This is a genomic window from Paenibacillus sp. FSL R7-0216, assembly GCF_037969915.1.
Lineage (GTDB): Bacteria > Bacillota > Bacilli > Paenibacillales > Paenibacillaceae > Fontibacillus > Fontibacillus rhizolycopersici.
Genome location: NZ_CP150222.1, coordinates 930001 through 987437, shown reverse-complemented (window position 1 = coordinate 987437; position 57437 = coordinate 930001). Strand labels below are relative to the sequence as shown.

Annotated in this window: 51 protein-coding genes, 2 rRNA genes and 1 riboswitch (1 of these 54 running past the window's edge); of the genes, 17 read left to right on the top strand and 36 right to left on the bottom strand. The window is 54.6% G+C overall.

Translation table 11 applies throughout. The features are described 5' to 3' along the window. Positions 1-179: 179 nt before the first annotated feature. Positions 180-281, bottom strand: a riboswitch (purine riboswitch). 162 nt (positions 282-443) lie between these two features. The 11 genes from MKZ15_RS04180 to MKZ15_RS04130 form a co-directional block, all read right to left on the bottom strand. After that, a complete protein-coding gene (locus tag MKZ15_RS04180; RefSeq protein WP_155606691.1) occupies positions 444-1355 on the bottom strand; it encodes a response regulator in 912 nt (303 codons plus the stop codon). 13 nt (positions 1356-1368) lie between these two features. Next, complete coding sequence (locus MKZ15_RS04175) at positions 1369-2697, bottom strand: ATP-binding protein (RefSeq protein ID WP_339820051.1); 1329 nt, start codon at positions 2695-2697, stop codon at positions 1369-1371. A gap of 110 nt (positions 2698-2807) precedes the next feature. Further along, positions 2808-3458: an amino acid ABC transporter permease gene (locus MKZ15_RS04170; protein WP_193415749.1), complete on the bottom strand. Its 651-nt coding sequence runs from the start codon at positions 3456-3458 to the stop codon at positions 2808-2810. 305 nt (positions 3459-3763) lie between these two features. Next, entirely contained in the window at positions 3764-4447 is a 684-nt protein-coding gene (locus tag MKZ15_RS04165; protein ID WP_155606694.1) for an amino acid ABC transporter permease, read from the bottom strand. Further along, complete coding sequence (locus MKZ15_RS04160; protein ID WP_213623818.1) at positions 4420-5274, bottom strand: glutamate ABC transporter substrate-binding protein; 855 nt, start codon at positions 5272-5274, stop codon at positions 4420-4422. Before MKZ15_RS04160 ends, MKZ15_RS04165 begins: the two co-directional genes overlap by 28 nt. A 32-nt stretch (positions 5275-5306) precedes the next feature. Continuing rightward, positions 5307-6035 (bottom strand): amino acid ABC transporter ATP-binding protein, encoded by a 729-nt coding sequence (locus tag MKZ15_RS04155; protein ID WP_339820048.1) that lies wholly within the window; start codon positions 6033-6035, stop codon positions 5307-5309. A 393-nt stretch (positions 6036-6428) separates the two neighbouring features. Next, entirely contained in the window at positions 6429-6863 is a 435-nt protein-coding gene (locus MKZ15_RS04150; protein ID WP_193415754.1) for a universal stress protein, read from the bottom strand. Between the two features lie 27 nt (positions 6864-6890). Further along, on the bottom strand, positions 6891-7208 hold the full coding sequence (locus MKZ15_RS04145) for a DUF1294 domain-containing protein (RefSeq protein ID WP_155606698.1): 318 nt from the start codon (positions 7206-7208) through the stop codon (positions 6891-6893). A 92-nt stretch (positions 7209-7300) separates the two neighbouring features. Further along, entirely contained in the window at positions 7301-7438 is a 138-nt protein-coding gene (locus MKZ15_RS04140; protein WP_155606699.1) for a hypothetical protein, read from the bottom strand. A gap of 75 nt (positions 7439-7513) precedes the next feature. Beyond that, positions 7514-9646, bottom strand: a complete 2133-nt coding sequence (locus MKZ15_RS04135) for a DNA topoisomerase III (RefSeq protein ID WP_339820043.1) — start codon at positions 9644-9646, stop codon at positions 7514-7516. A gap of 102 nt (positions 9647-9748) precedes the next feature. Next, positions 9749-10681 (bottom strand): macrolide 2'-phosphotransferase, encoded by a 933-nt coding sequence (locus tag MKZ15_RS04130; protein ID WP_339820041.1) that lies wholly within the window; start codon positions 10679-10681, stop codon positions 9749-9751. 431 nt (positions 10682-11112) lie between these two features. On the opposite strand from MKZ15_RS04130, the gene MKZ15_RS04125 reads away from it, so the two are divergent. Together MKZ15_RS04125 and MKZ15_RS04120 are read left to right on the top strand one after the other, a co-directional pair. Beyond that, a complete protein-coding gene (locus MKZ15_RS04125; RefSeq protein WP_339820038.1) occupies positions 11113-12120 on the top strand; it encodes a ketoacyl-ACP synthase III in 1008 nt (335 codons plus the stop codon). Between the two features lie 339 nt (positions 12121-12459). Continuing rightward, complete coding sequence (locus tag MKZ15_RS04120; protein ID WP_155606703.1) at positions 12460-12672, top strand: hypothetical protein; 213 nt, start codon at positions 12460-12462, stop codon at positions 12670-12672. A gap of 27 nt (positions 12673-12699) precedes the next feature. On the opposite strand, the gene MKZ15_RS04115 is transcribed toward MKZ15_RS04120, so the two are convergent. After that, positions 12700-13641, bottom strand: coding sequence for a DMT family transporter (locus tag MKZ15_RS04115; RefSeq protein WP_339820034.1), 942 nt, complete (start codon positions 13639-13641; stop codon positions 12700-12702). Positions 13642-13904: 263 nt separating this feature from the next. On the opposite strand from MKZ15_RS04115, the gene MKZ15_RS04110 reads away from it, so the two are divergent. The 3 genes from MKZ15_RS04110 to MKZ15_RS04100 all read left to right on the top strand — a co-directional run bounded on the left by MKZ15_RS04110 (position 13905) and on the right by MKZ15_RS04100 (position 15611). Further along, positions 13905-14276: a hypothetical protein gene (locus tag MKZ15_RS04110; protein WP_155606705.1), complete on the top strand. Its 372-nt coding sequence runs from the start codon at positions 13905-13907 to the stop codon at positions 14274-14276. A gap of 59 nt (positions 14277-14335) precedes the next feature. Further along, entirely contained in the window at positions 14336-15184 is an 849-nt protein-coding gene (locus tag MKZ15_RS04105) for a sulfurtransferase (RefSeq protein ID WP_339820031.1), read from the top strand. An 88-nt stretch (positions 15185-15272) separates the two neighbouring features. Next, positions 15273-15611 (top strand): DUF1801 domain-containing protein, encoded by a 339-nt coding sequence (locus MKZ15_RS04100; protein WP_213623812.1) that lies wholly within the window; start codon positions 15273-15275, stop codon positions 15609-15611. Between the two features lie 60 nt (positions 15612-15671). On the opposite strand, the gene MKZ15_RS04095 is transcribed toward MKZ15_RS04100, so the two are convergent. Then, positions 15672-17447, bottom strand: coding sequence for a glycerophosphodiester phosphodiesterase (locus tag MKZ15_RS04095; RefSeq protein WP_339820027.1), 1776 nt, complete (start codon positions 17445-17447; stop codon positions 15672-15674). A 20-nt stretch (positions 17448-17467) separates the two neighbouring features. Further along, the gene (locus tag MKZ15_RS04090; RefSeq protein WP_155606709.1) at positions 17468-17812 is read right to left on the bottom strand and encodes a helix-turn-helix domain-containing protein; all 345 of its coding nucleotides are present in this window, start codon (positions 17810-17812) and stop codon (positions 17468-17470) included. A gap of 151 nt (positions 17813-17963) precedes the next feature. On the opposite strand from MKZ15_RS04090, the gene MKZ15_RS04085 reads away from it, so the two are divergent. The 3 genes from MKZ15_RS04085 to MKZ15_RS04075 all read left to right on the top strand — a co-directional run bounded on the left by MKZ15_RS04085 (position 17964) and on the right by MKZ15_RS04075 (position 20488). Continuing rightward, complete coding sequence (locus tag MKZ15_RS04085; RefSeq protein WP_155606710.1) at positions 17964-18902, top strand: aldo/keto reductase family protein; 939 nt, start codon at positions 17964-17966, stop codon at positions 18900-18902. Positions 18903-18917: 15 nt separating this feature from the next. Next, the gene (locus tag MKZ15_RS04080) at positions 18918-19766 is read left to right on the top strand and encodes an NAD(P)-dependent oxidoreductase (protein ID WP_193415770.1); all 849 of its coding nucleotides are present in this window, start codon (positions 18918-18920) and stop codon (positions 19764-19766) included. A 158-nt stretch (positions 19767-19924) separates the two neighbouring features. Beyond that, a complete protein-coding gene (locus MKZ15_RS04075; protein ID WP_155606712.1) occupies positions 19925-20488 on the top strand; it encodes a hypothetical protein in 564 nt (187 codons plus the stop codon). Between the two features lie 13 nt (positions 20489-20501). On the opposite strand, the gene MKZ15_RS04070 is transcribed toward MKZ15_RS04075, so the two are convergent. Next, the gene (locus MKZ15_RS04070) at positions 20502-21953 is read right to left on the bottom strand and encodes a serine hydrolase (RefSeq protein ID WP_339820022.1); all 1452 of its coding nucleotides are present in this window, start codon (positions 21951-21953) and stop codon (positions 20502-20504) included. Positions 21954-22191: 238 nt separating this feature from the next. Here MKZ15_RS04070 and MKZ15_RS04065 point away from each other — a divergent pair, with 238 nt between their 5' ends. The 3 genes from MKZ15_RS04065 (at position 22192) to MKZ15_RS04055 (ending at position 24700) form a co-directional block, all read left to right on the top strand. After that, on the top strand, positions 22192-22653 hold the full coding sequence (locus tag MKZ15_RS04065; RefSeq protein ID WP_155606714.1) for a MarR family transcriptional regulator: 462 nt from the start codon (positions 22192-22194) through the stop codon (positions 22651-22653). Positions 22654-22716: 63 nt separating this feature from the next. Further along, a complete protein-coding gene (locus MKZ15_RS04060) occupies positions 22717-24009 on the top strand; it encodes an MFS transporter (RefSeq protein ID WP_306433141.1) in 1293 nt (430 codons plus the stop codon). A 121-nt stretch (positions 24010-24130) separates the two neighbouring features. After that, entirely contained in the window at positions 24131-24700 is a 570-nt protein-coding gene (locus MKZ15_RS04055; RefSeq protein ID WP_155606715.1) for a thymidine kinase, read from the top strand. Between the two features lie 51 nt (positions 24701-24751). On the opposite strand, the gene dgt is transcribed toward MKZ15_RS04055, so the two are convergent. The 11 genes from dgt to MKZ15_RS04000 all read right to left on the bottom strand — a co-directional run bounded on the left by dgt (position 24752) and on the right by MKZ15_RS04000 (position 35638). Continuing rightward, positions 24752-26161: a dGTP triphosphohydrolase gene (gene dgt / locus MKZ15_RS04050; RefSeq protein ID WP_155606716.1), complete on the bottom strand. Its 1410-nt coding sequence runs from the start codon at positions 26159-26161 to the stop codon at positions 24752-24754. 359 nt (positions 26162-26520) lie between these two features. Further along, a complete protein-coding gene (locus MKZ15_RS04045) occupies positions 26521-27801 on the bottom strand; it encodes a molybdopterin-dependent oxidoreductase (RefSeq protein ID WP_339820012.1) in 1281 nt (426 codons plus the stop codon). A gap of 15 nt (positions 27802-27816) precedes the next feature. After that, a complete protein-coding gene (locus MKZ15_RS04040) occupies positions 27817-28902 on the bottom strand; it encodes a HAMP domain-containing sensor histidine kinase (RefSeq protein ID WP_155606718.1) in 1086 nt (361 codons plus the stop codon). Next, complete coding sequence (locus tag MKZ15_RS04035) at positions 28899-29639, bottom strand: response regulator transcription factor (RefSeq protein ID WP_193415781.1); 741 nt, start codon at positions 29637-29639, stop codon at positions 28899-28901. Before MKZ15_RS04035 ends, MKZ15_RS04040 begins: the two co-directional genes overlap by 4 nt. 87 nt (positions 29640-29726) lie before the next feature. Beyond that, positions 29727-30044, bottom strand: a complete 318-nt coding sequence (locus MKZ15_RS04030) for a hypothetical protein (RefSeq protein ID WP_339820008.1) — start codon at positions 30042-30044, stop codon at positions 29727-29729. A 181-nt stretch (positions 30045-30225) separates the two neighbouring features. Beyond that, entirely contained in the window at positions 30226-30897 is a 672-nt protein-coding gene (locus MKZ15_RS04025) for a helix-turn-helix domain-containing protein (RefSeq protein ID WP_339820006.1), read from the bottom strand. Between the two features lie 51 nt (positions 30898-30948). Next, entirely contained in the window at positions 30949-32100 is a 1152-nt protein-coding gene (locus tag MKZ15_RS04020; RefSeq protein WP_339820004.1) for an ABC transporter permease, read from the bottom strand. Next, on the bottom strand, positions 32097-32831 hold the full coding sequence (locus MKZ15_RS04015; protein ID WP_155606723.1) for an ABC transporter ATP-binding protein: 735 nt from the start codon (positions 32829-32831) through the stop codon (positions 32097-32099). Before MKZ15_RS04015 ends, MKZ15_RS04020 begins: the two co-directional genes overlap by 4 nt. A gap of 527 nt (positions 32832-33358) precedes the next feature. Further along, the gene (locus tag MKZ15_RS04010) at positions 33359-34114 is read right to left on the bottom strand and encodes an exodeoxyribonuclease III (protein WP_339820002.1); all 756 of its coding nucleotides are present in this window, start codon (positions 34112-34114) and stop codon (positions 33359-33361) included. 89 nt (positions 34115-34203) lie between these two features. Beyond that, entirely contained in the window at positions 34204-34539 is a 336-nt protein-coding gene (locus MKZ15_RS04005) for an antibiotic biosynthesis monooxygenase (protein ID WP_155608846.1), read from the bottom strand. 37 nt (positions 34540-34576) lie between these two features. Then, positions 34577-35638: an ABC transporter ATP-binding protein gene (locus MKZ15_RS04000; RefSeq protein WP_193415790.1), complete on the bottom strand. Its 1062-nt coding sequence runs from the start codon at positions 35636-35638 to the stop codon at positions 34577-34579. Between the two features lie 303 nt (positions 35639-35941). Here MKZ15_RS04000 and MKZ15_RS03995 point away from each other — a divergent pair, with 303 nt between their 5' ends. After that, entirely contained in the window at positions 35942-36271 is a 330-nt protein-coding gene (locus tag MKZ15_RS03995; RefSeq protein ID WP_059047243.1) for a metalloregulator ArsR/SmtB family transcription factor, read from the top strand. Between the two features lie 107 nt (positions 36272-36378). Then, positions 36379-38154 (top strand): sulfate permease, encoded by a 1776-nt coding sequence (gene sulP / locus MKZ15_RS03990; RefSeq protein ID WP_155608844.1) that lies wholly within the window; start codon positions 36379-36381, stop codon positions 38152-38154. Positions 38155-38243: 89 nt separating this feature from the next. Here sulP and MKZ15_RS03985 read toward each other — a convergent pair whose 3' ends face one another. After that, positions 38244-38888 (bottom strand): TetR/AcrR family transcriptional regulator, encoded by a 645-nt coding sequence (locus MKZ15_RS03985; protein ID WP_213623801.1) that lies wholly within the window; start codon positions 38886-38888, stop codon positions 38244-38246. A 208-nt stretch (positions 38889-39096) separates the two neighbouring features. Between MKZ15_RS03985 and MKZ15_RS03980 the strand changes: the two genes are divergently transcribed. After that, positions 39097-40644, top strand: coding sequence for a DHA2 family efflux MFS transporter permease subunit (locus MKZ15_RS03980; protein ID WP_155608842.1), 1548 nt, complete (start codon positions 39097-39099; stop codon positions 40642-40644). On the opposite strand, the gene MKZ15_RS03975 is transcribed toward MKZ15_RS03980, so the two are convergent. Next, on the bottom strand, positions 40641-41894 hold the full coding sequence (locus MKZ15_RS03975) for a metallophosphoesterase family protein (protein WP_155608841.1): 1254 nt from the start codon (positions 41892-41894) through the stop codon (positions 40641-40643). The genes MKZ15_RS03980 and MKZ15_RS03975 overlap by 4 nt on opposite strands. A 198-nt stretch (positions 41895-42092) precedes the next feature. On the opposite strand from MKZ15_RS03975, the gene MKZ15_RS03970 reads away from it, so the two are divergent. From MKZ15_RS03970 to MKZ15_RS03960, 3 genes are read left to right on the top strand one after another with little or no spacing between them, the layout of a single operon-like run. Beyond that, the gene (locus MKZ15_RS03970) at positions 42093-42806 is read left to right on the top strand and encodes a polyphosphate polymerase domain-containing protein (protein WP_339819996.1); all 714 of its coding nucleotides are present in this window, start codon (positions 42093-42095) and stop codon (positions 42804-42806) included. A gap of 3 nt (positions 42807-42809) precedes the next feature. Then, positions 42810-43511: a DUF4956 domain-containing protein gene (locus MKZ15_RS03965; RefSeq protein ID WP_155608839.1), complete on the top strand. Its 702-nt coding sequence runs from the start codon at positions 42810-42812 to the stop codon at positions 43509-43511. Positions 43512-43534: 23 nt separating this feature from the next. Next, positions 43535-45484 (top strand): CotH kinase family protein, encoded by a 1950-nt coding sequence (locus MKZ15_RS03960; RefSeq protein WP_339819994.1) that lies wholly within the window; start codon positions 43535-43537, stop codon positions 45482-45484. 281 nt (positions 45485-45765) lie between these two features. On the opposite strand, the gene MKZ15_RS03955 is transcribed toward MKZ15_RS03960, so the two are convergent. From MKZ15_RS03955 to MKZ15_RS03920, 8 genes are all read right to left on the bottom strand, one after another. After that, positions 45766-47361 (bottom strand): response regulator, encoded by a 1596-nt coding sequence (locus MKZ15_RS03955; protein ID WP_339819991.1) that lies wholly within the window; start codon positions 47359-47361, stop codon positions 45766-45768. After that, positions 47355-48728, bottom strand: coding sequence for an extracellular solute-binding protein (locus MKZ15_RS03950; RefSeq protein ID WP_339819988.1), 1374 nt, complete (start codon positions 48726-48728; stop codon positions 47355-47357). The genes MKZ15_RS03955 and MKZ15_RS03950 overlap by 7 nt, the downstream gene beginning before the upstream one ends. Before the next feature lie 23 nt (positions 48729-48751). Further along, positions 48752-50491, bottom strand: coding sequence for a sensor histidine kinase (locus tag MKZ15_RS03945; protein WP_213623794.1), 1740 nt, complete (start codon positions 50489-50491; stop codon positions 48752-48754). 137 nt (positions 50492-50628) lie between these two features. Then, positions 50629-51939 (bottom strand): ABC transporter substrate-binding protein, encoded by a 1311-nt coding sequence (locus MKZ15_RS03940; protein ID WP_155608836.1) that lies wholly within the window; start codon positions 51937-51939, stop codon positions 50629-50631. 176 nt (positions 51940-52115) lie between these two features. Next, complete coding sequence (locus MKZ15_RS03935) at positions 52116-53297, bottom strand: GNAT family N-acetyltransferase (RefSeq protein WP_213623792.1); 1182 nt, start codon at positions 53295-53297, stop codon at positions 52116-52118. A 101-nt stretch (positions 53298-53398) separates the two neighbouring features. Next, complete coding sequence (locus MKZ15_RS03930; RefSeq protein WP_339819982.1) at positions 53399-55030, bottom strand: formate--tetrahydrofolate ligase; 1632 nt, start codon at positions 55028-55030, stop codon at positions 53399-53401. 175 nt (positions 55031-55205) lie between these two features. Continuing rightward, positions 55206-55322, bottom strand: a 5S ribosomal RNA gene (gene rrf, locus MKZ15_RS03925). Between the two features lie 132 nt (positions 55323-55454). Continuing rightward, positions 55455-57437: ribosomal RNA gene (locus MKZ15_RS03920) — 23S ribosomal RNA — on the bottom strand; it runs 944 nt beyond the window's last position.

The following is a 57437-nucleotide window of genomic DNA, read 5'->3' as shown; positions in this document are numbered from 1 at the left end:
TACGGAAAAGGGCCCCGAACTTCCTGGAAAATAACGAAGATTTCCCGAAATTCGCGGACCCTGAGGAATACGAAACCTGCATACGGGCAGCTAAGGGCCGCGCCGACGGCAACGCAAAGCCCGGCGCTTGCAAGCCCAGGCTCATAATAAAGAAGGCCTTCCGTGCGGAGTAGCCCTACCTTCATCACGTATTCGCTCGTAGTCCGAAAATTTACGGTTCTCGGGTAGAAACTTCCGGGCCCTATCCCCGGCATTATACGAGATTATGATGTTCGGCGGCGAGCCGCCTTTTCTCTCCTAGTTTACCAATGGCGGACACGACATGTCAACTCAAATCCGAACATTAAATGATTGTAAAATCCGAATGTTCGTTTTTGAACAAGAACCAAAAAACCTAGCCCCTAAAAACCGGCTAGGTTAGATGAAAGATTCACCTTTTTCATTTATCCGCCCAACTGCTCCTGCAATTCGATATACAGCACCTGCAGGAACTTCTTGATGTTCACTTTGCCCTTTCCATTGCCGGTTTCCCGACCTTCCTCGATCTCCTTCATCTTTAGCCGCACATCCTCAAAGTCAAAATAAAGAGGGGCGTAATATTCAAACCGAGGATTACCGTAATCGGTCAGGCCCAGCGACGCCAGGTTCGTCAGCCCCGCGGTCAACGCGCGTCGCAGCCGTTGCTCGATCGCCTTGACCTCCTTGGCGATGTCCTCCGGCTCCTCCTTGTATAAGGCTGCGGTTCGACGATACAGCTCCTTCAAGGGTGGCAGGTTGCCACCAACCTCGTCACCCTGTCCAAGCAACAGCTCCATCATCGCGATGATATCCCGGCTGCCGCTCTCGCCAATCAGACCGAGATTCATCAGAATCGGTTGAATCGCTTCACGAACCGTTCGCTTGCCTGGACCAGCCAACGGCGTGCTGCGCAAGCCCTCCAGCTTCTTTAGGCTGGTTTTAATTTCATCCAGATAGTGACTCATCGCATACCGTTCATTGACCTTCTGCAGTACCGTCTCCACTTCGATCCGATTGATCGGCTTGCGGATGAAGAACTCAATCCCGCTCCGGTACGCCCGTCCGACCATATCCTGGTTTTCGATTTGGGAGATCATCACGAACCGAGAGCGGCAGCCTTGGGCGCGCAGGGAGTCGATTGCCTCGATTCCGTCCTGATCCGGCATCAACAGATCCATCAGCACGATGTCCGGCGACTCGCTTAAAATTTGCCGCACGCCCTCCGCCCCGCCGCCGGCCGTCCCCGTTACCTCGCCTAGGCCGCTGTCCTCGATAATGTACTGCAGCATTTTCCGGGCACTGGCATCATCGTCCACGATACAAAAAGAGAGCGGCATCGGTACACCCTCCTCAATGTTTGGTAAGTCGCGTTTCCGTCGGACTTGTCGGCTTCCGCAACATCCGCGTCGGTATCCGAATTTGGGCCCTCGCCCCACCAAGTCCCGGCGCGGTATCAAGCGAGATCTCCCCTTCAAACCGGGCCACGATGTCTCTCACATGAGATAGACCGATCCCTGTCGCAGCAACGCCTTCCTCATCGAACTTGGTCGTAAAACCCGGTTCGAACACGAGCTCCCGCTCGTCCTGAGGAAAGCCGCCCCCGCTGTCGTTCACCGTCAATAAGGTCCATCCCGCTTGCTCGCGGACCTCGAGATGAACCTGCCCCTGGCCCTGGATCGCTTCTACCGCATTCGCCGTCAGGTTGCCCAGCAGCGTAAGTAAGGGAATGTAGTTGGCGGTGGCGTAGTCCAAGGTGATCTTCTGCGTAAAGACAATTCTTTTCCCCAACATTTCGGCGTACTTCTGGCTGCTATGGACGGTATATTGGACTAAACCCGACAAAGGCATATCCCCCGGAACTTCGCGGTCCGTGAGCTTGATCAGCCCGCCTAAAATCCGCTGCGAATCCTTCTTTACCTCATGGATTTGCTGCGTAATCCCCAAAACGTAGTGTTTGTGCTTCTCTTGCCCTTCGTCAGACAACCGACGGTACAGCTCATAGCTTTGCAGGGTCAGGTTCTCCAGCGTACCGATTGATTTCTTCAGGTAAAAGACTTCCCCGTACAATCCGGAACTAAAGCTAAGCATCTGCTCAATTCGGCGGTTCTGCTCCTTTTGCACGATCCGCATCCGGCTGACGGAAATGCTGCTGTAAATGCCGGTCACGAAATACGTGCGCAGCATCGCAATCGCCATCAAAAATGTCCATTCGTTGAGCTTAAACGTGGCGGTGCCGGTCACCAGCAGCCGAGTCAGCAGCTCCGCCTCGTTGGACAGCAGATCGATTACTGCCGTCACCGCTCCCAGAGCCAAGGGATAGAAGCGGTCCAACCGCCGTTTGATCACGCTCATCCCTAACGCAAACACGATGTAATACACCGCCGCCGAGCAATGCCTCGTCACGCTGTCGGCCAAGGTTAAGCCGTGGCCAAACGCCTGATCTAACCCGGTGCGAAACAGCAGCACCACCAAGCCTGAGATGACGCCGGTGATGAGATACGGCAATCGCCTCAGCAGCAGCAAGAATAGCAAGAACGCACTGCTCCCCAATCCGATCCGAAAAATATCACCATCAAACGGGTTGATCTTCAGCTCCCCGGCCAATGCCGTTCCGATGGCCACGACTCCGATCTGTACGTAGGCGGATCTAAAATAGGACTTCAGAGGAAAGTTTCCCATCTCCGCTCACCCGGCTCCCGTGGGTTATTTTGCCCCTTATCGTACCATATCCAGGGAAAGATGCCTATATCATACATCCCATTATATGTAAGAGCCGTGTCAGCTGATGCCTACACGTGCCGGGCTTCCAAGCGCCTGGAGATCACCGAAAGCACAAAGTTGACGGAGAAATAGATCAACGCCACGAGCAACAGGATAGGTATCGTGTAGGTGTAGCCGTGACCGATGACGATGCCGGCATGATGCATCAGCTCCGGCAAGGAGATCACGACCGCCAGCGAAGTGTCCTTGAGCAGCGAGATGAACTGGCTGACCAGCGGCGGCACCATCCGCCGCAATCCTTGTGGCAGCACGATATGCCATAGCGTCTGCAAGGAGCCGAGGCCCGACGATCGAGCCGCTTCAATTTGCCCCTTGTCGATGGAGGCGAGTCCGCCGCGCACGATTTCAGCGATCATCGCCGCCTCGAAGATGGTTAACCCTGTAACCGTCGCGGCCACCAGGCCCAGCTTGATGCCAATCTCCGGCAAGGCGAAGCGCATGAAGAAAATGATCAAGAGCAGCGGCAAATTGCGGATCAGCTCGACGCCCACCAGCAGGATCGGCGACAACACGGGCAGCTGGGTATAGCGAATGACGCCAACGAAGCAGCCGATCAGGAAGCTAAGCACGATCGACGCCCCGGCGACAATCAAAGTCACAACTAACCCATCCGCCAGAAAGCTCAAATTCTCCGCACTGTACGCTCCCGCAAAGTCCATCGGATCCCTCCTTCCTAGCAATGCTTTTGCTTTTGCTTTTGCGCAGCCGTGCATGCGGGTTATACCGCACGCACGCTGCTACTACTCCCCCAGCACAGCGGAGGGGAGAGATAGAGCCGGTGGATCGCAGAGCCCCGGAGGGAAGGTTTGGAGCTGAAGAAACGGAGTGGTCGCCTTTATCCTCGGATTTCTACAGATTAAGGTTCTACAAATTCAAGAAATCCGAGGATAACAGCGATCGTAAGCCCAAACCGTACCGCAGCGGGCTTAATTTAGATCCACCCGTTTTCCGTTTTACCCCACCCTCAATACCTTCTCTCGAGTCTCCGCTCCCACACCCTAACCCCGTAACTCAAAGGCAAGGTCAGCGCCAAATAAAACAACGCCACAAAAATATAAGTATCAAACGTCCGATACGTCTCCGTATTCACGATGTCGGCGAAATACATCAGGTCCAGCCCGGCGACAATCGTCAATACGGACGAGTTCTTGATCAAATTGATGAACTGGTTTCCGAGCGGCGGAATGACCAGCTTGATCGCCTGCGGCAGGATGATATGCATCATCGTTTGCGCGTAGCTTAACCCGGAAGAACGGGCGGCTTCCGTTTGCCCCTTCGGGATCGCCAAGATTCCGGCGCGTATCGCCTCGGCGATGAACGATGATGTGTACACGGCCAACCCTATCGTCCCGGCCGTAAAACCATCAAGCGGCAAGCCCAGTGCCGACGGCCCGTAATAAAAAATATATACGACAAGCAGCAGCGGAATATTGCGGATAAATTCAACGTACCCCGTTCCGAACCAGCGCAGGGCGCGGACTGGGGCGATGCGGAATACGGCGATCAACGCCCCCAGCAGAAAGCTGCCGACCAACGCCAGCAAGCTGGATAGAATCGTCCCTCGGAACCCTTCCAGATAAACATCGAAGTAATCGGTCAATATCGTAAAGTCCATAACGATTATTCGCTCGGCTTCTTGCCGATCCATTTCTCGTAGATCTTATCGTACTCCCCACTATCGTGGAGCTCCTTCAGCGTATCGTTAATCGCCTGCACGATATCCGAGTTGCCTTTTTGCACCGCGATGCCGTAAGGTTCGTCGGTAAACGGCTTGCCAACCACCTCGTAATTCGGATCCTGAGCGGACATGCCGTATAGGATCGCATCGTCCGTCGTCAGCGCATCGCCTTGCCCCGCCTTCAGGGCGTTAAACGCATCCTGATAGTTATCGAACTCCAGCACCTTGATGCCATTTACTTTATCGCGGATATTTTTCACCGAAGTCGAGCCTTTACTGCCCAATACCGTCGAATCGGAGGTCAGGTTCTCAATGCCCGTGATCGGGCTGCCTTTCTTCACCAGCAGCGATTGCCCCGCCTGGAAATAAACGTCGGAGAAGTCAACTTCCTTCTTGCGCTCCTCCGTAATCGTCATCGTAGCCACGATCATATCGATTTCGCCGTTATTCAGCATCGGAATTCGCGTTTTGGAGGTAACCTCCTTTAACTCCAAGGCGTTTTCATCCCCGAAAATATGCTTCGCGATCGCCTTGGAGATATCGATGTCGAAACCTTCGACGTTGCCGCTGGCGGGGTCCTTTAGACCGAACAGCTTCGTGTCGTATTTCACGCCAACCAGCAGCTTGCCGCGTTCCTTGATTTTGCCGAGAGCCCCGGATCCGCTCTCCCCGGCCGTCGGGGTAGCATTGCCGCCATCGCCGGCTGTATTCCCCCCCGCCCCATTATTCGCACAGCCCGCCAGCACCGCCAATGCGCAAACCGCCGCAATACTGATCAACCTCCAACGTTTCTTCATCTTCTCTTCCTCCCTTTTAGGATCATCATGGTCTAATGGCTTAGCAGACGGCTGAGAAAGGTACGCGTTCGCTCCTCCCGCGGATTGGCGAAGAATTCCTCCGGCCCGGCCTCCTCAACGATCTGCCCTTGGTCCATAAAAATAACCCGGTCCGCCACCTCCCGAGCAAACCCCATTTCGTGCGTAACCACCACCATCGTCATGCCTTCTCTAGCGAGCGTCCGCATGACGTCCAGCACTTCGCCGACCATCTCCGGATCCAGCGCCGAGGTAGGTTCGTCAAACAGCATAATCTTCGGCTTCATCGCAAGCCCACGGGCGATCGCCACCCGCTGCTGCTGGCCGCCCGACAGCTGGGACGGATACGCCGATGCTTTATCGGCGATGCCCACCTTCTCCAGATAAAACAGCGCCGTTTGCTCCGCCTCCGCCTTAGAAATGCCCAGCACCTTCATCGGTGCCAACGTGATATTGTCGATCACCTTCTTGTGCGGATACAAATTAAAATGCTGAAAGACCATTCCGATATCCCGCCGCAACTTGTTGATATCCGTCTTACGGTCATGGACCGGAAGGCCGCCTGCCGTCAGTTCGCCGTTCGTGATCGTTTCCAGCCGGTTGATGCAGCGCAGCATCGTGCTTTTTCCCGAACCGGACGGACCGACGACCACCACGACTTCCCCTTCTTTGACCTGCAGCTCAATCCTCTTCAGCACGTGAAATTGGCCAAAGTGCTTATCGACCTGGTGAAAGCGAATCAACGGCACCCCTCCTTTCAGCGTTCGGATGTTCCTTTCGACCGTACTTGCATCATGCCAATGTGAGTAATCGTAACATTTGAACATAACCTTACTTTGGCGACTATAAAAAACTACATCATCCTACGCGCGATCTCGAAAATAGCCCAAAATTTAATTCTTTCCTCGCCGATTCGGTCGGACAAGCGTCAGTTTTCCTCACAAGAATCTTCCTTGAAGCTATTTCGAAAAACCGCTATTGAAACTCTAACGCTTGTATAAGACGCTATTCACGCCTAAATAAGCATTCTGGCAAGCGTTAGCCCTAAATCCGGATCACACCAGACAACCCATGCGCACGCAAAAGAAGCCTGACCGAATCGCTTCGGTCAGGCTTCTACCAAACAAGCTCTATTCTTATTTCACGACGAGCACCGGAATATGGGCATGCTGGACGACGTTGTGACTGACGCTGCCGAGCACGAATTCGCGGATGCCACCCAATCCTCGGCTGCCAATAACGATGAGATCCGCTCCGTATTTCTGAGCGTACTCCAAAATCGTCTCCGCCGGCGCCCCTTGATCCATTTCGACTTTGGGCTCCAGCCCTGCGGCCACCAGCCGGCTTTTTGCTTCCTCTGCCGTTCTTTCCGCCAGCTCATAAAAATCCTTGTTCATCGAAGTGGGTACCGGAGCGAAGCCCTCGGCTACATAAAAACGCGGGAAGTCGTACACGTGCAGGACCTCCAGCTTGGCTTCCGGCGTCGATTTGCACAACTCGATCGCTTTGTCCAGCGCTTTGTTCGCCGCTTTCGAACCGTCATACGCAGCAAGAATTTTGTTAAAAAGCATGGAAAGCACCTCACTTGTCCCAAGAGTTTATATTAAAAAATACCCATAAAGCACGGCGTTGAAAAGAAGCAGCAGTGGAATGCCCACCCGGAAGCTGAAATGCTTTGTTTTGTGGCGCTTCGTGTTCATGGCTACCAATACGCCCAACGCGCCGCCGAGCGCAGCCAGCAAAAACAACGTCTTCTCGGGAGTCCGTTCGCGCCTCTGCCTGGCTCGCCTTTTGTCGTCGGACATGACTAGATAAGCAACTGCGTTGATAAATAGAAACCATACCAGCAAACCCGTTTTCGTCTTCGCCGCCCCCTTTCGATCTTTACGTTCGAATGTCGACGTTCCTAACTCCATTATACCTCAACCGCGGAGCAACAGCATCTTTTCACCAAATTCGCTTCTATGTAAAAAGCTCCCCGCTTGGGGAGCCGCACTTGTAAATATCATCAGGTTTCGTTCTTCGGAATCTCGTTCAAACTGGGCGGGTAATCGGCCTGCTTCTTCGGCTTGGCCGCCACGGTTGGTTCCATCAGCCTCGACTTGTTCTGCTGGTTCTCGGTCTTCCGCGCTTTGTGATGCGGCACCCTTATCACCTCCGGTACTTAGCGTCCCGTAAAGGCCGCCGATTTATGCGGACCTAGAACCGCTTGCTAAGCCGGTTAATCATCGCCCTTCTTCTCCAGAGCTGCCTTCAGCAACTCGCCGAGGTTCACCCCGCCAGACTCCTGCGGTTGAGAGTATTGCTTGACGAGCCGCTGTTGCTCGCGTTTGTTCATGTGCTTATCCTTGTCTTTCTCAAGCACCTCGGTAATGCCGCAGGAGATGCACTGCACGTACATCCCCGCCTTGCCTTCCTTGAGTTCCATCTTCTTGTGGCATTGCGGACAGCGACGGTTGGACAGGCGCTTCTCGCCAGAACGGCGATACCCGCAATCTTCGTTTGGACAGAGCAGCATCAGCCCGCGTCCGGTTTTTTTCTCGAGCATCCGCGTTCCGCATTCCGGGCAATGGCTACTTGAGACATTATGCGGTTTATAGGTCGCATCACTGCGTTTAACACCTTGCACGAGGCTGACCGCCATTTCACGGATGCCGCTTAGGAACGGCCCTGGCTGGCCTTGGCCGCGCGCGATCCGCTCCAGCTCCGCCTCCCAGCGGGCCGTCAGTTCCGGCGTGCGCAAATCGGCCGGCGCCAGCTCGATCAGTTGCTTGCCTTTGCCGGTCGGATGCAGGGAGTTCCCCTGCCGCTCGATCGTATCCGAGCTGACCAGCTTTTCAATGATGTCCGCCCGCGTTGCCGGCGTGCCCAGCCCATGCTTCTCCATTTGGGTCAGCAGGGCGGCTTCCGTGTAACGCTTCGGCGGTTGGGTCCGCCCCGGCGTCACACGGCAGCGCTGCACTTTCACCGCCTCGCCTTGGCTCAGCTCAGGCAATGCCGAACCGCTCTCGGCATCGTCCTCGCCGCCTTCTTCGTCCTCCATCGCCTGCCCGTCATAAACGGCGCGCCATCCGGCGTCCTTGATTGTCGTGCCTTTGGCGTGCAGCGTCTCGCCGGCGATTTCCACCGTCACGCTGACCTGATCGAACCTTGCTGGCGGATAAAACAAACTGATAAACCGCCGCACAATCAAATCGTACAGCTTGCGTTCGTCCGTGCTCAACGCGTTCAGCAGCACCGTTTGCTCCGTCGGGATAATCGCATGGTGGTCGGTCACCTTACTATCATCAACAACCCGTTTACTCAGTTGCAGCGAGGCCCGAAGCAATGGCCGGGCCAGAGGCGCATAAGGGCCGATCGCTACGCTGGTCAGCCGTTCCTTGAGGGTCTCCGTCATGTCCGACGTCAGGTAACGCGAATCCGTCCGCGGATAAGTCACCAGCTTATGTTGCTCGTAGAGTCGCTGCAGTACGTTCGAAGTCTGCTTGGCCGAAAACCCTAGCAGCCGGTTCGCGTCCCGCTGCAGCTCGGTCAAATCGTAAGCGAGCGGATGGGGTACCGTTTTTTCGTGCTTGACCAGCTTGACGATGTGGCCGGAAGCCCCTTCGAGCTTCTGCTTCAGAGCGTTCAACCGCTCCGCATCAAAAATGCGTGCATCTCCGTTCCCGCCGCGCCATACCGCTTCGAACTTGCCGAAGTCGGCGCGCAGCATGTTGAATTCCTCCGAACGGAAACGGAGGATTTCGTTCTCGCGTTGCATGATCATGCCCAGCGTCGGCGTCTGTACCCTTCCGGCCGAGAGCGGCGCGCCAAATTTGGTCGTGAGCGCCCGAGTGACATTGAGGCCCACCATCCAATCGGCCTCCGCCCGGCAACGCGCCGAGTGGTACAGGCGTTCATATTGGCTGCCCGGCTTCAATGCCGCGAATCCTTCCTTGATCGCTTTATCCGTTTGCGACGAAATCCACAGCCGCTGAAACGGTTTGTTCCATTTGACCATATCCATAATCCAGCGGGCGAGCAGTTCACCCTCGCGGGCGGCATCGGTTGCCACGATCAGCTCGCCGATATCCTGACGCCGCATGAGCTGCTGCACCGCCTTGAACTGATGGCTGCTTTCGCGCAGCACCTTCAGCTTCATTTTATCCGGCAGGATCGGTAAATCCTCCAACGCCCACGTCGCGAACTTCGCGTCATAATCCTCCGGTTCGGCCAAACCGACCAGATGGCCCAGCGCCCAGGTCACCACGTACTTTGGCCCTTCAAAATGACTTTTATGCTTATCTCGGCTGCCCATCACTCGCGCGATTTCTCTGGCGACAGACGGCTTCTCCGCTAATACCAACGTCTTCATAAATGGTTTCGAACACTCCTTTCCTCTGAACTATTATAGCACTGACCATTTCCTTTACGCGAAGCTAGGGGGCACTCCGTCTGACGAGATCCTTCCTGCCTCTTAATCAATGTTCCAGCTATTTATCATCCCTCGTGCCATATTCATATCGTCCTCTTTCCTCGTCGTGAGGGCAAATTTGGCGACTAGCGCCGGATACGCGGCCCATTGCTCGGCGATATGCTCCTTCATACGGTACCATGTTCTGCCTCCCATCCGTTCATAGCGGTTCAGTATATCCTGCAGGCCTTTTTCGCCAAAGAGAGCATACAAGATCACAAAATCCTTGCCCGGATCGGCTATTTCCGCTTCGGTCCAATCGATGAGGCCCGTCATGCGCTGATTATCATCCACAAGGATGTGGGGAGGATGCAAATCGCCATGATGCAGTACCGAAAATTCCGGCCAATAGCTGTCCGTGGTCAACCAGCTCATCCATCGGTCAAGCAGCTTGGCAGGGATGTCAAAGTTCTGCCGAACTTCCTCGATATTTGCGGCGAAAGCTTCCCGTGTCTCCGCGGGAGTTTTGCGGCGAACGCCGGATCGCATCGCCTCGTCATGGTCGACGCAATGCAGCGCTGCCAATGTTTCGGCCAAGGAATCATAGAAGGTATCCCCCAGCGCCTCCTGTGGGAATCTCCAGACATATCCGCTTCCGGCCGGATCAACTGTGGCAACCGGGTTTCCCGCAAGGAGCGGGTAAGCGATCAAATCTGGAGTACAGATGCGCCAATCGGGTACGGCAACGGAGATACGGGGGGCTACTGCTTTCAACACATTCCGTTCATTAAGGGCCCGCTCCCAAACGTCTGAACGTCTAGGCTTGCGAAGAACCCACGCTTGACCGTTGTTATCCCGCACAAACGCAACGAAGAAATCCAAGCCGGATTCATTAACCTCAAACGCTTCCGTATTCAAATGCAAACCGTGCTGAGCGGCGCAGGCGTAAAGCTCCCTTTTCACCTCTTGATAATCGTTCGACTTTTCCATATTCATAAAGGCATTCTCCTTATGGGCAAAATAAAAAACACAGACCAAGGTCTGTGCAGCCGCAATCGAAATAGGAATTGCCCGTTGTCCGCTCGCAATCGTAGGCAAAAAAAGCCTCGTTCCGGAAGGAGCGATTCTTCTTGGCGGACCTGCGCAAATAGGCAAACTTATCCCGATGACCCTGCACAAACTAAAGAGCAGAAAGAGCAGTTGCAATCCATGCAATGCGGTCTCGATCGGGACTAAATTAGCACACGCAAGCCTCCATTCGTAATTTTGAACCAAGAATACCATGTATGCCGCTAAAAGTCCATAAACGGAATCTATATCGTTTTTGAAGCCATTGATAATTATTTAAAAAATGATATACTCGGATTAGCACCTGGTACTAAAACCTGATCATAAGTAAATCAAACATATTAAAGGAGCTGATACGGTTGACCCTACAGAAACCCTTTTCCAAGGCCCGCATTACCGCTCTAGGCACCTATGTCCCCGAACAAATTCTGACCAATGCGGATTTGGAGCGGCTCGTGGATACGAACGACGAGTGGATTGTTCAGCGTACGGGCATCAAGGAGCGGCATATCGCCGCAGAGGACGAATTCACCTCGCATCTCTGCATCCGGGCGGCAGAGCGACTCCGCGATACGTATCGGGCCACGCTGGACGATGTCGACTTCATTATCGCAGCGACGACAACGCCGGATTTCTCATTCCCGACCGTATCCTGCCGGGTTCAGGAACACTTCGGCATGGAACAGGCCGGGGCTATCGATCTTAACGCGACCTGTGCCGGCTTCGCTTATGCCTTGCATTTGGCGAACGGCATGATTAGCTCCGGCCTGCATCGCAAAATCCTGGTCGTTGCCGGCGAAACGATGTCCAAAATCACCGACTACACCGACCGCAGTACCTGCATCCTGTTCGGGGATGGGGCCGGGGCAGTGCTTGTCGAAGCGGATCCCGAGCAGCCCGGGTTCGAATCGTTTATCCTCGGGACGAATGGGGCAGGCGGCATCCACGTCTACCGTTCAGGACTGGCGGATCAGATGGATGGTCAGCCCCTCGAAGGGAAGGGCAAAATTGTACAAAACGGACGCGAGGTATTTAAATGGGCCGTCCGCACCGTCACCGCCGGAATTGAACAGCTGCTAGAGCAGGCTGAGCTCACCCGGGAGGATATCGATTGGTTCGTGCCGCATAGCGCCAATCTGCGTATGATCGAGTCCATTTGCGAAAAATCGGACCTTCCGCTCTCCAAAACGCTGCAAAGCGTGCAGGATAAGGGCAATACGTCCTCCGCGTCCATCCCGCTGGCTTTGCAAGCCGGCGTCGACACGGGCCGGCTGAAATTCGGTGACCGTGTTCTGCTGTACGGATTTGGCGGCGGCTTGACCCATGCCGGCTTAATTATGCGCTGGGGCGTGCCGGACACCATATGAAAAAAGGTCGATCAGGGGGCGGAATCCTGATCGACCTTTTTATGATACCCTTGTCAAATTGGCTCTTTACACGATTATCCACCTTGTCTAATTGGCTCTTTACACGATTATCCCTTTGATTAAGGGAGGTCACCTTCACTCGTATTCGCTTCTCCCGAGCATGTCCGTCCCGGATTCCCCATGATCTGATCAAACGGGATAATGGTGCAAGACGCCGAACAAGAGGGTTGATCTCAGGCCCAAGCGCTCTCTTTTCAACCGGCAAGGTTCCGGGTACAATAACAAGAGCCAAATTTACGCAAGTTGTCCCCAACTTAAGCCAATAAGGAGTTTAGTGATATGCCTACCCTCAGAGAACTGTTTACCGATTTCGATTTCCAGGAGGCGCTGGACCGCAAATTTCGCATCCGCGTATTCCGTGACGATCATATGATCGACAACGGCAGTATCATTATCCGTTTCACGGACGACACCATTATCACCCAGGCTGGAGTAAGCGAGCTTTCCTACCATCCACGCCGGGAATGCCAATTTTTCGAGCTGAGAAAATAAAACCAAACCCGCCCTTCTTACTTCCCCTTAACTCGCCTTTTCCTCTTGCCCCGTCGCCAGTACCTTCGCGTTTTCCTGCGTCACGGCTGACGCCACTTTGCCGTAACGAATGAAGATCCACACGCCGCACAAGATGAGTGCGCCCGCTGACAATTGCAGCGGGGTCAGGCTCTCCTTAAGCAGCATCCAAGCCAACAGCGAAGCAAACACCGGCTCGCCGAGAACGGCCATCGATACGGCTGAAGCGCTGAGGTATTTCATCAGCCAGTTGAACAGGTAATGCCCAAACAGCGTCGGGACGATCGCGAGCAGCAGGAAAATCCCCCATTCGCGCGGCTCATATCCGGTAAAACGGATGCCCGCAGCCACGTTATATATGGCCATCGACGTTCCAGCCACCGCGAACACGAGGAAATTATAAACAAACGCACTGATCGTTTGCAGCAGTTGCTTGCCGACCAGAATATGAACCGCGACCGCCACCGTCCCGAAAAGAGAGAGCAAGTCTCCCGTAACGGCAGCGCCGGACAAGGCAAAATCCCCGGAGCCGATGGCGATCGAACCGATTAGAGCCAACGATACGCCGAGAATCATCGCTTTATTGATTTTGGCCCCGAATAGGAAGAACGACCCGAACATCACGATGATCGGCTCCAGCGTCAGAATAACGGTGGAGCTCGCTACCGTCGTCAAGCGAAGCGACCCCATCCAGAGCAGGAAATGAAGCCCCAGCATGAGCCCGGAAAACAAAAGGCGCCCCCATTGCTTGCGTGTCAGGCGCGCAATCTCCCCCCGATAACTCCACAGCAGCGGTAGCATCAATAAGTTCGTCAGATACATCCGGTACATCGCGATTACCGAAACCTCGGCATTGGACCAGCGGATGAAAATAGATGAAAACGAGATGGCAATAATGCCGATAATGTACAAAATTTCATATTTGCCCATGGACTTGGTGTTGGTATGCATAAAGGTCAGGGTCCCAGCTTTCCGTTAATTTTATCGGCACAATCTTGGTGCAAACCACTTCATTATAGCGGAGTTAGAACGGTTCCTCAATCAAAAAAAGCGTCTCTATTTCTCCCATCCCCTATCATTTACCCTGATGGTTTCCGCCTGTTTTCTCGTAATCTAGGCGCGCCAAGGTCATATCATCCAAACCGGATAGTAAATGAAAGAATAGAGTGTTTCGAACGATCGTTCAGACCCATTCGTTTGAGGAGGAACTTTCAATGAAAAAGCTAGTTCACATTTCTCAAACTTCTCCCCGTCTCACGGTATATTCCGAGGAGAATCTGACGGGAAGAAGCCGTGTCTACACCGGGAACCTCGGCATCCGCGACACCGACGCAATTCTGGATGGAATCGAGAGCCTGCGGTTCGTTTCATCCAGCAGCAATGCTACGCTCGTGTTGTTTACGCGGACCCGGTTCAGAGGCAGCTTTCGCATCCTCCGCGGCAGCCGGCGCATTAATGATCTAGATGATCTCATCAACGGCAACGACGTAGAATCGATCATCGCGACAAACCAACGTTTGACGGCAGCGCAAGTTCGTCAAATCCGCACCAGCGGTACGTTGCCAAGCGGATATCGCCTGATTTAAGCTTTAGGCTTATAATGGTTCCATATGATAACGATGAGTGCAGAGGATGTGTCCCCCATATGGAACCGATCGTATCCAAACGCTGGCTGTTAGCCCGCATGTATGAGCCAAATCTCGTGATCGTCGATTGCCGCTTCGAGCTCGGCCGGCCGGAAGCCGGAAGCGCGGCCTACGACGCCGCGCACATTCCGGGTGCCGTTTATCTCGATCTTGAGGAGGATCTGTCGGCCCCGGTAACCGAGCACGGCGGGCGTCACCCGTTGCCCGCCCCGGACACGTTGGCCGCGCGCTTCGCTCGCGCCGGCATCGGCAACGCCACCAGGGTGGTCGCCTACGACGACCAGGGAGGCATGAACGCCTCCCGCCTTTGGTGGCTACTGCGCTGGCTGGGCCATGACGACGTCTACGTCATGGATGAGGGATTCGCCGCCTGGCAAGCCGGCGGCTATCCCGTGACCGCTGAGCGGCGGACCGTCGTCCCCGCCGATTTCACCCCATCGCTCCGGCCGCACATGCTGGCCGGAGTGGAGGACGTCCGCCGGGCGCTGGGCGATCCCGGCGTCCTGCTGGTGGACTCGCGCGCCGCGGATCGCTACGCCGGACTGCAGGAGCCGCTTGACGTCAAGGCCGGCCATATCCCGGGGGCGATCAACCGTTTTTGGAAGCAGGTGCAAGGCGACAACGGCTCCTGGAAGAGCGACGGCGAGCTGCGCGAGCAACTGGCGCCCGTCATCGCCGCAATGGACGAAGGCCGCGAGGCTATCGTCTACTGCGGCTCCGGCGTGAGCGCTTGCCCGAACGTGCTCGCCCTCCATCGGCTCGGCTACCCGCAGGTCAAGCTGTACGCCGGTAGCTGGAGCGATTGGATCTCTTATCCCGAGAATCCGATCGCGACGAACGAAGAATAAGTAAAATTTTAAGTACCTTTACAAGTATATTCCTGCCGTGGTATATTCCCGTTATGGAAAAATTTTACGGCAGGAGATGATTAAGACCATGAACGAAGAGGTTACCGCCTTTATTGATCAATTAGGGGCGGCATGGCAAATCGAGCTCTCCCAACGACTGAGAGAGATGGTGCACCAAACCATTCCGTCGGTGGAAGAGCGGATTCAGTACAAGAAGCCTCATTTCCTGAAGAACGGCCATTACGCAGCGGTGATTTCCCCATCGAAGGACGCGATTGCGTTCATGATCATGAACGCCGAAGGATTAGAGGTTCCAAAAGGCTTCGAGGGACCGCCGGAGCGCAAGTGGATCAAATTCAAGGAAGGGGCCGCACCGGACTACGCCTTGCTTTCCACTTTGCTGGCACAAGCTTCCCAAGCGCTCTAGAAATACGAAAGCGTCATCCCATACAAGGGATGACGCTTTTTAGGTTTCGCCGATGGCGTTTTACAAATCTACCTCCACCAAAGACTGCGCCGTCTCGGGAGCATCGGTGATCATGCCATCGATGGGGTACTTGAGGACTTCCTTCATATCCCGTCGGGTATTAACGGTCCAGACCCATACCTCGCGACCATCGGCGTGGGCTTTATTGATCAGGAAGTCCGTCAGCATGACCTGCTCGATCGTATAGAAATCGACGTCGAGCACCGATAGGTCTCCAAGTGCAAAGAAGAGAATTCTCCCGATCTTGATCTCCGGGGCCAGCTCTCGAATTCGGCCGAGCGCGACCCCATCGAACGACTGCACCCTCACCTCTTCCTCCATTCCGGCTTCCTTGATAAGGCGAACGACCTCTTCCGCCAGTGCTTCGCTGGAAGAGCCATTCGGCTTCAGATCCAGCAGCAACTTGATCTTGCCCTGCGTCTCGGCGAGCACGCTGGACAGCAAAGGGATTTGTACCGGGTATCCATTCTCGTCCCTACCGATAGATAGCTGACTCACCTCCGCGGAGGTCATATCGGCGATCCGCTTCCGTACCCCAGCCATCCTTCTCAAATCGGAATCATGGTTTAACACGGCCACTCCGTCCTTGGTCATCTGCACATCCAACTCGGCGACCTGGATGCCTTTATCCATCGCAGAGAGTAGAGCGGGCAGCGAATTCTCCGGGGCATACGACGTATCTCCGCGATGCACCGCAATCTGAACGTTCCATTTGGCGTACACCAGACTATCATTCGCCCGCGAACCGATGACCACAGCCAGGGTGATATAGACGGCAGCACCCAAGACATAAACCGTCCTCTTCCACTTCAACGCTCTCCACCAAGCGATGATCCGCATTTCTACGCGGCCTATCCTGCTATGGCTGACCTGAAGCTGGTCTCTTGCCCGAATCCAATTTAAACGGCCGAATGCGTAATATAGTCTCGTCAGCACGAAAAGGTTGATCGGCAACAGCAGAAGCTCCAACAAGTAAGCCAGCACGGTTGAGATCGTCAGCGAATAGTGCTGGGACACGAGCGCGAGCACATCGAGATCCAACCAAGAAGGGATGTGTCCAAGAGCGGACACCACCGTATAGGTGACCGCGAGGATCGAACCATTAAACAGAAGGAGCGAACCAAACAACCGCCAACGCCGGCCTTGCGTCAGGGCATGGCTCTGGCGAACCGCCTGCCGCAGATTCATATCCTCCAGCACGATGCAATGCAGGACGAAGATCCACCGGAGCAAGGTATACAACAGCCCTGCAAGCAGCACGATATAAGCGGTGGTCATGGTAAAAGAGGCGTCCAGCACCTGATTGTTCAAGAAGATCGGAACGTTAAACAACGCGTAAAACGAGGCCGTCAGCGGTGAATCAATGAACGGAATCAGAAGCAGCAAGAGCAGCAGCAGTTGGAACACCCCGAACCCGAGCAGCTTAGGCGTCTTGCGCAACACGGTCAGCACCGCATCCGATAGGGCAATCTCCTTTCCGAAAAAGCGCTGCTGAATGAGAACGATCAGCACCAGCAATTCGATCAGCAGCGTAAAGGAAGCGACAAGCCCTATGAGAATCAGTCCAGTTAATCCTTTATAACTTAGCCCGATCCGGTACACTTCCCCGTTGAGCAAGGATCCGGATCCAACCACCCGAAGAATACGGTTGAACAGCAGCGTGGTGACTGGGAGGACAACGATGCTCGTAACAAGCATATAGAGCAATTGAAAAAGCAAGAGCTTGGCGGAGTACTTGCGAAAATCGCGGATGCTTTTGCCGATCAGTCTAAGCATGGCTCCCCGCCCCAGACTCGTTAGGTCCACCGCGCGGCCCAAACCTTCATTTCATGGCAAATGACGTGAAGATCCATGCCCTTCGGCGTGAGCGAGTATTCAACCGTCACGGGAACGGTCGGGAAAACCGTCCGCTCCAACACTCCCTTCTCCTCCAAATGGCGCAATGTACTCGTTAATGCGCGCGGACTAACCTGAGGAATTCGGCGTTGCAGTTCTCCGAAGCGAAGGGTACCGCCAAATAGCTCACGTATGACAAGAAACGCCCATTTCCCTCCGAGCACATCCAGGGTTTTTTCGATATTGCATTCGATATGCACCGGCGTTTTCGGAATATAATTGCTTGCTTTGCGGACTGTAGTCATCCGGCAAACCTCCTCTTGGATATAGCTATATTATGTATAGCAAGTATCATGGATATAATTAAGTGAAAGAGTTTTCACTTCTTTAAATTGTATATGAACTTTAATAGAATGAAAATGGTTACAACACAAATGATCAGGAGGATGATAAATCATGGAATATAGAAGACTAGGTGGAAGCGGCCTTAAGGTAAGCGAAATCAGCTTGGGTAGTTGGCTAACCTACGGCGGGTACGTCGAACGTGAAAATGCCGAGAAATCCATCAAAACGGCCTACGATCTGGGGATTAACTTCTTCGATACGGCCAATGTATATGAAAAAGGGGCAGCAGAGGAACTGGTGGGCAAAGCGCTGAAAGCTTATCCACGGGAATCCTACGTGCTGGCGACGAAAGCGTTCTGGCCAATGGGAGAAGGTCCCAACGACCGCGGCTTGTCGCGAAAGCATGTCATGGAGCAGGTACACGCGAGCTTGAAGCGGCTGGGCCATGACTATATTGATATCTTTTACTGCCACCGCCACGACCCGGAGACACCGCTTTACGAAACGCTGCGCACCATCGATGACCTGATCCGCCAAGGCAAAATCCTGTATGCCGGCGTCAGCGAATGGCAAGCTTCGCAGATTGCGGAAGCGGTTGGTTTAGCGGATCGTTATCTGTTGGATCGCATCGTGGTCAATCAACCGGTTTATAACATGTTTAACCGTTATATCGAGAAGGAAGTGATCCCGGTCAGCGAACGCTCCGGCATCGGGCAAGTCGTCTTCTCCCCGCTGGCTCAAGGCTTGTTAACCGGCAAATACACGTCGGCCAACAACATTCCGCAGGACAGCCGCGCGGCCAAGCTGGATTGGGTTCGCAAGGGGATTACGGAAGAAAACATCGCAAAGGTGAAGCAGTTGGAAGGCATTGCCGCCGAGCTTGGCATCAGCGTGGGGAACCTCGCCCTGGCTTGGATCCTGCGTCAAAGCAACGTCGCAAGCGCGCTTGTTGGGGCTAGCCGTCCGGAGCAAGTAACCGAAAACGCCAAAGCTTCCGGTATCAAGCTTAGCGAAGATGTGCTGACACGAATCGAAGAAATTTTGAACTAAGGAGACGAGGCAACTATGGCTAAAGTCGTCGTTACCGGCGGGAGCGGCATGCTGGGGCGCTACGTCGTACGTGAATTCGTCGAGCGCGGTTACGAGGTGCTGAATGTGGACGTTCGGCCTTCGGAAGATCCGGTTTGTCCGACGTTGATCGTCGATCTGGAGCAACTTGGCGAATGTTACAGTGCACTTACCGGCGCGGACGCGGTCGTACATCTGGCTGCGATTCCGGCCGCGCATATCCGCACGCCGGAGATCACCTTCCGCAATAATGTCATGTCCACGTATAACATTTTGCAAGCTGCAGAGGGGCTTGGCATCCGAAAAGCAGTGATCGCATCAAGCGAATCCTCTTACGGCATCGTCTTTGCGATTCATCCGCCCGCCCCTAAGTATGTACCGGTGGACGAAGCGCACCCGCAGCTCCCCGAGGACAGCTATGGCTTGTCCAAGGTGGTGAACGAGCTAACGGCGGACATGTTCCACCGCCGATCGGATATGCAGATCGTATCCCTACGGCTGGGCAATGTGATTCCGCCGGAACGTTATGCGTCGTTTCCGTCCTTCATCCACGACCCGGCCGAACGGGAACGCATCTTGTGGAGTTATATCGACACGCGCGATGCGGCGACCGCCTGCCGGCTAGCCGTCGAAGCGGAGGGCCTTGGCGCGGTAGCGCTGAACATCGCCGCGGACGACTCCAGCATGGCGATTCGCAGCCGGGATCTGATGGCTGCCCGTTATCCAGGCGTGGGCGACTTCCGAGCACCGCTCGAGGCTCACGAAACGCTGCTCAGCAACGAGAAGGCGAAACAGCTGCTCGGATGGCAGCCCGTCCATTTCTGGCGGGATGAAGTCAAGGGTTAGCCCGCTCCTGCGACTATATACGCCAAAGACCCGGCACCGCGATCAACGGAGCCGGGTCTTTTTTCATGGAGTCTCCTATACCCCAAAGCCGCACTTTTCTGATATCTTAGAAGAAGTCATGAATTTCAATCCAACTTCAATCAGGAGATTACCCATTTATGCGCAAACACATCGTAGCCATCGACATGGATGATACCATCTGCCACCTCGTGCCAAAGGCGATCCACTATCACAATTTGCAGTTCCCTGACCGCCAGTTGACCATGGACCAAATGATCAGCTTCGACATGACGGGGATTTGGCATCCCGAATGCAATGAAGACCTCTTCTTTGGGCGCCCCGGCTTATATGAAGAGCTGGAGATCTTTGATGAGCATACCGTAGAGGAGATGCGCAAGATCGCAAAGGACCACGATGTAATCATCGTTACGGCCGCCAGACCGTCATCGGTTCCGGAGAAATGGAACTGGCTGCAGCGCTGGATGCCGTTTATTCCGTTCGAGAATTTCTTCGTTGCCAAGCGGAAAACGCTGCTGGACTTCGACCTGCTGATCGATGACGGTCCACATAATCTGCTCCCTGCCAAAGAAGCCGGAAGATTAACCATCGGCATCCCCCGTCCGTGGAATGCGCCAATCCAGGAGCAATTCCTCATGAGGGACTCATGGGAAGGCATGAGTGAATTGGTGAACCGCCTGTTAGCCGAGCGTAGCGCAAGATAAAGAGACCCGGCCTTTACTCTAGATGCCCCCGAATCGGTGCCGAGGTCGGTTCCCCGAAGGAAACGTTGAACTGGCTGCGGATTTCAATGCCTTCCTCCAGGAATTCGATTTCGATACTTAAGCGAAACGGCGTCTCAATCCGCTGGATGCTAAGCAGCAGCGTGTCCGACGACTTCCAGGTGAAGGAAGCCGCAATCTGCTCCTCCTCTTCGAACAACGTCGTCCGCCCAAGTCGCCAAGACTGCCGACCGAGTTCAACCCGGTGCTCTCCGCGTTTGTCTTGGATATCCAGCACGGCCGTATCTCCATGAATTTCGATTCGCGTGCTTTGCAGGTCCAGGGCGTTAGGTTCCAGCAGGCAACGATTGCTGTTGCCGAGCTCAGCCTCCCGCACAGAGCCGGGCTCGATTCGAGGCGGCTCTATATAAAGCCCTTCCAGTACATGCTGCAGATCTTTCTCCGCCGCCGCATCCTCGTCGACCAGGCTCCCCTCGCCCTTGTCAAAAGCTTTAAGCAGATGCTCCCATACTCCGTTCAATACACCTTGCAGATCGTTGGTGCCGGACGTCATAGCGAGAACCGCCTCTTGCTCCGGCAGAACGATACAAAATTGCCCAAACGCCCCGTCCCCCCGATAAACCCCGTGCCGGCAGCGCCAGAATTGGTAGCCGTAGCCCTGCGCCCAATCGCTGTCTCCGCCATCTCCGTTAGAGATTTGCTTGGAGGTCGCGGCGTCAATCCAGCTTTCCTCCAATAGCCTCCGCTCGCCCCACAGGCCTTTCTGCAAGTAAAGGTGACCGAATTTGGCGATATCCTCGGTGGTTACCTTGAGCCCGAATCCGCCGGTATTGATGCCGCGTGGACAGCTCTCCCATGTCGGATTGGCGATGCCAAGCGGCTCGAACAGGCGGGGCTGCAAATATTGAAGCAGCGTTTCTCCGGTGACATTCTGCAGGATGGCGGACAGCATGTAGGTGGCTCCCGTGTTATACAGGAAGAACGTTCCCGGCTGATGCTCAACGGGTTGTTCCAAGAATGCCCTCACCCAGTTTCCGTCTTTCGCTCTGGCGAGCGGATCCATCGTATCGAAGGCGTGGCCCGTGCCCATCATCAGTAGATGCTTGATCTGCATCGCAGCTAGATTCGGCGATATTTCCTTCGGCACGTCCTCCGGGAAGAAAGAGACGACCGGATCTTCCACATTCAGCTTGCCTTCCTGTACGGCCATACCGATTGCCGTGGAGGTAAAGCTTTTGCTAAGGGAAAATAACATATGCGGCAGATCCGGCCCGTAAGGTGCCCACCAGCCCTCCGCCGCAACATGCCCATGCCGTACCAACATCAAGCTATGCAGTTCGATAGAATGCGCTTTCAAGTATGTTAAAAAGTCATTCACGTTCCGAGCTGAGATTCCCAGCTCCCTCAGGCTTTTTCTAGGCAGCGATTTCTCCGTAAAGACGGACATATCCACCTCTCCCTTCATTGGGCATTTTCCCCATCCCCATTATACACCTATAGGCTGGAGCCCGGTAAGCTTTGGTCAGCTTCATCTAGGGCCCCTGCTGCAACGAATAACCCCAAGGTGGAATTTTTTTCATTCGTCCGCCTATTAAGGGATTGACAATAGATCTTCAATTTTATATATTCGTTGTACATACAAAATATAAATTCTGATAAGTGATCCTCAAAAGGAGGCTTTACCAATGGCAAACGAATCAAAAAACACGGCCGCCGCTGCCGAAGCCGACGACGCTTTCCTGCATAGCTGCATGTACTTTACCACCAACCGTCTGAGCCGAGCGATCACCCGGATCGCCGACGAAGCGTTTGCGACGACGGGTTTGGCTCCCGCCTACGGCTATCTGATCCGTCTGGTCATCGTCAAACCCGGTATTACGCAAAAGGAGCTGTCCGAGAAGCTGTACATCACGCCGTCTACGTTGACGCGTTTTATTGACAAGCTACAGGCGAAGGGGCTTGTAGAACGCCAAGTCCAAGGGAAAACCGTGCTGGTTTACCCTACCGATAAAGGCCGTTCCCTTGAGCCCTCCCTTCGCGCAGCTTCGAAAAAACTGAAAGCCTCCTATGTGGCCGTTCTTGGAGAAGAATTGGCCGACTTGCTTACGTCGCAGCAAGAACTGGCTAGCGAGCAATTGGAACGGTAATTCCGTTCCTTACTCAAGACGTTTGTGTGTACAAACAAATTATAAATAGAGGAGAAACCTACGATGAATGAAATGAACGCTTCGCCTGAAATCAGGCCAAAATCACGTTTCTATTACGGCTGGATTATCGTCCTGCTTACGTTTATCACCTTGCTCGTCTCGGCAGGCATTCGCTCCTTGCCGAGCGTGCTGCTTCTCCCGTTTCAGGATGAATTCGGCTGGAGCCGGGGCAGCATCTCGAGCGTCATCTCCATCGGCATCCTTCTGTACGGCCTGGTCGGTCCCTTCTCGGCTTCCCTGCTGCTGCGCTTTGGCTTCCGCAAAGTGATCATCTGCTCATTGTCTGTGCTTGGGTTAAGCCTGGCTGTCACTCCGTTCATCCATGCCTTATGGCAATTTGAACTGCTCTGGGGCGTCGTGTCGGGCTTGTCCACCGGGATGATGGCTAACGTCTTGGGCGTCACGGTCAGCAACCAATGGTTCGTCAAGCGAAAAGGTCTAATTATCGGACTGCTCACCGCAAGTGCGGCGACCGGCCAATTGCTGTTTCTGCCCTTGTTCGCCAAACTGACATCGGACCTCGGCTGGCGCTACGCCGTGTATGTTGCCGTCGCCAGCATTGTCGTCGTCCTGGTTGCCGTCACGATCTGGATGCGTAATCACCCGTACGAGGTTGGCGCCGCCCCCTATGGTTCGACCGAGGTCATCAAACCGGAGCCCTTCCGGGGCAACATCTTGATCGCGCCGTTGCAAAATTTGCGACTGGCGATGAAACACCCGACGTTTTGGCTGCTTGCTGGCACCTTCTTTTTCTGCGGCTTTTCGACCAACGGCCTCATCGGCACGCATTTGATCGCCGCCTGCGGCGATCACGGCATGCTGGAAGTTGCCGCCGCCGGACTTCTCGCGATGATGGGCGTCTTCGATTTGTTTGGCACTACGATTTCCGGCTGGTTGTCGGACCGTTTCGACAGCCGTAAGCTGCTGTTCTGGTACTACGGCCTGCGCGGGCTCTCCTTACTGTTCCTGCCGTTCGCGCTGAACTCGGCTTCCCCCGCTATGCTCGTCGTGTTTTCCGTCTTCTACGGCCTCGACTGGATCGCTACCGTTCCGCCGACCGCCAAACTGGCGGGCGAAACATTCGGGAAAGAGAGATCCGGCATGATCTTCGGATGGGTGGTCGTCGCCCACCAGATCGGTGCCTCCACGGCCGCGTACGGCGCGGGGGTCCTGCGCGATTGGCTGGGAAGCTACTCCCAAGCGTTCGTGATCGCCGGATTCGTATGCTTCGTGGCTGCGGTCATGGCGATGCAAATCCGCAGAGCTCAAAGCCGGGCGGCGGAAGCAGCCCTGTAAGATTTGCCAAACGATGATTTCCTCCAAAATTCGCGCTTGCCTATCCAACAACCGAACCGAAATATGCTAGAATAAAGAGCATCATGGTTGCGATAGAACTAACAGAAGGAGACGTCATCGTTTGGCACAATTATTTTACAAATACGGAGCAATGAACAGCGGCAAGTCTATCGAAATTTTGAAAGTAGCTCATAATTATGAAGAACAGAACAAGCCGGTATTGCTCTTTACCTCGGCGATCGATAATCGCGATGAAGTAGGCTTTGTGTCTTCACGGATCGGATTGCGCCGGCAGGCCATTCCTATTTTCCCGGATACGAACCTGTTTGATATCGTCAAAAATCATACACCGCGCCTGTACTGCGTATTGGTGGACGAATGTCAATTTCTCGGCGAGGAAAGCATCAAGCAGTTGGTCCGGATCGTTGACGAACTTAACATTCCGGTTATGGCCTTCGGGCTGAAGAACGACTTCCAGAACCAGCTGTTCGAAGGCAGTCGCCTGCTGCTCATTTATGCGGATAAAATCGAGGAAATGAAAACCATCTGCTGGTTCTGCGCGCGCAAGGCAACGATGAACTTGCGTGTGGAGAACGGAAAACCCGTTTACACCGGCGAGCAGATCCAAATCGGCGGCAACGAGTCGTATTTCCCGGTGTGCCGCAAATGCCACACCAACCCGCCGCTGTAACTTCTTTCAAAAGTGAAACGGACCGGTCAATACCGGTCCGTTTTTTGTCGCTTAATCCATATCGTAAATCGTGCCGACCTTCAGCCCGTACAGCTCGTTGTAGATTTTTTCCGCGTAGGCGTCGGTCATGCCGGCAATATAATCGATGATCATATGCTCCCAAGTCCAGATCGGCTTGGCCTTGGCCTGGTCTCGGTCGAACCGCCGCAGCCAGTCGCCGGGAATGATCGATTTGCTCGTCTCCGGATCGACGAAAGCGTCCCACAGCCGCTTGATCACCCAAGCGCTGCGCTTTTGCAGCCGCTGTACCCGCAAATCGCGGATCATCGTGACCCAGGCAAAGCTTTTTAGCACGCTCACCGTCCGCAGCATGTCCTTGTCCTCTTGCCCCTCCTTGACGAACGTGACCTTCTGCCAATCCCCGTCTTCGACCACGCCTAGACTGCCGACGAACAAGCTGACCCAATAGGCCTTCACCTCCCGGCGCGTGCGGGAATAGTCCTGATCGCAAATCGGCATTTTGGCCTTCCATATACGTAGGAAATCGTCCAAAACCTCGGCCACCTTGACCTGAACCTTGTCCGGCATCCACCCCGCCCAAAACGAATCTTCCAAAGTCATGATCTTCTCGACGATCAGCCGCTGGATATTCGAATCCTTGAGAAAATGCTCGTGCACCTCGATTTTCCCCGCCTTGATGCCGTCTTCAAGATCATGGGCCGAATAGGCGATATCGTCGCAAAGGTCCATCAACTGCGCTTCAAACGTCTTCTTGCCCTCCGGGATGCCCCATCGGTCGCGGATGGAGGAGATGTACTCCCATTCATGCAGATAAAGTCCCTTCTTGTTGATCGTACCGGGATACGGATATTTATTCGTTCCGAGCAGCACCGCATCGGATAAATTCAGACCGTCGATGTTTTCCCGCTTCTCCAGGAACATCATCAGCCGGAAATTGTGAGCGTTGCCTTCGAAATGCTCGTATTTTCGCCGGAGCGCCTCCCGGGTCTGCTGCTCTTCCCCCGGAGTTGGTTGTTTGCCTTTCAAGGCCGTCCGTACCTTCTCCTCGATCAGCTTCTCCAGAATTTGGTCCAGCACCTCTTCGCCCTTGTGCCCAAACGGAGGGTGCCCGAAATCATGGCAAATCGCGGCGCATTCCACCACCTCCGGATCGATGACCAAGCCCGGGTGCCGGGCTCGATCGACCGCTAGCTCCGGATACGCGCGCAGCAGGCTTCGCGCTGCTTCCCGGGCGATTTGCGCGACCTCCAGCGAATGGGTCAGTCGGGTCCGATAGTAATCGCCTGTACCGGCCCCAAACACTTGCGACTTCCCTTGCAGCCGGCGGAAGGTTGGGGAATGGATTAACCGCGAATAATCGCGTTCGAAGGTGGCACGGTTATTTTCATGTCCGATATTGTCCGGGTATTGGCGGTGCTCCCTTAGTTCCTGGATGTTCATGGCTCTTGCACTCCTTATCGCTTGCTCTCTTTTCTGTTATTGTAGCCGTCCGTAGCCGGAACATAAAGCGCCGGGTCTAAAATTTGTTGAATCACACAAAAACAACCCCGCATCGCGGGGCTATCAGTTCGGCCATTTCCTCCGTATCATTGATAATGATGGTCAATAACAGAGTGGGTAGTATCTTCTCACATCTCCTTAGCACGATTATCCCTTTCGTTCAGAATTGGGGGAATCGAGAGTGAGGCTGGTTGCCTGATGCAACGGGATAATCCTCAAAGAAAGGGAACGGATAGATGAAATCAATTAAAGCCGGCCCCCTGAAAGGAGTATCCGGCTTCTTTTTACTATACGATCTATCAGCTCAGTCCCACCCACGCATCATTGGAATAGCCGCGCTGCTCCCAATATCCGACATGCTCCCCTTCGATCAGCTCGATTCGTGTCAACCACTTCACCGACTTGTAGGCGTACATTTTAGGAACGATCAGCCTTACGGGCCCCCCCAAGTCGCTCGGAATCGGCTTACCGTCGTGCATCACCGCTACCATGACATCTTCTAGGTCCGCCTGTTCCAAAGTGAGGGTATCGGTGTATACGCCGTCCCCCGAATAGAACTTCACCGTTTGGGCGCCCGGTTTCACGCCGGCTTTCTTGAGCAGCACTCGCAACGGAATCCCCTCCCAAGTATTCTTGTACACCGACCAGCCTGTGACACAGTGAAAATCGCTGACCTGCACCGTACGCTCCAGCTTGAGAAAATCCTCCCAACCCCACTTGAACTTGTTGTTCACCAAACCGTCGATCGTAAACGACCAGTTCTCGTTGGAGAAGGACGGGATATCCGTCACCGTATAGACGCGAAAATGTCCCTGCGCCCCGCCGCCAACAACCTGCGCGGAGGCCGGCAGCGGCACCGGATTCGGAACTAGCCGATTGGCATTCTCCTCTAGCAGCCGGTCGACGGTACTCGTGCCGCCGATGCTGCCGAGAGAGCTGCCCAGCCATTTGAGAAAGGTTGGTCCGACCGTTACCGCCAGCCCGACGCCGATCGCCCCGCGGATAAAAGCCCGGCGGGTGTAGACCGGTTGGGGAGACGTTGGCCCTTGAGGTTGTTTGGCTCCTGTCTCCGCCTCTTTGCCTGCGGCGGCAGGACGCACTTCAGGCTGAATCGACCGTCTAGCTGGTTCTTTCAGCCATTTTGTCCGGGTTAAGGAATGGTAGATGATATACGGCAACCCGATCCAGGTCAATAAGTCATGCACGGTCAGTGCCGCATTGGACACCCTTGGCCCCACCGCCTTGAACTGCCACAGCAGCACGCCCGAGCCAAACCAGCCCAACAGCAATGCGAGGACCATAATCACGTTAAATCGCTGCCAGGGCTTCTGACGCAACTGCTTCCAGTGCTTCCCCGCTAACAGCAGGTAATACAAGACCGGGAGGATCGAGGCGATGCCTACCGCGATATGCAGCCATTTCAGCCAAACCCGACCCTCGCCCAGCAAACCGCGCCAAAACCCGCCGACCAGCAGCAGCCCTGTCAGGGCCAGAATCACGACGATCCAGCCGTTCCAGGCATGCAGGGCGACGAGTTTTTTGCCAAAACCCTTACGCAGGCCTTCCAGGATACCCTTCATTGCTCCACCGCCTCCTCAATTCGTTGAATCCGCCTCGGCATGCCTGCCATCGCCGGCCTCCAGCACCGTGAACCAAAACGCACTGCCCCCCGACTCCGCTTCATCCACGCCGATCTCTCCGCCATATTGTTCCACCAGCCGCTTGGCGATAGACAGCCCCAGGCCGGCGCCTCCGCTATCCCGGCTGCGGGAACGATCGGAGCGGTAAAACCGTTCGAAGATTCGAACCCTCTCTTCAGGAGGGACGCCCGCACCTTGATCCGTAATTGTAAACCGCACCCTCTTACCCTCTTGGCTGCCGGAGATCTCCATCGCCGAGCACGTAATCGTCCCGCCTTGGGGAGAATGCCTTACGGCATTTTCCAGCAGGTTTTGCAGCACTCGTTCTAGGTGCCGGGGCGCCATTCGGAGCTTTAGGGGCCGATCGGGCAACTGCACCGCCAACTGCAGCGACTTCGCTTCGCTAGGCTTGGCGAAACGCGGCAGCAGCTCGACGAGGACGTCCTCCGCGATCGAGAGCTGAAGCTCCTCCGCTTCCAGTCTTGCCGACTCCAGCGTCGACAACTCCAATAAATCCTGGATCAGCTCCCCAAGCCGTACCGTCTCCGTACGAATGGTGGTCAAGTATCGGCGGAAGGCGGCCTCATCCTGTATGACATCGTCCTCCAGCGCTTCCACGTAGGACTGAACCGAAGCGAGCGGCGTTCTCAAGTCATGAGCCATGTTGGCGACCAATTCGCGTTGTGCAGCCTCCGCCGCCGAAACTCGATTGAAGCTGGCCTCGAGGCTGTCCCCCATGTGGTTGAACTGATCGGCCAACTGGCGGAACTCCTTCAACCCGGTATACTCGACCCGTGCCTTCAAATCGCCTTCAGCAATACGTCTTGCCCCTTCGCCGATCCGCTTAACCGAGGCTTCCAGCGGCCGTACCAACACGAAGTGCAGCAGCGCCGATACCAAACCCGCGCCGATCGAAGCGATCGTCAGCCAGACAAATTGCTCCCTATTCAGCAGCATATATCGATAAAACGCCAGCAGCAGCAGAATGATCATCGCGATGCTGACCAGGTTGGCCAGCAGGAGGTAGGACCGCAGCTTCATCGCTCCTGCCCCCTTGCTTCGAGCTTGTAGCCAATGCCCCACACCGTTTTGATCCAGTCCGGGGCAGAAGGGTTGGCTTCGATTTTTTCCCGCAGCCGCCGGATATGAACGGTCACCGTCGTTGTATCGCCGTCATACGCGACATCCCACACCTGGTTTAGCAGCTGGCTGCGCGAGAACACCTTGCCCGGATACTTCGCGAGCAGATGCAGCAGATCGAATTCCTTCATCGTCAAATCCGCTTCGGCTCCCTTGATCAATACCCGTCGCTCCTGCGGATAAATCTCCAGACCGTCAAACGCGATTACTGGCTCTACTCCCCCTTCGCCGGTGATATTCCGGGGTTCCGCCGCTGCAGTTGCTCCTGCCTGAATGCCGGATCGCCGCAAAATATTCTTGATGCGCAAGACCAGCTCACGGGGACTAAACGGTTTGGTCAGATAATCGTCCGCTCCCATGGTGAGACCCAACAGCCGGTCGGCTTCCTCGCCGCGGGCCGTCAGCATGATGATCGGCGTATCCTCCTGCTGCCGAATCCGGTCGCACACCTCAAGACCGCCAAGCTTCGGCATCATGAGATCCAGCACCAACAAGTCGGGATGATGATGCTCCCAATGTCGCAGCGCTTCGTCCCCGTCAGCGGCAACCCAAACCGTCCAGCCCTCCCGCTCTAGATAACGGCGGCAGACATCCGTAATATTTTGTTCATCGTCGGCAACTACAATTTTGGCGCTCACCCATATTGCCCCCTGGCTTGTGGAAAGTTCTTCCTGTATCATTAATCACATTATATCGCGTTGCTAGCTGGGATACGACCTCTTCCGTTATTTGCCCGTCTCGCTGTCGGTCATCTCCTGGCCGCTCATCTCCTGATCGGTCATATTCCCATCCTTCATCTCGCCGTCCTTCATCTCATCACCCATCATGTCCTCGCTCATTCCATCGTCCTTCGTCTCTTCTCCCATCGTGCCCTCGCTCATTCCGTCGTCCTTCATTTCGCTATTCCCGGCGGTACCGCTCATTTCCGTCGAGGCATTGGCCCCATCGTTCATGTTCTCCTTGTTCATGTCGTTGTTCTTGACCCCGCAAGCCGCTAATGTCAGCATAGTTCCAAGCAGCAAGATGACACCGATTTTCTTCATCGTTCCTCTTCCTTTCGTCATTTGGACTCGTTCGCCTCTTATCTTAACGAACAATGCTAACCATCCAAGAACGAACCGCTTGCGAAATTCTTAGAAAAGCCTTACGAAATTGTTACAACACGGCCTTACAAGGAAAAACCCGCCTCAGGCTATGCCTGAAACGGGTTATCATTCACAACATTTATTGGGAACGGCCGGCGATGCCGTACATCAGCAGATCCAAAGTGCGTTCAATTTCTTCCTCTTCGTCAAAAGGGAAATCCGGCACGATCAGCACATGCACCAGAATCATCCCGATCATCACGCTGGCTCCGGTTCTGGCGATCCGCCATGGCGGCGCTTCAACCAACTGATCTTTTTCCTGAAAATGTAAAACAACTCTCTGGATTCGCTGAAAGACAATCTCGGACGCCAGGTTTTTCACCTGCTCCAGCAGCTCTGGCTGAAACGGGACCTCCTGAATCAGTATTTTGATAATCCGCATATTCTCGCGGACGAACTTGAAACGGTCCTTGGCCAACGCGCGAAAAAAGTCCTCCGCCCGCTCGTACGGCAGATCGAGCATTTTGGCAAAATCCCGAAGCAGAAACGGCGCAACTAGCTTGATCACGATCGGCCCGGCGATGGACAACAGCAAATCCTTTTTGGTCTTGTAATGGCGGAAAATCGTTCCTTCCGCGACCCCGGCCTTTTGCGCGATTTCGCTGGTGGAGGTGGCCGCATACCCTTTCTCCGCAAAAATCTCCGTCGCCGCCTCCAAAATTTTGATCTGCTTCTCCGTCTTCTTCTCTGTGTCCTCTTCTTCCGTCAACCGGATCAAGTCCTCCAGCCACTGCTCTTTCTCATTCGACATAGAGGCCTCTCCCCTTTCCCTTCGTATCGTAAGCTTCTAGTGTCCAGCGTACTATATTTTGCGGTGCTTACGCAACGCGAGGACATTGGCCAGCATAAATACGAGGGATAGCCCGGCCAGCACATAGACATCCAGCGCGATCCCGCTCCAGCCCTCGCCGCGGATCATGATGCCGCGCAGCGCGTCCGCACCGTACTTCAGCGGTGTAATGTGTGTAATCCAGCGCAACCAAGGCGAAATGCTCTCCAGGTCGAACAATCCAGAAAAGAACACCTGCGGCACGATGACGACCGGAATGAATTGAATCATTTGGAATTCCGAGTTTGCGAAAGCCGAGAGCAGCGTGCCGAAGCTAAGGGCCGAGAGCGACAACAGCAGCATGATCAGCAAAACGTACCCGAAAGAACCTACCATGAGACTGCCGAGCACATAGACGGTAAATCCGGCGATGAGCACTGCCTGCAGGCTTGTAAAGATACCGAAGCCGGCCATGTAGCCGGTGACGATTTCCCATCGGCGCAACGGAGTGGCGAGCAGTCGTTCCAACGTGCCGCTCGTTCGCTCGCGCAGAAAGGAAACCCCGGCGATCAAGAACACGAAGAAGAAGGCAAACAAACCAATGAGCACGGGGCTTAAGCTGTCGAAAGAGGACATGTTTGCCCCTCCGTATAAATATTCGAACACCGGCGTCTGCGTCGTTGGCCGTTGCTGCGCCGCGCCCTCCGTTTTAGCTGCAGCACCGGTGGCCGGATTCGTGGCTGCTGCGCTGCCAGGATCAACAACGGTACTGCTGCTCTGGTCCGGGGTCATCATACTTGAAGCGCCTGGAACCCCTTGGCCTTGCAGCGTTTTTTGGATCAGCATGATAACTGCCCGGTTCTTGGAGGGATCGCTGCCTTCCAGTAAGATATTCGGCACACCTTGATCGAAGCGGATCATCGCATCGATCTCTTGATCAGCTAGAGCCGCTTCGGCTGCTGCCTCCGTCATGAAGGCGGTCACTTCAGCATCCGCACTGCTCAATTTATCGGCCAGGGCGGCTGGGACTTGCACCGTACCGATTTTAGGCTGATAGGCGTCGCCGTTAAACACGAGATACATCATGGCTAAAACCAACAGCGGGGCGACGATCAACAAAGCCATTGTCCGTTTATCGTGAATGAATTGGCGAATAATGCGAACAATCAGAGCCCGGATTCTCATGCGCGAACACCTCCGTAATACAGGAAAGCTTCTTCGATCGTAACGCTACCGGTTTCCTGCTTAAGTGCTTCCGGCGTACCTACGGCAATCAGGCTGCCGTCACGCACCATGCCAAGACGATGGCACTTGTCGGCTTCGTCCATGACATGAGTCGTCACCAGAATCGTTGTGCCCTGACGGCTAAGGCTTTCAAATTCGTCCCAGATCGACTTGCGCAGGACAGGGTCGATACCGACAGTTGGTTCGTCAAGGATCAGCACTTCAGGTTCGTGCATCAGTGCGATCGCCAGCGACAGCCGGCGCTTCATCCCACCGGAATATGCGCCGACCGGGCGTTTGAGGTGATCCGTCAGATTCACCAGCGCCATGACTTCATCGATCCGTCGCTTCATTTTTGCACCACGCAGACCAAACAACGCTCCGAAAAACTCCAAGTTTTCCTTGGCCGTCAACTCGGCATACATCGCATCGGATTGGGCCATGTAGCCAATGCGGTTCATCATGGTCAGCTTCGGCATCGGCGTGCCCAGCACCTCAACCTCGCCGCGAGTCGCTTCGTCGATTCCGGCGATCATTTTCACGAATGTCGTTTTGCCTGAGCCCGACGGCCCCAACAGCCCGAAGATTTCGCTGCGTCGGACTTCGAGGCTGATGCCATGCAGCACCTCCTTACCGTTGAAGGCTCGAGTTACCTCTCGGGTCCGGACACAAACTTCCATTTTATCGTTCATTAGAGTCACTCCTCCATGGGGAGATAGTTAAAAGTGAGTACTTACTCACATATTGCTGATGAGATAAAGATACTCCTGGGGCGGGCGGTGTGTCAAGTGAGTAATCACTCATTTTTTGGGTGTTGGGTCGATCTAACACTTTGCATGCTGCAGTTTCCCCCAGTCGACGGATGAAATGTTGCAAAACCTGCAACATTTCGGCGTTGCAGCGAGCCCTGGGAGTGGAATGTTGCAAAAAGTGCAACATTTTAACCCGTCCCCTGCAAAATCCCGAGAAAATGCAGCAGAAAATGCAACATTTCCCCGGATTCACCACCAATGAAGTCAAAAATTCTACCTTACGCCTATCCCTAAGCCACCCCCTCCCCCTAGCTCTCCCGTCCTCCCCGCCAAATGCTTCTCCATAAATGCCTGATGCGCCTGATTAAAGTCCATATCTCAAACCACCTCTCCCTGAAAAATAAAAAACGCCCTTAAACCGCAGCTTATACGGTCATAAGGACGTTCTTCGTCTAGCTTGAATTAGTTCACCATTCCACCGTCAACGACACCGGACAGTGGTCGCTGCCTAGGATGTGGCAGTCGATCCCTGCGTCCTTCAACTGCGGCTCCAGCCGGGAGGAGGCGAGAAAATAGTCGATCCGCCAACCGACGTTGCGCTCGCGAATCTTCGGCATGTACGACCACCAACTGTACACCCCTTCGCGGTCCGGATAGAAATACCGGAACGTATCGGTGAACCCGGACGCCAGCAGGTCCGTCATTTTGCCGCGCTCCTCCAGCGTGTAGCCGGAGTTGCCTTCGTTCGACTTTGCGTTCTTGATGTCGATGGGCATGTGAGCGACGTTCAGGTCGCCGCAAACAACCACCGGCTTGATCGCATCCAGCCCCGTCAGGTAAGCGCGGAACCGGTCTTCCCACTCCATCCGGTAGTCCAGACGGGAAAGATCGCGTTTCGCATTAGGCGTATATACCGTCACGAGATAGAACTCCTCGAATTCCAGCGTGATGATCCGCCCCTCCGGCTCGGAGTCCTCCTCCATACCATAACGTACGGACATCGGCTTGATCCGCGTGAAGACCGCGGTGCCGGAGTAACCTTTTTTCTCCGCATAATTCCAATACTGCTCGTAATTGCCGCCAAGGTCGAGCTCAATCTGCCCTTCCTGGAGCTTCGTCTCCTGAAGGCAAAAAATGTCCGCATCCGTCTCTTTGAAATAGTCCAAAAACCCTTTGCCCACACAGGCCCGTAGTCCGTTCACATTCCATGAAACCAGCTTCATTTCAGGTCTCCTTGCCTTGAATTAATCGCGAATCGCCACCGGAAGTCTAGCAATCTAGAAATCTCGCGATTCAACTAAAGTGTATCACGTCACACGCCGTTCAAAAAAGCTTTTCCCTTCTTCACAACCTGCGCATCGTACATCTGAACCGTCGTGCTCAGAATGAACGCGGGCGGCTGCTGCCCCCGGCTGTTCTTGTGGCCCTGGATATGCGCGTCGCTCTTCTCCCAGTTCTTCCATGCCTCCTGCGACTCCCAACGAATCACAACGACAACTTCCTCCTGCTCATGGCTTTTCCGGTTAACCATCACGCTGATGTCCACCAGACCCTCCATCTGATCGAGCGGGCTCTCTCCGCTGAACCGTGCAATCACTTTGTCGCTGTTCCCTTTCTCAATGACCATCGTCCTTGTCATCACAAACATTCCGGTTCCTCCCTACGAAAATAGTACTTCGACTCCTTTACGCCTCCGCCAATACCGGAACCTCATAAACCCCCGGCAACTGGCGGCGCTTCCCGCTCACCACGTCCGGCGGCAGAACGGCCGGTGCCTGCGGATGCAGCAGCCACGACTTCACCGCATGCGTATCCGATACCCGGTACAACGGGGGCTCTTGCTCCAAGTCGATCTTCATCGCATACGAACTTCGCAGCGCGAAGGCATCGCCCTTCGGCGGACGGATCAAATCCGGCGGCGTGCCGGGGATCGCCGACAGCTTCCCGCCGCCGTGGCCATCCAGGCTTGGCATCGAGGCCAGCAGCCCCCAGGTGTACGGGTGCCGGGGATCGTAGAAGATTTCCTCCACCGTCCCCGATTCGACGATTTGCCCGGCATACATCACCGCTACGCGGTCAGCCATTTTAGCCACGACGCCAAGATCATGCGTGATGAAAATAATCGCGGTGCCGATCTTCCGCTGCAGCTCCTTCATCAGCTCCAGAATCTGCGCTTGGATGGTTACGTCCAGCGCCGTCGTCGGCTCGTCCGCAATCAGCAGCTTCGGATTCGCGGCCAACGCGATGGCGATGACCACCCGTTGCCGCATCCCGCCGCTAAACTCATGCGGATACTGGTGGAACCGCCGCTCAGGCGATGGGATTCCGACCAAGCCCAGCAGTTCCACGGCTCGCTGATCCGCAGCGTCCTTGGACATCTGCTCGTGGGTATGGAGCACCTCGGTGATCTGCTTGCCCACCTTCATCGTCGGATTTAGCGAAGTCATCGGGTCTTGAAAAATCATCCCGATCTCCTTGCCGCGTATCCGCTGCATTTGCTTCTCGGTCTTGCCGATCAGTTCTTGTCCATCAAACCAAATCTCCCCGCGCTTATAGATGCCTTGCGGCCGGGGAACCAGTTGCATGACAGCTTGAGAGGTAACGCTTTTGCCCGAACCGGATTCCCCAACAATCGCTAGCGTTTCGCCCTTGTCGACGTGGAAGCTAACGCCGCGGATGGCCTGCACCTCTCCCTCGCGGGTGTTAAACGAGATGGCCAAATCTTTCACTTCTAATAGATGTTCCATCGTATCTCGAATCCTCTTTTCTATCCCATCCCGTCATCGGGATCGCTTCTATGAAATAAGACAGCCTCATCCTACTCTCTGAAAATGAGCCGTTATTTTACTGATAATGATTATCATTATTAAGTATAGCATGTTTCGCCACCTAAGCTCAATTGGAAAAAGTCTGTACGCCTTAGCCACGATCATAGCTGCCAAATGCTGCCGTGACATTTTTCCCTATACACTTTCGCAAGTGCTATGCTATAGTGTTAAATATGCAAAGATTCAGAGATATGAATTTTCAGATTTTAAGGAGTTTAGTCGATGGACGCGAACCTACAACAGTTTAAAGCGGAATTTTTCAAAGCTCTCGCCCATCCGATGCGAATTCGTATTCTGGAGGTGCTGAGCGAAGGCGAGCGGAATGTCAACGAGTTGCAAGCGATTCTCGGATCGGAGGGGTCGGCCGTATCCCAGCAATTAGCCGTTCTTCGCGCCAAAAATCTCGTCAATACGGTCAAAGAAGGCACAACGGTCGTTTATTCGCTGCGAGATCCGCTGCTGAAGGATTTGCTCGCAGTAGCCCGGCAAATATTCGATAACCACTTGGTTGAATCGATATCCTTACTGCAAGGGATCCGCAAACAAAAATGAGGAACCCCAAGTTTCCCCGCCGGGCTGCGGGGGATCTTTTTTGTTTACTGGGATGGATCATGCTGCATGAGCAACTGCAGATTTCTAAGAAAAGAAGGGTTTAACGGATGAAGTGGACAGGAAGGTTCAGTAATTATAACGCGGCCTCTTTACGCAAAGATTTGATTTCGGGGTGTATCGTTGGCATCGTCGCCATTCCTCTGGGGATGGCCTTTGCGATCGCGTCCGGCGTCAAGCCGGAATATGGGTTGTATACGACGATTATTGCCGGGATTCTGATTTCGCTGTTGGGAGGATCTCGGTTCCAAATCGGCGGCCCTACGGGGGCCTTTATTCCGATTCTCCTCGCCATCGTGCTGCAATACGGATACGAAAATCTGCTGATCGCCGGCTTCCTAGCCGGGATCTTCCTGGTGCTGATGGGGCTGCTCCGGCTCGGAACGTTGATCAAGTTCATCCCGCGGCCGGTCACCATCGGGTTTACCGCCGGTATCGCGGTGACGATCTTCAGCGGACAGATCGGCAATTTTCTTGGCTTGACGGGCATCAAACGGCATGAGTATTTTCATGAAAACATGAAGGAGATTGCCCTGCAGTTTCATACCTTAAACTTCTACAGTCTCCTGACGGCAGCCATCTGCCTGGCAGCCCTGTTGTTGACGCCGAAGTTCCTGCCGAAAATTCCAGGTTCGCTGGTTGGCATCCTCGTCTCCACACTGGCTGCCGCCTGGCTGTTCCCAGGCAAGGTTACAACGATCGGCTCCGCTTACGGGGCAATTCCCGGCGGCCTGCCCAGCCTCCACCCGCTAACGTTGTCCTGGGGCAGCGTCGTGCCGATGCTGCAGCCGGCGCTCATCATCGCCTTGCTCGGCAGCATCGAATCGCTGCTCTCGGCCGTGGTGGCGGACGGGATGACCGGCACCCGCCACAACAGCAACCGCGAGCTGATCGGGCAAGGCCTCGCCAACATCGCTGCACCGCTGTTCGGCGGCATTCCAGCGACCGGCGCGATTGCCCGGACGGCGACGAACATCAAGAACGGGGCGGTCTCCCCCTTTTCCGGGATCATCCACGGCATCGTCGTGCTCTTGATCGTGGCATTGTTCGCGCCTTACGCGTCCAACATTCCGCTCGCCAGCATGGCGCCGATCCTGATGGTCGTCGCCTGGAACATGAGTGAACGCAAAGCGTTCGCTCATATGCTGAAGACACGGACCGGCGATACGCTAGTGCTGCTTGTCACCTTCCTACTCACGGTGTTCACTACGCTCACGACCGCTGTCGAAGTGGGCCTGGTGCTAGCCGTCGTGCTGTTCGTTAAACGGATGGGCGAGCTGCTCACCGTCGATAAAGTGCTGCCGGACCTGGCCTCCGGCAAGGAGAAAGTCCGGCCGCATATGGTAACCGAAGATCACGATTGTCCGCAAGTCTCGATCTTCACCGTCGACGGCCCGCTATTTTTCGGAGCCTCACAGGCGTTTGACCAGTTCGTCTCGCAAATCGAAGACGGCATGCTGCGGGTCGTATTGATCCGGATGGGCAAAGTACCGTTTATGGATACGACCGGCGAAGCCAATTTCACGGCCCTGGTGAAACGGCTGCACAAAGCCGGCATCACGGTTCTGGTCTCCGGCCTTCGCGTACAGCCGCATAAGCTGATGGACAAAACCGGCTGCTACGAGACGATCGGCGAAGCGAACTTCTTCGAGAACACCGGTGAAGCCCTGACCCATGCGCTGGGCATCATCAACGCCGATAAATGCCGGGGCTGCCGTCACTTCGCTTTCCGCGAATGCGCTGGACTTTGCGGCGCAGAACCGGAGCGCAAGCCCTTGCCGGAACTAACCGGCACGCGGGTACGGGATGGGCAGGTTCCGGTGTAAGCCCTGCTCAGCTAAGCCCTTCATACAAACCTACAAAAGCCCTTCGGAGCACGGAAGATGCATCATCCGTAGTTCCGAAGGGCTTTGTGCTATTTTATGGCCAGTGCTTCGACGAGAGTGAGGATGCCTTGCCGAATTTCCGTTTTGGTGCTGCCATGCACCTTTTGCTGATACAAATACAAATCGGGGCTTAATACGGCGGTTAAGGCGCTGCCCATAAACGGCGGCTCCACCTCGCGAATCTCCCCGGCCTGGACGGCTTGTCGGAATAGACCCGTCAAGATGCGATTCAGTTTCTCAAAAATCGGATGCTCGAATTGGGTCAGCTGCTTCTTGCCCGTAAACTCGGATTTGATTCGCAGCAGCAACTCGGCGTGCTCATCGGTGAAATCAACGACCCGGGAAATCGCGATCCGCAGATACTCTAGATAAGAGTCTTTCCTTCCTGCGTGCCCCTCCACTTCAATACGCTCCCCCCGCTTCGTCTGCAGGCTCGGTCCATTTGTCAATGCTTCCAGACCGCTCAGCAATTTCTCCGTGTTGTCCCTCAGCAGATCCGACCCAATTTCGCCGATGTCCGCATATCTCCGATAAAGGGAGCCTTGTCCGATCTCCGCCGTGCGGGCGATCATGTACATGCTGACACCGTCCAAGCCATGCTCGTGAAACAACTGCCGAGCCGCCTTCAGGATGCGTTCCCGATAAAGGTCGGTCTCCCGCCTGTCCTGATTCATCGCTTTCCTTCCCCCCTGCCTGCGCCATTCCAAAAACGCATTTGACTTATCGGACAATTGTCCGTAAACTAGGTATCGTGATTTGAACGGACAATTGTCCGCATCTTATATTCCCATTATACAGAGATACCGGCCGACGGACAATCCGATACGCTTTTCCGTAACGTAGCGAGTGCCCCCTGACCGGCCACTTAGGAGGAGAAAAATCATGGAGCAGACGCTTCCATCCCACGCGAATTTCAAATTAACGGGTATCCTCGTGCCGCTGCTCGCCATCATCGCCGGGGTCTTCATGGTCGTGCTGGACAATACGGCGATGAACGTCGCCTTGTCGACGCTTGCCACCGACTTCGGCACCGATCTCAAGACCTTACAATGGGTCGTCACCGGCTACATGCTGGCACAAGCTTCCGTCATCCCGCTATCAGGCTGGTTATCCGACCGTTTCGGAGCGAAAACGGTATTTCTCAGCGCCGTCGTATTGTTTACCGTCGGCTCCCTGCTCTGTGCGACACCGAGCCGAGCGGAATGGCTGATCGCCTTCCGGGTCATCCAAGGCTTGGGCGGCGGTTGCGTACTGCCGGTCGCGATGGCTTACGTGTATAAATTAAGCCCAGCCAGCAAAGTGGGCGTCGTCATGGGCATCATGGGGATTCCCGTGCTGTTCGCCCCGGCCATCGGCCCTGTCCTATCGGGGTGGCTGGTAGAGTATCATTCGTGGCGATTGATTTTCCTGATTAACATTCCGGTTGGGATCCTTTGCCTGGCCATCGGGATTTTGAAGTTGCCGAGGGTCGAGCGGAATCCGGTCGCCGGCATCGACAAATGGGGCATGATCCTCGGGCCGCTGGCGTTTGCTTCTCTGTCCTATGGTGTCAGCCAAGGGGCGGAAAGCTGGAGCGCAGATAAAACGATCCTTGGTCTCGCCATCGGCGGCGTTGCCCTGATCGCCTTTGTGATCGCCGAACTGAGAACCCGCACCCCGCTGCTCGAGCTGCGCATATTCCGCTCGGTTGATTTCAGCGCCGGGATTTTCGTCCAATGGGTAGGTCAGTTTGGTTTGTACGGGGCATTGTTCCTCCTGCCCCAGTTCTTGCAGCAAGCCCGCGGATTCGGTGCGTTCGACACCGGCCTAACCTTACTGCCGCAAGCGATTGCCTCGGGGCTAATCATGCCGATCGCCGGGATTCTGTTCGACCGGATCGGCGTACGTTGGCTGGTTGTGCTGGGATTGAGCCTGGTCTCCGGCGCGCTGTTCCAATATTCGCATGTCGACCTGACGACCGAAAGCCATCAGCTGATCTTGCCGCTGATCATGTGCGGTGCGGGGATGGGCATGATGACGATGCCGATGAATAACCATTTGCTCAACAAGGCGCCGAAACCGCTAATCAACCGCGTTACGTCGCTAACGAACTCCATGCAGCAGGTCATCAATTCGCTGGCGATTTCTACGCTGGTGACCCTCTTGACCTCCAGAGCCACGTTCCGCGGAAATGAAATGAAAGCCGCCGCGGCGCAGGCCGCCCAATCCGCTGGCGACTTGACTCAAGCGGCGGCCGGATCGGCCGAGGCCATGCGCCAAGCAGCAGCGACTGCGCTGGCCAAAGGGTTCGACGATACGTTCTTCATCATGATGTTCGTCGCGATGGGCGGCGCCGTGCTGGGACTCCTGCTGCGACGGAATCGTCCGGCCAAGGAAGAACCGCAGGAAGCGGTCCGGCCGATTTCCAACGCAGAAAGCATCAGCCATTAGCGGGTCAGCGTAAACTCATCCAGCTTCCTGCCGTCCACGGCATAAGCCGCGTAAGTTAACGTCCGTTCGCTAACCGCGATTCCAGCAAACATCTGTTGATTTGGCTGGGTATGCACGGCATGATAAATCTTATCTTTTTTCAAAACATTAAATTTGGGACCGGAGGTGTTGGTGACGACATAGACGGTCCCTTTACCGTCTGGGGCGATTTCCCCGTCCCGCAGGGGGTAAGACCGGGAATACTCATGGTTGTGGCCTTGCAGCACCAGGTCTACGCTATATTCATCAAATCCCTCGATCCAGTCGCTGATTTTGTCATACTGATTGCCGCCGTAAGCCGGGCGATGCATCGCTACGATCGTCCAAGGCTTGGTATTCTCGCGCAAGTCCTCCTTGAGCCAAACCGTCTGCGACTTGAGGTTGGATTCCGTATTCAGCACGATGAAATGGGCGAATCCATAGTCGAAGGCATACGTAGTTCCGGGCGTTGCTCCATCCGCCCCGTTGTCCGGCAACCGAAAATGGGACGCAAACACCTCCGCGTTCCCGGAAATCTCATCATGATTACCAACTACCGGCTGGAGCGGCACCCGGGTCAGCCATTTCGATGCCGTTCCGAGAAGCCACTTCCAGCCCTTCTCCTCGTCCGGGTTCTCCGTCAGGTCCCCGTTATGCACGATAAACCGGGCGTCCGGAAACGTTTCAAACGCTTTGTCCAGTGTCTGTGCCCACAGCTTAAAATCCGCCTTCTTCTCTCCTTGGGAATCCGATACGTTGATGAATGTAAACGCCAAGGACTCCGCTGGTTCCGTCACGAACTCCGCCGGTTCACTCCAGCCACTCTCCTGCCCATTGCCCACGCGGTAGACGTATGCCGTTCCCGGGCGAAGGCCGCTGGCAAGTGCCTTGTGCACGGTATACCGTCCGCCACTGCCGCTTTCACGGGCCAACTTGATCTCGGCCGATTCCGCCTCGATGGTGAGTACCTTAGAATCGTTCCAGGAGGAGATGGGCCCCGCCCCCTCCGTTAACTGAAGAATCCCTGCTTCCCCAGCCTTCCCTTCCGTCTGCCAGGTGAACGCCCGCGTCGTCCGCGCATCCCCGCCGATCGTCATGACGATCGAGTGGGGTTTCGATGCGGCAGCGGGTTCGTTGGCCTGCTGCATTTTTTGCCAGCCGAAGATCACACCCCCGAGCAGCAAAGCGATGATCAAAATTCCAAGCCAAATCATCTCTCTCCGACCTTTCATGCGATAAACTCCTTCCAGTTCCCCTTAACATAAAGTCTGAGGTGCCCTCTGTCAAATAAGCCACTTACACAATTTTACATTTGTTAACCCTACGTTAAAACTTTCAGTTTATTTTCAGTTTGCGTTAAGTGGACAATCAGCGAGCCTTGATAGGATAGGTAGCGTAATTCATCCGGCCCCCGAGAAAAGAGGTGCAACTTGAACCAAAACCTGAAGTACCGCCATGAACTAAAATTTCTGATCAATCGCCACCAGTATTACGTCCTACGCCAGCGGCTCCGGGGATTGGCCCGTTATGACGAGCATGCGGGCACGAGCGGAGAATACCATATTCGCAGCCTTTACTTCGACGACATCAACAATTCCGCGCTGCACGATAAATTGGGAGGACTCCGCGACCGCCGCAAGTACCGGATCCGAATTTATAACCAGCGGGACGACCTCATCCATTTTGAGAAAAAAATCAAAACCGGCGATAGGATCGCCAAAGTAAAAGAGCGATTAACCCGGGAGACGGTGGACGCCATTCTGGCCGGACAGATCGAAGGGCTGAACGTGCCGGAGAAGCCGTTGCTGCTTGAACTGTACCGTGAAATGAAGCAACAGCTGCTCGCCCCGCGAGTGATCGTCGACTATGTGCGCGAACCGTTTATCTGTCCGAACGGCAACGTGCGGATCACCTTCGACAAAGAGCTGCGAACCGGTCTCCACGCCGTCGACTTGTTCGATCCGGATTTACGGCCCGTCTCGGCCATCGACGATCAGCTCATCATTCTCGAGGTCAAGTACGATGAGTACATTCCCGAAATTCTCCGGGCCGCCTTGCAAATGGAAGGGCTGAAGCAACAATCGGCGTCCAAATACGTCATTTGCCGTAAATTTCTGAAAACTAACGCATGGGAGGATTATTGATTTATGAATGCAACGGAAACTGCAAACCCAACCAATTTTAGTGATATCGTCAAAAATTCGTTTCTAGACAATTTCGCCTCAGATATCAGCATAAGCAAAATGATGATCACGCTGGGAGTTTCTTTTCTCATCGGATTGTTCATCTACGTTTTATATAAACGGGTGTTCAGCGGGGTACTGTACTCGAAAAGCTTTAACGTCTCGCTCATCGGCATGACGATGGTCACCGCCATGGTTATCATCGCCGTCAATTCCAACCTGGTGTTGTCACTTGGTATGGTCGGCGCCTTGTCGATCGTCCGCTTCCGTACACCGATCAAAGACCCCACCGACCTGATCTTCCTGTTCTGGGCAGCTGCGGCCGGGATTGTTGCCGGCGCGGGATTTTATGCGCTCGCTGCCATTGGCTCTGCGGTGATTGGCCTGATTCTTTTCCTGTTTATCAAGAGCAGCTCGCTCGAAACGCCTTACTTGCTTGTCGTCAACTGTGAAAGTGACGAAAGCGAACAGCTGGTTCATTCGCACATCGGGCAGATGGTCAAACGTTACAACGTGAAGCAAAAAACCGTGACCTCCGGTAATATCGAGATGACGCTGGAAGTCCGCTTGCGTGACCAGGAAGGGAAATTCGTCAACCAAATAACCGGGCTGGGCGGCGTCAAAAACGCCGTATTGATCAGCTATAACGGCGACTACGTATCCTAACGATTATCCGGGGGTGAAGGAGAATGATACGCAAAGGGACCCGGCTGTTGCTTTGGACATGCGTTGGGCTGTTGTTTGTGGGCTTGATCACCTGCGAGGCGATTCCATCTGGGGGACCCCGTTCGGACGGTCAGACGGACACCGCCGAGGAGCGAATGGTCTCTGCGGAAGAGAAGAAGTTGGATGAAGAGGTATTTCCCCAGGACCGGGTGGTTGACGTGAAGATCACGATCGACGAGGCGGATTTCCAGGACATGCTGGATAATGCCAGCGCCGAGGAATACAAGACGGCGTCGGTCGATTACAACGGGCAGCATTTCGACAACGTCGGAATTCGCACCAAGGGTAACTTAAGTCTGCGCAGCGTGGTACAGATGACCGATTCCGATCGGTATAGCTTTAAGCTGTCTTTTGACGAATATGTGAATCAAACCTTGGACGGCATTCAGAAGATCAACCTGAACAACAACTACAGCGACGCTTCCTACATGCGCGAGTTTCTGACCTATGAGCTGGCGGAGCAGATGGGGCTGCCTACGCCCAAATATTCGTACGTGAATGTGTACGTCAATGACGAGCTTCGGGGGTTCTACCTAGCGGTGGAGCAGATCGGCGACGCCTATCTGGATCGCCATTTCGGCAACGCCTACGGGGCCTTGTACAAAGGAGAAATGACCGGCAGCGGCAGCGACCTGACTTGGTTGGGCGAAGATCCAGCTGCTTATACCGGATTGACGTTGAAGTCGGAAACGACGAATGGCGATATTTTGATCGATATGCTGGATGAGCTGAACAACGGCAACGATGTTGAAAAATATATCGATGTGCCGGACGCGCTGGGCTACATTGCGCTAAACGTGCTGACGAACAATATGGACAGCTACCTGGGCAGCAACAAGCAAAACTACTATTTGTATGAAGACGACGGAGTCTTCTCCATCCTGCCGTGGGATTACAACATGGCCTTTGGCGGGATGGGCGGCGGCATGGGGATGGGCCGCGGCGGGTTTGGCCGGGGCGGAGCGAACGGCGCTGATGCGGCGGCGTCCGCGGGCCGTGCAGACGCGGCTCCTGCGGGCGGCGGCGATGAGGCTGGAGCTGCAGCTGGAGGCGCAGTTGGCGGTAACGCGGTTCCGGATGCTGCTGCCCCAGGGGGTGCGGCTCCAGGCGATGCGGCTCCAGCCGCATCCATCGGTCAGGCCAGCCTGCTAATCGACGAGCCGACGCAAGGCGCGCTGGCCGAACGGCCGCTGGTTGCGAAGCTGCTGGCGGTCGAGGACTACAAGGCGCAGTATCATGAAATGCTCCAACAGGCGATCGACGGCTATCTGGCCGATGGCAGTTTCTCCGCTCGCGTGGCGGAGCTGTCAGAGCTCATCTCGTCTTATGTGGAGGCCGATCCAACGGCCTTTTACACCTATGACGAGTACGAGCAGGCCTTGCCGCAGCTGCTCTCCACCAACGCCAGCCAGGTGGAGAGCATCCGACAGCAGCTCGACGGCACGATCGCCTCGTCGGGCGATGGCTCGGGCAGCGGTGGCAGCATGGGTGGCGGCATGGGCGAGTGGCGGAACGCCCGCGCGGCGGCGGATGGCGGCGGCCAAGGCGATGCCGCCGAGCAGAGCGTGCCGGCTGCCGGGGCCGAGCGCGGCGCGCAGGCCGGCGCTGGCGCGGACGCCGCGGGCGTCGAAGCCGGCGGGCCCCCGGCCCTTCCGGAGGGCTTCCAGCCCCCGGAAGGGTTCCCGGGCGACGCCGGTGCGCCAGGCGATGCCACCGGAGGCGCAGGTCAAGCCCGCCCGATGGGCGGTGACCGTACCCAAGGCGGCGGCATCCCCGGTGGCGGCCCTGAGTTCGGGGCCGCCGCCACGGCCGCAGGCAGCGGCGCCGACGTGGCCCTGTTCACCGGCATCTCCTTGCTGGTGCTGCTGGGCGCCGCCGGGTTCGTTGCCTTCTTCCGCCGCAAGCGACTCTAGCTATGAAATGTATTCGATTTTTCGCATATAAAATAGTGGAAACGGCGAAAAGTCCGAATTCTATTCGGTTTTTCATACAGAATCCTTGTCTACGTCCTCCTATAGCGCAAATGTGTATGAAATTTCGAATACATTCCGTTGAAATCGCGGATGCCGCTGAATTCTATTCGATTTTTCGCATACATTTATTTCCTAGCAACGGAGATGGTGAGTCGCGTGATCCCCATAACCACAAAAAAACCTGCATCCTATGCAGGTTTTTTTGTCCCCCAGCCGAGCACCTACGCCCCTACCTCCCGGAACTCCGTTGGCGTCATGCCAGTCACTTTTTTGAACACTTGGGTAAAGTAGCGAGGATCCTGGTAGCCGACCATCGGGGCCACCTGGAACACTTTGACGTGGCTGTTCTTCAGGATGTATTTGGCTTTTTCGATGCGGCATTCCGTCAAATACTCAAGGAACGTGTAGCCGGTTACCTGCTTAAACAGCAAGCAAAAGTGGCTGATACTCAGGTCGGCCCGCTCCGCGACTTCCTCCATGCTTAGATCCTTATGGTAGTTGCTAAGAATGTACTCCTGTGTCTTGGCGATCACCGTCTGCACGTTGTCCTTGAACTGGCTGTCTCGGCTTTCGCTTATCCACCGTCCAAAATTCGTTTTGAGCAGTCCGATCATTTCATGCAGCGTTTCCAAGGACTGCAGCTCCTGGAGCAAGCCCTCCAACGACCACTCCGACAGCAGGTTCATCTGCTCGTATTGCCGGAACATCACTACCGTCAGTTCCACGATGATTCGCTCGGCGGCTTCCTTCGAGAAGCCCTGCTCCTCAATATACTGCTTTGTTTCATCCAATGCCGACAACAAACGTTCCCGGTTTAACGTCCGGATGCTGTCCAGGAGCACCGCTTCCAGATGCTTCGGATATTTCGCCTCCCGGTCAACCCCAGACTCCCGGCTTGGCTGATCGACGAATACGCCTGCCCTGTCGCTGTAAAACCGCTGATATAACGCCCTGGCAGCACTTTGGTACGCCTCGCTCAACCGCTCCATTCCAGCAACCGTTTGACTAAACCCAATCGAGCAGGACAACTTGGTGTAAAGCTGAATTTGCCGGATCACATCGCTGCCCAGCTCCTCCTTTTGGCTCGTAAGCATGCTCGGAAACAGCAGAACCCACTCCCCGCCATGAAAAGGAAACATCGTCAGCGCCCCCCGCGCCATCGACCATTCTCCCAAAATATTGCGAATCGCAAACAACCACAGCCGCCGCTCCTCCGGGGACCACTGCTCATTCAGCTTCATGAAGTGATCCAGTTGGATCACGGCCATGAAATAGTCCTGCATCAGCTCGCTGTTCTCCAGCCAACGCATATGCTGCAGATGGCTTTGACTCTGGTTGCCTTCGATAAATTCGGCAAACATGCGCTCCCTTGCTAGAACCGACAACACCTGCACCGAATGCAGCAGCTTGTCGTTCTCCATCTGTTTCTCTAGCGTTTTCTTGGCCCGACGGATCATCTCGATCAGCTCGTCGTGATCGATCGGCTTCAGCAGGTAGTCAAATGCGCCTTCCCGCAACGCCTCACGTGCGTATTCAAACTCCCCGTAACCGCTGATAAAAATAAACAGCCGATTCGAATTCTCCGCCAGCACTTCCTTCATCAACGTGATCCCGTCCATCCCCGGCATGCGGATGTCGCTGATGATCATATGCGGCGACAGCTCGTGCACGAGCTGAAGCGCCGCTTCGCCGCCCCGCGCCTCTCCGACGATCTCCAAGTCCAGCTCTTCCCAAGGCACGGCTACTCTCAAGCTTCGCAGAATAACCGGTTCATCATCCACTAGAATAACCCGGTATTTCTCCCCTTTTGCTACCATGTTGCACCTCCCGTCGTTCCGTCAGGCAGTGAGCTCCTCCGCAGCTGCCAGTACTCTTTCGAGGTTTGCTGGATTTGTTCCAGCGCCTCATCGGGCGTCGCCTGCTTGCCGATCATTTCCTCCAACACCTTCAAGAAAGTCTTGTTGACCTCAGGCGGAAGTACGTTGTCATACGGCACAAAGCTTTGGCTGCTTCGCTCCATCATTTCCACGACCTGAGCAAAGACCGGTCCCGTTTTTTCCGAATCGTACGTAATCTTCATCGAAGGTATACGCAAGGCCTCGTAAACGATACGCCGCTGTACCTCCTCAGTATAAAAAGCCTTCAGCAGCTCCTGTGCCGCTTCCCATTTCGTTTCCTCCAAATTAGAGGACAAGCCGATCCCGATCGTGTAACCTCCGGCAATCGATTGATTGCCTCCCTTCGTCAGCGAAGGAAACGGGAGGACGCCGACCTGATTCTGAAACCCGGACGGTGCCTTCTCGTTGTGGAACAGGTTGATATCCCAGCTCCCGTTCAGGTACATCGCGGCTTCGCCGCTGGTGAACCGCTCGATAGCCTCCTCAGTCGACAGGTCGTTGGCCGGCTCATAGAAGGCGCCCTCGTCAATCCAGGTTTTCAATTGCTTAAACGCTTTCCAATAATAAGGATTTTGGAAGCTTAACGACTCGTCGCCTTGCACCAGTTCTTCGATCAGCCCCGGACCTGCATAGCGGTCCATTAAATAATGCGCGAAGATGGCCGCCGGCCAACGTTCCTCATTTCCGAGCGCAAACGGCGTGATCTGGTGGGCGGTCAAAACGCGAATGGCTTCGTTTAAATCCTCCAGCGTTTGCGGCGGTTCTATCCCTAGTTCACGGAATATCTCCTTGTTATAAAATAAAGGTTCGGCATTCCCCTCAATCGGCAAGCCGTAAATATGGTTGTCGAAGGTCCATAAGTGCAAGTCCTGGAATTCCTGCTCCAGCCCGTTTTTCTCCACGAAATCGGTCAAATCCATCAACCGGTTGGAACGGACATACGGCTCGATTTCAGCGCCCCCAAACAACACGAACATGTCGGGAGGTGTCCCGGTCACCATCTCGCTCTTCAGCTTTTGCTCACGATGGACAGTCTGGTCCATTCCCTCAAAATTCACCTTCACGTTGGGATGCGTCTCTTGAAATTTGGCGACGACGTCCTCAACGATATCTAGCATCTGCCGGTCATGCTCCTTGATCCAGAAGTGACGAAAGGTTATTGTGACCTTCTCCGCTTGTTTTTCCTCGATCGGCTCGTGCCCGTCGGCAGCGATGATCAGTACGGAAATCGCCAGCACAACAGCATAAACGGCGATCCAACCCCAGTTTAAGAACCATTTTTTCATGTTGTCCGCCTCCTTTGTCCGCCTTATCGTTTGGCCGCTCCCGGTTCGTGGAGAATTTTCGGAATACGGATGCGAATGATGGAGCCGTGTCCGGGAGAAGAGCAAATCAAGATGCCGTAGCGGGCGCCAAATCGGATGCGCAGCCGTTCGTGCACATTTTTGAGCCCGACGCCGGTCCCCCGGTAATTCTTCGGGCTCCCGTCTTTGCTCCACAGGTTCATCAGCGTATCCGAGCTGAAGCCCGGCCCGTTATCCGTCACGTCGATCATAATGTCCCGATCGTCCTCCTTGGCCGTGATTGAGATCAACCCTTTCTCCTCCATGGGTTCAATCGCGTGGTACAGCGCGTTTTCTACGATCGGTTGTACAATGAGTTTCTGGGTCAAGAAGTATTTAAGCGATTCGGGGATTTCAATATGATAGTCGAATTGATCCTCAAAGCGAAATTTCTGAATGTCCAGATAGTGCCGCACATGCTCCATTTCCATCGAAAGCGTGATCAATTGCTGATTTTCACTAATGCTGATTCGCAGCAGCTTGCCAAGCGAGACCACCATTTTACTGATATCCTTATTTCCCTGCAAGACGGCCAGCGAATTGATTGACTCCAGCGAATTGTAAATAAAATGAGGATTGATTTGGGCGACCAGCGCCTGAAGCTCAAATTCTTTCTTACGCGCCTGCTCGGTCTGCACCTGCTCGATCAATTCGGAAATTTGCGTACTCATCCGGTTGAAGCCATCGACCAGCAAATCCGTCTCGTCTTCGCTGCGGACCGCGGACGTGATCGGTACGAATATCCCTTGCTGCACTCGTTTCATCCCGTTCACCGCACCGATAATGCTGCGCACCAGGCGGCGGACGAAAAAGCGGTCGAACAGGAAAGCCGAGATCAACGATACCAGAACCAACACGATCGCGATGTTGCGGATGGAGTTCGATTCCGAAGCGATCAGCTTGCTTGGCGTAATGGCCACCAGGTACCAATCCTTGTTATGCGAAGGCAAGTAGGTGATCAGCGACTTTTCGCCTTGATATTTGGCCGTATAGTAGCCCTTTCCTTCCGGCTCGTCATGGGTCAGGAAAGGAAATTCCGTGCGTTCTCCGATATGTGTGCCGGACTTGTCGAACACGATATTCCCCAGCTTGTTGACGAGTAAAATATCCCCTTGCTTTAAGGTCGCGGCATCCCAAAAAACCTGGTCCAGAATATCGGGTTTCACATAAATAATTAAAGCACCGATATCCTCTAGCGAATAGTAATCCTTAATCAGGCGGGCTTGGATCAGAACCGGCTTCCCCGTCGCCGCGGAGCCGTTCTCGCCTGGACCTACCCATACCGAGCGGCCTTCGGCGGCTTCCATGGCTCCATACCAGCTTTGCTGCTTCAATTCCCTGAAAGACATCGCCTCATTATATTGGTACTGCAGCTTGTCCTTGGAATACAACCCGAAGGAGGTGATCATCGGGTGGTTAATCAGATTGTTGATGTCTTGTTTCTGCTCATAGGTCACCGTGAAATTCGGCTGTTTCACCAGCTTCTGAATCACCGGCTGCGCGATCGCCGAGTTGGATACGGTCGTCACTTCGTTCAGCGCGAACTTCAGCTTACGGTCGGTTTCGAGCAAGGAGACCCAATAGAAATTGTTGGATTTGTTCTCCATGGCGCGTGAGAAGCTGTAGTACGATATCGAACCCATCAGGATGACGGGAATAAAGACGAGAAGAATAATAGCCAGCAAGATTTTTCGTCGAAGCTTCATTTCGTTCCTCCTATGCATCTCCTACTCTATTATTCTTCATGGCACGACAGATTCCTTTGCTTCTTAACAAAGAGAAAATCGCAAGAGGGCTAGCCCTCTTGCGAATCAGGTTTATCGTATCCATTCAAGATCTATGATTAAGCCGCGTCTGCGACCCGTTTCATGGCGTCATCCCATTCACTTTGCGGGTCGACCTTGTTCTCAAATCCATTTCGGAGCGCATTCTTAATCAACGTATCAACTTGTTCAAAACGTGGCCCGTAATAAACCGGCTTTACGCGTTGTGCCGATCGTGCGTAGGCTTCCGAAATGACCTGGCCACCAAAAAATTCGTCTTGATCCGCTTGGAATGCCGGTTCGTTATACACCGCCGGGATCGATGGCAACTGACCGCTTGCTTGAAACGACTTCAACTGATTGTCCTTGTTTGTCAGCCAGGTGATGAAATCGTAAGCTTCCTTCGGATGTTTTCCTTGCTTCGGCAGCGTCAAAAAGGTGCCTCCCCAACTGCCGGAGCCCTCCGGAATTTGGGCAATCCGCCACTTCCCTGCAGTCTCCTTCGCGCTACGGATCGTTTCTTCCATCCAGGTCGGGCCGAGGATGACGCCAAGGTCACCCTCGCGGATCGCATTTTCCCATTCCGGAGACCCCAATGTCCAGTTGCCGATCCACCCTTCCCGAATGCCTTTTACCGTATAGTCATACGCCTTTTTCACCTGCGGATTAGTATCTCCGATAAAGGACCCGTCGACTTTATTGAAATAAATCCGGTCTGTCGATTGATCCCTAAGTCCGTTGTACACCAAATCTGCCGAATCCGCAAACGGGAGTCCGGTTTCTTCCGTGAACCGCTTCGCCACTGCGGCAAATTTGTCCCATTTGTTAATCGCTGCGCTAAATTCCTCTGGATCGGCCGGAAGACCCGCCCGCTCCATGAAATCTGCGCGGTAATATACAACGGTCGGACTGATACCGGCCGGCAAGCCCAATTGAAAAGAGCCATCCACCAAAGTCGCCTGTTTCCAGGCCCAATACAGATAATCCACTTCGATGCCTTTTGCTCCGAAATCATATAGGTTATAAAATTGGTCCTGTGCGTTCACGAACCGTTCCATAAACTCCCGATCCAGCATGAAGATATCCGGTGCGCCCGATCCAGAAGACAAGGCTGACTCCATGCGGTCATGATGCGCGAATGTATCGGTTTGGATACTGATGTTGATCTTAATATTTGGATGCTCCGCCATATACTCTTGAGCCAGGGTCACGTAATGGGTATTCCCCAACGCCCAGAAAGTCAGCTCAATGGGATAACCTTGACTGCCTTCGGACATGCCCGGAACTTGATTCTCCTCGTTATTCGCCGCATTGATTACGCCATAAGCGCCTAGCAAAGAAATCATCATGGCGGCAAGCGGTAGAACAGCCAACCATTGTCTTCTCTTCATTGCGGTTAAATCCTTTCCTGCATCCGAATTTATACTATTAGTCTAGCTAAAACGGACTCGGTTTTTGAGGAGGCAAAATTGCGATTTCAGGTTGGAATTTTTCTGATCGAAAACAAAAAAAGCCAATCCCCCACTCGAAGAAGTGGGGAATCGACCGAAAATTCCAATCATGTGATTTAAAAGAAGTCCAGTAATGCCGTTTGGCTCAAGGGAATCAACCGTTCAAGCGTTTCCGCATCAGTTCCCGGGCCGCTTAATTTACCGCAGGCGAACATCTCCCGCGGCCGCTTATAGCCGAGCAGTAGGGCTGTCAGCGTTTGGATGTCACAAACCAGCCCAGAATCTGCAGGATTCGCCGGATTCGCCGGCGTCAGGCTCCCCTTCCCTTCCGAGGACACCTCCAGCAGCCAATCCCCTTCGTTCCAGGGTGCAGCCTCGTCTTCAATTCGCAGTCCAAGGCGAATCGGGCTGGTGGAAGCCGGTGGAATAAACGAATAGTCGCCAACGAACGCCGCCGCATTGACAATCCGAGCCATAAAATACGGCACGGTTTCCTGCTTGCAGCGCGGGTCGCGCATCAGAAACGGCAACAGGTCATCCGCCGGCACGCGATCAAAGATTACCTGGGTTACCATGGAGTCGTGGTTGGCCAGATATGTCCATAAGCCTTGACGGGCCGTCTCGTTCAGGAATACGAATTCGTCAATAATAAGCTCCTTGTTCTTCACCTGGTAGAGCACGTACCCTTCCGGTTGCCCCGATTCAGCATAATAAACGGCGGTATGGTCCTCCTCGCCTAATACCATACGCTTCCACCACTCTTCGTCCCGGACAAGCATTCCGTTGTATCGCCGGGCAAAGGAATGATAGATCCCGTTCAACAGCTCAATATCCTTTACGCCCCGCTTAACATTCCCCGTAACCAGCGTTTTGGAGGGGAAACTATCGATGTTAACGGTATACTTCTTGTAATCTGTGTAGACCTCCCAGCCGAATTTCCGGTAAAAGGGGATCGAGAAAGGATGAAGGCAAGAAAGAATTTGCCCTTGCTCATTCATACGGCGGAGCGCGGTAGCCAGCAGCTCCCTCACGAGTCCGCTCCGCCGATGCTCCGGCCAGGTGGCCACGCCGGCGATGCCTCCCATAGGGACGGGGCGTCCCTGTACGTACAGATGCAAGGGTAGCAGCATGAGCTTGGCAAGCAGCTCGCCGCCCTCAAACGCTCCCCAGGAACGTTCGGGAATAAAGGATTTTCTCCGTTCTTCTCTGTCCTCCGGCTTCACCTTATATTGAAAAGCATATTCGGACAAGCTCAGGCTGGCATCAAATTCAACCGCTCGCAATGGCCTGATTTCCACAAATCCACCTCATTTCATCGATTGACCACTCTCTAAATTCTAATCTTTATGTAGAGTCTGTCAGAAGATACCTGAAGTGTCAATTGCCCATGATTACTTGGCTACAACAAACCTGCAACTTCTCCGTGCTCGTCCAGATGGATCCGCTCCGCCGCCGGCACCTTCGGCAGTCCGGGCATCGTAACGATATTGCCGGTATGAACGACGACGAAGCCGGCTCCTGCGGATAAGGTGATATCCTTGATTTGTACCGTGAACCCTTCGGGAGCTCCCAGCAGATTCGCCTGGTCGGAGAACGAATACGGCGTCTTCGCCATGCACACCGGCAGCCGGCCGAAGCCTTGGCGTTCAAGTTCCTCCAGTCGGGCCGCGGCTTTGGCGCTCAACTTGATACCAACTCCACGGTAAATCTCTCCTACGACCGTCTCCATTTTGGTCTTAAGGTCCAGATCGTCCGCATAGAGCGGCGTATACCGTGCGGTTTCCTGTTTCAGGATACCGAGCAGGGTTGTCGCCAATTCTTTGCCGCCTTCACTGCCTTTGGCCCAAACATCGGATAGCTCTGCCTTTACTCCCCAGCGGGCACATGCCTCTTTCACGATCGAGATCTCTTCTTCCGTATCGCTGGTAAAATGATTTAACGCAACCATCACCGGTACCCCAAATTTCCGGAGATTCTCCAGATGCCGTTTCATGTTGGGAAGTCCGGCCCGCAGCGCCTCCAAATTCGGTTGATCCAACTCCGTCTTGGCCGCTCCGCCGTTATATTTCAACGCCTTTATCGTGACGACTAACACCGCCGCATCCGGCTTTAAACCCGCTTGTCGGCATTTAATGTCAAAGAATTTCTCCGCGCCCAGGTCGGCTCCGAAGCCCGCTTCGGTTACGACGATCTCTGCCAGTTTGAGCGCAGTTTTCGTTCCGATGACGCTGCTGCAGCCGTGGGCGATATTGGCAAACGGTCCGCCGTGAACGATCGCTGGGGTTCCTTCGGCTGTTTGCACAAGGTTCGGCTTGATCGCCTCTTTCAAAAGAACGGTCATCGCATCCACGGCGCCGATTTGCGCCGCGGTGATCGCTTCCCCGGTCATATTGTAGGCTACGACGATCCGGCCCAAACGCTGCTTGAGATCTAGTGCATCCTCGCTGAGGCACAGCACCGCCATGACTTCAGAGGCGGTCGTGATCATAAACCCGGATTCGTGCACGCTCCCGTTTCCTTCACCAAGTCCAACAACGATTTGTCGCAAGCTCCGGTCGTTCATGTCCATAGCACGTTTACACAAGATTCGATTCGTATCGATTTGCAGCACATTCCCATGAAAAATATGATTATCCAGCATCGCCGCAAGTAAATTATGCGCCGATGTAATGGCATGCAAATCACCGGTAAAATGCAGGTTGATATCTTCGGAAGGTAGCAGCTGTGCTTTATTGCTGCCCGTAGCACCGCCCTTCATTCCAAAGCAGGGTCCAAGCGACGGTTCTCGCAGCGCCGCGATTGTCGGCGCTCCGATGGCGTTCAGCGATTGCGCCAGGCCAATCGTGGTTAGCGTTTTTCCTTCGCCGGCCGGCGTCGGATTCATCGCGGTCACCAGCACCAATTTTCCGTCGGGCCGGTCACCTAGCTTCTCCCGTAAACTAGGATCCAATTTGCTTTTGTAACGTCCATACAACTCTACAAACTCCTCGGCTATGCCGAATGTTGCAGCCACTTCCAGTATCGGCTTCATTCCCCTCAGCGACCTCCATCTATCTCATTCTTGTAAAACCTCGTGCAAGTTCCATTTAAAAATTTCATTTCTTATTGTACATGAAATAGATGGGAATATGCGTGACGGAATTCGCCTCGATTTGCCCAACAACAAAAAAAGCACTACCGAATAAACGGTAGTGCTCTTTCCCTTTGCTTGGCGGCGTCCTACTCTCCCAGGACCCTTCGGTCCAAGTACCATCGGCGCTGGAGGGCTTAACGGTCGTGTTCGGGATGGGTACGTGTGGAACCCCTCCGCCATCGCCACCAAACGGTTCAAGGTTTAATCCTTGAAAACTGGATACGAAACGTATTTGCGTGTTAGCCCTTACTTGGTTTATCGGGGTCCCCGAAAAGTAATCGGAATTACCTTCGAAGCCTCGCTTCACTTTTTGGGGTATTTTTTGGATAAGCCCTCGACCGATTAGTACCTGTCAGCTCCATACATTGCTGCACTTCCACCTCAGGCCTATCAACCTCGTCGTCTTCAAGGGGTCTTACTAATTGGGAAATCTCATCTTGAGGGGGGCTTCACGCTTAGATGCTTTCAGCGCTTATCCCGTCCGCACTTAGCTACCCAGCTATGCTCCTGGCGGAACAACTGGTGCACCAGCGGTGCGTCCATCCCGGTCCTCTCGTACTAAGGACAGCTCCTCTCAAATTTCCTGCGCCCACGACAGATAGGGACCGAACTGTCTCACGACGTTCTGAACCCAGCTCGCGTACCGCTTTAATGGGCGAACAGCCCAACCCTTGGGACCTACTTCAGCCCCAGGATGCGATGAGCCGACATCGAGGTGCCAAACCTCCCCGTCGATGTGGACTCTTGGGGGAGATAAGCCTGTTATCCCCAGGGTAGCTTTTATCCGTTGAGCGATGGCCCTTCCATGCGGTACCACCGGATCACTAAGCCCGACTTTCGTCCCTGCTCGACTTGTCAGTCTCGCAGTCAAGCTCCCTTTTGCCTTTGCACTCTTCGAATGATTTCCAACCATTCTGAGGGAACCTTGGGGCGCCTCCGTTACTCTTTAGGAGGCGACCGCCCCAGTCAAACTGCCCACCTGACACTGTCCCCGTACCGGATCACGGTACCAGGTTAGAACTCCGATACGATCAGGGTGGTATCCCAACGGCGCCTCCACCGAAGCTGGCGCTCCGGCTTCCTAGGCTCCCACCTATCCTGTACAAATCGTATCAAAGTCCAATATCAAGCTGCAGTAAAGCTCCATGGGGTCTTTCCGTCTTGTCGCGGGTAACCTGCATCTTCACAGGTATTAAAATTTCACCGGATCTCTCGTTGAGACAGCGCCCAAGTCGTTACGCCATTCGTGCGGGTCAGAATTTACCTGACAAGGAATTTCGCTACCTTAGGACCGTTATAGTTACGGCCGCCGTTTACTGGGGCTTCGGTTCATAGCTTCGGGTTACCCCTAACCACTCCCCTTAACCTTCCAGCACCGGGCAGGCGTCAGCCCGTATACTTCGCCTTGCGGCTTCGCACAGACCTGTGTTTTTGCTAAACAGTCGCTTGGGCCTTTTCACTGCGGCCCCCTCGAGCTATTCACTCTACCGGGGCACCCCTTCTCCCGAAGTTACGGGGTCATTTTGCCGAGTTCCTTAACGAGAGTTCTTCCGCGCGCCTTAGAATTCTCTTCTCGCCTACCTGTGTCGGTTTGCGGTACGGGCACCTTCTCCTGACTAGAGGCTTTTCTTGGCAGTGTGAGATCATGACCTTCGGTACTATAATTTTCCCTCCCCATCACAGCCCAGCCTTACGGTGTGCGGATTTGCCTACACACCAGCCTCACTGCTTGGACGAGCATCCATCAGCTCGCGTCACTACCCTACTGCGTCACCCCATCGCTCATAACGGATTACGGTGGTACAGGAATTTCAACCTGTTGTCCTTCGACTACGCCTTTCGGCCTCGCCTTAGGTCCCGACTTACCCTGAGCGGACGAACCTTCCTCAGGAACCCTTAGGCTTTCGGCGGATCAGATTCTCACTGATCTTTTCGTTACTCATACCGGCATTCTCACTTGTATGCTGTCCAGCGCTCCTTACGGTACACCTTCAACCTACATACAACGCTCCCCTACCCCAGATGCAAAGCATCTAGCCATAGCTTCGGTGGTGTGTTTAGCCCCGTTACATTTTCGGCGCAGAGTCACTCGACCAGTGAGCTATTACGCACTCTTTAAATGGTGGCTGCTTCTAAGCCAACATCCTGGTTGTCTGTGCAACTCCACATCCTTTCCCACTTAACACACACTTGGGGACCTTAGCTGATGGTCTGGGCTGTTTCCCTTTTGACAATGGATCTTAGCACTCACTGTCTGACTCCCGGTTAATCAGTCTGTGGCATTCGGAGTTTGACTGAGCTTGGT

What these genes read in the sequence shown, in the direction of transcription:
- MKZ15_RS04060 (WP_306433141.1), top strand. Translation starts at nt 22,717, where the DNA reads ATGAATGAAATGAACGCTTCGCCTGAAATCAGGCCAAAATCACGTTTC.
- MKZ15_RS04065 (WP_155606714.1), top strand. Translation starts at nt 22,192, where the DNA reads ATGGCAAACGAATCAAAAAACACGGCCGCCGCTGCCGAAGCCGACGAC.
- MKZ15_RS03980 (WP_155608842.1), top strand. Translation starts at nt 39,097, where the DNA reads ATGGAGCAGACGCTTCCATCCCACGCGAATTTCAAATTAACGGGTATC.
- MKZ15_RS04040 (WP_155606718.1), bottom strand. Translation starts at nt 28,902, where the DNA reads ATGAAGCTGCGGTCCTACCTCCTGCTGGCCAACCTGGTCAGCATCGCG.
- MKZ15_RS04030 (WP_339820008.1), bottom strand. Translation starts at nt 30,044, where the DNA reads ATGAAGAAAATCGGTGTCATCTTGCTGCTTGGAACTATGCTGACATTA.
- MKZ15_RS04105 (WP_339820031.1), top strand. Translation starts at nt 14,336, where the DNA reads ATGGAACCGATCGTATCCAAACGCTGGCTGTTAGCCCGCATGTATGAG.
- MKZ15_RS04165 (WP_155606694.1), bottom strand. Translation starts at nt 4,447, where the DNA reads ATGGATCGGCAAGAAGCCGAGCGAATAATCGTTATGGACTTTACGATA.
- MKZ15_RS04180 (WP_155606691.1), bottom strand. Translation starts at nt 1,355, where the DNA reads ATGCCGCTCTCTTTTTGTATCGTGGACGATGATGCCAGTGCCCGGAAA.
- MKZ15_RS04080 (WP_193415770.1), top strand. Translation starts at nt 18,918, where the DNA reads ATGGCTAAAGTCGTCGTTACCGGCGGGAGCGGCATGCTGGGGCGCTAC.
- MKZ15_RS04135 (WP_339820043.1), bottom strand. Translation starts at nt 9,646, where the DNA reads ATGAAGACGTTGGTATTAGCGGAGAAGCCGTCTGTCGCCAGAGAAATC.
- MKZ15_RS03930 (WP_339819982.1), bottom strand. Translation starts at nt 55,030, where the DNA reads ATGAAGCCGATACTGGAAGTGGCTGCAACATTCGGCATAGCCGAGGAG.
- MKZ15_RS03985 (WP_213623801.1), bottom strand. Translation starts at nt 38,888, where the DNA reads ATGAATCAGGACAGGCGGGAGACCGACCTTTATCGGGAACGCATCCTG.
- MKZ15_RS04115 (WP_339820034.1), bottom strand. Translation starts at nt 13,641, where the DNA reads ATGCATACCAACACCAAGTCCATGGGCAAATATGAAATTTTGTACATT.
- sulP (WP_155608844.1), top strand. Translation starts at nt 36,379, where the DNA reads ATGAAGTGGACAGGAAGGTTCAGTAATTATAACGCGGCCTCTTTACGC.
- MKZ15_RS03945 (WP_213623794.1), bottom strand. Translation starts at nt 50,491, where the DNA reads ATGAAGCTTCGACGAAAAATCTTGCTGGCTATTATTCTTCTCGTCTTT.
- MKZ15_RS04015 (WP_155606723.1), bottom strand. Translation starts at nt 32,831, where the DNA reads ATGAACGATAAAATGGAAGTTTGTGTCCGGACCCGAGAGGTAACTCGA.
- MKZ15_RS04100 (WP_213623812.1), top strand. Translation starts at nt 15,273, where the DNA reads ATGAACGAAGAGGTTACCGCCTTTATTGATCAATTAGGGGCGGCATGG.
- dgt (WP_155606716.1), bottom strand. Translation starts at nt 26,161, where the DNA reads ATGAACATCCAGGAACTAAGGGAGCACCGCCAATACCCGGACAATATC.
- MKZ15_RS03955 (WP_339819991.1), bottom strand. Translation starts at nt 47,361, where the DNA reads ATGGTAGCAAAAGGGGAGAAATACCGGGTTATTCTAGTGGATGATGAA.
- MKZ15_RS04150 (WP_193415754.1), bottom strand. Translation starts at nt 6,863, where the DNA reads ATGCTTTTTAACAAAATTCTTGCTGCGTATGACGGTTCGAAAGCGGCG.
- MKZ15_RS04075 (WP_155606712.1), top strand. Translation starts at nt 19,925, where the DNA reads ATGCGCAAACACATCGTAGCCATCGACATGGATGATACCATCTGCCAC.
- MKZ15_RS03975 (WP_155608841.1), bottom strand. Translation starts at nt 41,894, where the DNA reads ATGAAAGGTCGGAGAGAGATGATTTGGCTTGGAATTTTGATCATCGCT.
- MKZ15_RS03950 (WP_339819988.1), bottom strand. Translation starts at nt 48,728, where the DNA reads ATGAAAAAATGGTTCTTAAACTGGGGTTGGATCGCCGTTTATGCTGTT.
- MKZ15_RS04175 (WP_339820051.1), bottom strand. Translation starts at nt 2,697, where the DNA reads ATGGGAAACTTTCCTCTGAAGTCCTATTTTAGATCCGCCTACGTACAG.
- MKZ15_RS04010 (WP_339820002.1), bottom strand. Translation starts at nt 34,114, where the DNA reads ATGAAGCTGGTTTCATGGAATGTGAACGGACTACGGGCCTGTGTGGGC.
- MKZ15_RS04020 (WP_339820004.1), bottom strand. Translation starts at nt 32,100, where the DNA reads ATGAGAATCCGGGCTCTGATTGTTCGCATTATTCGCCAATTCATTCAC.
- MKZ15_RS04070 (WP_339820022.1), bottom strand. Translation starts at nt 21,953, where the DNA reads ATGTCCGTCTTTACGGAGAAATCGCTGCCTAGAAAAAGCCTGAGGGAG.
- MKZ15_RS03995 (WP_059047243.1), top strand. Translation starts at nt 35,942, where the DNA reads ATGGACGCGAACCTACAACAGTTTAAAGCGGAATTTTTCAAAGCTCTC.
- MKZ15_RS04145 (WP_155606698.1), bottom strand. Translation starts at nt 7,208, where the DNA reads ATGGAGTTAGGAACGTCGACATTCGAACGTAAAGATCGAAAGGGGGCG.
- MKZ15_RS04120 (WP_155606703.1), top strand. Translation starts at nt 12,460, where the DNA reads ATGCCTACCCTCAGAGAACTGTTTACCGATTTCGATTTCCAGGAGGCG.
- MKZ15_RS04170 (WP_193415749.1), bottom strand. Translation starts at nt 3,458, where the DNA reads ATGGACTTTGCGGGAGCGTACAGTGCGGAGAATTTGAGCTTTCTGGCG.
- MKZ15_RS03965 (WP_155608839.1), top strand. Translation starts at nt 42,810, where the DNA reads ATGAATGCAACGGAAACTGCAAACCCAACCAATTTTAGTGATATCGTC.
- MKZ15_RS04045 (WP_339820012.1), bottom strand. Translation starts at nt 27,801, where the DNA reads ATGAAGGGTATCCTGGAAGGCCTGCGTAAGGGTTTTGGCAAAAAACTC.
- MKZ15_RS04085 (WP_155606710.1), top strand. Translation starts at nt 17,964, where the DNA reads ATGGAATATAGAAGACTAGGTGGAAGCGGCCTTAAGGTAAGCGAAATC.
- MKZ15_RS04110 (WP_155606705.1), top strand. Translation starts at nt 13,905, where the DNA reads ATGAAAAAGCTAGTTCACATTTCTCAAACTTCTCCCCGTCTCACGGTA.
- MKZ15_RS04090 (WP_155606709.1), bottom strand. Translation starts at nt 17,812, where the DNA reads ATGACTACAGTCCGCAAAGCAAGCAATTATATTCCGAAAACGCCGGTG.
- MKZ15_RS03960 (WP_339819994.1), top strand. Translation starts at nt 43,535, where the DNA reads ATGATACGCAAAGGGACCCGGCTGTTGCTTTGGACATGCGTTGGGCTG.
- MKZ15_RS04095 (WP_339820027.1), bottom strand. Translation starts at nt 17,447, where the DNA reads ATGCTTAGACTGATCGGCAAAAGCATCCGCGATTTTCGCAAGTACTCC.
- MKZ15_RS04130 (WP_339820041.1), bottom strand. Translation starts at nt 10,681, where the DNA reads ATGAATATGGAAAAGTCGAACGATTATCAAGAGGTGAAAAGGGAGCTT.
- MKZ15_RS04160 (WP_213623818.1), bottom strand. Translation starts at nt 5,274, where the DNA reads ATGAAGAAACGTTGGAGGTTGATCAGTATTGCGGCGGTTTGCGCATTG.
- MKZ15_RS04000 (WP_193415790.1), bottom strand. Translation starts at nt 35,638, where the DNA reads ATGGAACATCTATTAGAAGTGAAAGATTTGGCCATCTCGTTTAACACC.
- MKZ15_RS03940 (WP_155608836.1), bottom strand. Translation starts at nt 51,939, where the DNA reads ATGAAGAGAAGACAATGGTTGGCTGTTCTACCGCTTGCCGCCATGATG.
- MKZ15_RS04005 (WP_155608846.1), bottom strand. Translation starts at nt 34,539, where the DNA reads ATGTTTGTGATGACAAGGACGATGGTCATTGAGAAAGGGAACAGCGAC.
- MKZ15_RS04025 (WP_339820006.1), bottom strand. Translation starts at nt 30,897, where the DNA reads ATGTCGAATGAGAAAGAGCAGTGGCTGGAGGACTTGATCCGGTTGACG.